The sequence below is a fragment of the Microbacterium sp. STF-2 genome, from assembly GCF_034650155.1.
Classification (GTDB): Bacteria; Actinomycetota; Actinomycetes; order Actinomycetales; family Microbacteriaceae; genus Microbacterium; species Microbacterium maritypicum_A.
Genome location: NZ_JARKMW010000001.1, coordinates 115344 through 171825, shown reverse-complemented (window position 1 = coordinate 171825; position 56482 = coordinate 115344). Strand labels below are relative to the sequence as shown.

The following is a 56482-nucleotide window of genomic DNA, read 5'->3' as shown; positions in this document are numbered from 1 at the left end:
ACGGCATCCGTCTGGCCGACATCCAGGAGGCATTCGACGCCGGCTACTCGGCGATCGCGCTCACCTTCGCCGGAGACGTGCTGGTCCCGACCGGCCCCGCGCTCGCGATCTATCACGGAGATCCGATGGACGTCTTCGACCTCGAACTCGGCTTCCCCGTGCAGACTCCCCCGGAGAACCCGATCCCCACGGCCAGCGGGCGCGTCATCGTCGCCTCAAGGCTGCCCGCGGGCCCTGCGGTCTGCGGTCGCGACGACCCTGTTCGGCTCCTACGAGGAGCTCGGCGGCGCCTGGGGTGGTCTCGTCGAGCGTGCAGGCGCCCAGGGGCTCCGTCCCGGCGGCGTCTGGATCGAGATCTACGTGTCCGACCCGAGCACCACCCCGTCAGAGCTGCGCACCGATCTCGTCATGCCGACCGCCTGAGGTCATCAGACGTCTACGGGATCGGCGGGACGCATCGTCCGAGCTGCTCCATCGCTTTGTACCAGGTGAGCTGGTGGTAGCTCTGCGAGAGGCGGTCGCCGAGTCCGTCCAGTGACAGCACGTGCACGGCGATCGACTCGCTGTCGTCGAGCGACTGCTCCGCGATGCGCGTGCATCCGCGAGCGAGGAAGTGATGCACGCGGTTGGTGTGGTTGCCGAAGTTCGCCCACGTCGCACCGAGGTCGATGAGCTCATCTGCCACGAAGCCCGTCTCCTCCAGGAGTTCGCGGGCGGCCGCATCCTCCGGAGCCTCGCCAGGCTCTACTCCCCCGCCGATCGTGCCGAGCGCCACGACGCGGGCACCGTGCCGATATTCCTCCACCAGGATGGCATCGTCGTTCCGGTCGAGGGCGAGGACCGAGATCCAGTCGCCGTACTCCAGCACGTAGTACGGGGCTATCGAGCGCCCGCTCACGTCTTCGCAGCTGTCCTCATGCAGTCGGATCCATCGGTCGGCGACGAGAGTCTTCCTCGCCACCGTCTTCCAGGGAACCGGCTCCGCGCTCATGCGCTCTTGCGCTTGCGCTCCATCACGATCGTCGGCGGTGCGCCTTCATCGACGGCTGCACGGGTGACGATGACCTTGGCGACGTCCTCCGCCGAGGGGATCTCGAACATGATGGGTCCGAGCACGTCCTCCAGGATCGCCCGGAGTCCACGGGCACCGGTCTTGCGTTCGACGGCCAGGTCGGCGATGGATCGCAGCGCATCTTCTTCGAACTCGAGCTGCACGCCGTCGATCTCGAACATGCGCTGGTACTGCTTCACCAGCGCATTGCGCGGCCCGGTGAGGATGTCGATCAGTGCATCCTGGTCGAGCGGCGACACATTGGTGACGACCGGCAGACGCCCGATGAACTCGGGGATCAGCCCGAACTTGTGCAGGTCTTCCGGGAGCACCTCGCTGAACAGGTCGAGGTCCTTGCCCTTGTCGTGCAGCGGGGCACCGAAGCCGATGCCGTGCTTGCCGACGCGCGCCGAGACGATGTCTTCGAGACCGGCGAAGGCCCCGGCGACGATGAACAGCACGTTGGACGTATCGATCTGCAGGAACTCCTGATGCGGGTGCTTGCGGCCGCCCTGCGGAGGGACCGAGGCGACCGTGCCCTCGATGATCTTCAGGAGGGCCTGCTGCACACCCTCGCCCGAGACGTCGCGGGTGATCGACGGGTTCTCGGCCTTACGGGCGATCTTGTCGACCTCGTCGATGTAGATGATGCCCTGCTCGGCGCGCTTGACGTCGTAGTCCGCGGCCTGGATGAGCTTGAGGAGGATGTTCTCGACGTCTTCTCCGACGTAGCCGGCCTCGGTCAGCGCCGTGGCGTCGGCGACGGCGAAGGGGACGTTGAGGCGCTTCGCGAGCGTCTGCGCGAGGTAGGTCTTGCCGCAGCCGGTCGGCCCGATGAGCAGGATGTTGCTCTTGGCGATCTCGACCTCTTCGGCCTTCTGCTCGGCCGTCTGCAGGGTGCCGTGTGCCCGCACCCGCTTGTAGTGGTTGTAGACGGCGACGGCGAGAGCGCGCTTGGCGGGCTCCTGCCCGACCACGTACTCCTCGAGGAAGGCGAAGATCTCACGCGGCTTCGGGAGCTCGAACTCGGCGACCCCGTCTGCGGACGACTCGGCCATCCGCTCTTCGATGATCTCGTTGCACAGCTCGACGCACTCGTCGCAGATGTACACGCCGGGGCCGGCGATGAGCTGCTGGACCTGCTTCTGACTCTTTCCGCAGAAAGAGCATTTGAACAGGTCAGCGCTTTCACCGATGCGGGCCATGCGCGTCCTCCTAGGGGGGATCAGAGATCGTTCTTCGAGCCTAACCTCTGCATACGACACCGGGCCGCATTGAGGGCATTCGACATCGGATCGCGAAACGATGAAGGGGCCGGGAGCCTTCAGCTGCCCGGTCGTGGGCGAAGGCTCCCGACCCCCTCATGAGGTCGTCAGAACGGTCAGACCATGCTCTTGGTGTGCCAGACGGTCTTCACCTCGGTGAAGGCACCGATCCGCTCCGGCGAGGCGACGACGTCTCCCGGGGCGAGCACCCGCTTGAGCGTCTCCGCCGCGGCGATCTGCATGTCGACCCAGTCGAGAGCGCCGGCTCCGGCCAGGTCGAGAGCGTTCACGTCCTGGTGCGAAGCCAGCCACGGAGCGATCTCCGCGGGCGAACCCGTCAGCACGTTCACGACTCCGCCCGGGACGTCGCTGGTGGCGAGGACCTCGGCGAGGCTGATGGCCGAGAGCGGGTGCTGCTCGCTCGCGACGACCACAACCGTGTTCCCGGCGACGAGAGCCGGAGCCACAACCGACACCAGACCGAGCAGCGCCGAGTCCTGCGGGGCGACGATCGCCACGACACCGGTCGGCTCTGGCACGGAGATGTTGAAGTACGGCCCCGACACGGGGTTCGCGTTGCCCGCCACCTGTGCGTACTTGTCGCACCATCCGGCGTACCAGACCCAGAGGTCGATAGCTTCGTCGACCTGCGAGGCCGCGGCCGCGGACGACACGCCCTCCTGAGCCGCGATCTCGTCGATGAACTGCGCACGACGCCCCTCCAGCACCTCCGCGACGCGGTACAGGACCTGGCCGCGGTTGTAGGCGGTCGCACCGGACCAGCCCTTGACGGCGGATCGGGCGGCGACCACGGCGTCGCGGGCGTCCTTGCGGGAGCCCTTCGCGGCGTTCGCGAGGAAGGCACCCTTCGGCGTGAGCACCTCGTACGTGCGGCCGGACTCGCTCCGCGGGAAGGCCCCGCCGATCGCCAGCTTGTACGTCTTCGGAACAGTCAGTCGCTTGCTCATGCTGCGGCTCCCTTGAGGTAGGCGGTGAGACCCTGGCGACCGCCCTCGCGGCCGAATCCGGACTCCTTGTACCCGCCGAACGGGCTCGACGGGTCGAAGCGGTTGAAGGTGTTGGCCCAGATCACGCCGGCACGCAGGCGGTCAGCCACAGCGAGGATGCGCGATCCCTTGTCGGACCAGATCCCGGCGGAGAGACCGTAGGGCGTGTTGTTCGCCTTCGCGATCGCCTCGGCGGGCGTGCGGAAGGTGAGCACCGAGAGCACCGGGCCGAAGACCTCGTCGCGGGCGATGCGATGCGATGCCTCGACACCGGTGAAGATGGTGGGTGCGAACCAGAAACCCTGCTCCGGAATGGCGCAGTCGGCGGTCCAGCGCTCGGCGCCCTCGGCCTCGCCGATGTCGCTGAGCTCGCGGATACGGGCCAGCTGCGCAGCGGAGTTGATCGCACCGATGTCGGTGTTCTTGTCGAGGGGGTCGCCCAGACGCAGGGTCGACAGACGCGTCTTGAGCCTGTCGACGACCTCGTCGTGGATCGACTCCTGCACGAGCAGACGACTGCCGGCGCAGCACACGTGACCCTGGTTGAAGAAGATCCCGTTCACGATGCCTTCGACCGCCTGGTCGATGGGGGCGTCGTCGAACACGATGTTCGCCGCTTTCCCGCCGAGCTCCAGCGTCAGCTTCTTGTGGGTGCCTGCCACGGCCCGTGCGATGTCACGGCCGACACCGGTCGAACCGGTGAAGGCGACCTTGTCGACGTCGGGGTGGCGCACGAGGGTGGAACCGGTGGCTCCGGCACCCGTCACGATGTTGACGACACCCGCCGGCAGGTCGGCCTGCTGCAGGATCTCCGCGAAGATCAGCGCCGTGAGGGGCGTGGTCTCTGCAGGCTTGAGCACGACAGTGTTGCCTGCGGCGAGTGCGGGGGCGATCTTCCAGGCCAGCATCAGCAGAGGGAAGTTCCAGGGGATGATCTGACCGGCGACGCCCAGCGCGCGGGGGTCGGCGCCGAGACCCGCATGGTCGAGCTTGTCCGCCCAGCCCGCGTAGTAGAAGAACCAGGAGGCGACGAGCGGCACGTCGACGTCACGGCTCTCCTTGATCGGCTTGCCGTTGTCGAGGCTCTCGGCGACGGCGAGCTCGCGAGCGCGCTCCTGCACGAGGCGGGCGATGCGGAAGAGGTACTTCCCGCGGTCGCGACCGCTCATCTTCGACCAGGTCTTCTCGTAGGCACGACGGGCGGCGGCGACCGCGCGGTCGACATCCTCGTCGCTGGCCGAGGCGATCTCTGCGATGTGCTTCTCCGTCGCCGGCGAGATCGTGTGGAACGGGGTGCCGGATCCGTCGACGAACTCGCCGTCGATGAACAGGCCGTAGCTGTCCTTGAGGTTCAGGATCGCGGTGGACTCCGGTGCGGGAGCGTATTCCAGAAATGACATGTTCGTCTTCCCGTCAGTCGATCGTGACGTAGTCGGGGCCCGAGTAGTGGCCGGAGCTGAGCTTCTGACGCTGCAGGAGCACATCGTTGAGGAGGCTGGATGCGCCGAACCGGAAGAGGTGCGGCTGCAGCCACTCCTCGCCCACTGTCTCGGCGACGGTCACGAGGTACTTCACCGCGTCCTTCGAGGAGCGGATGCCACCGGCCGGCTTCACGCCGATCTTCTCGCCGGTGCCGCGGTGCCAGTCACGCACGGTCTCCAGCATGAGAAGAGTCGTCGGAAGCGTCGCGGCGGGCTGCACCTTTCCGGTCGAGGTCTTGATGAAGTCCCCTCCCGCCAGGATGCCCAGCCACGAGGCGCGCTTGATGTTGTCGTACGTGTTCAGCTCGCCGGTCTCCAGGATCACCTTGAGCGAGGCGTACGAACCGTCCTCGCGGCGGCATGCTTCCTTGACCTGGGCGATCTGGTCGAACACGAGGCCGTAGCGGCCGGAGAGGAACGCCCCACGGTCGATGACCATGTCGATCTCGTCGGCTCCGGCGGCGACCGCCTCAGCGGTGTCGGCGAGCTTGATCGCGAGAGACGAGCGCCCGCTCGGGAACGCCGTGGCCACCGCAGCGACGGAGATCATTCCGTCGTCGGGGTCGCCGTGCAGGCCGCCGAGCGCGGCGACGGCGTCGCCGACCATGTCGCCATAGACGCAGACCGCGGCGACCCGTGGAGTCGAGGGGTCTGCGGCGTCGGGGGCCTTCGCCTTGGCGACGAGCGAGCGCACCTTGCCGGGGGTGTCCGCACCCTCGAGCGTCGTGAGGTCGATCAGCTTGATGATCGTGTCGAGGGCCCACGCCTTCGAGGTGGTCTTGATGGAGCGGGTGCCGAGCCCGGCAGCGCGCTGCTCGAGACCGACGGCATCCACACCGGGGAGTCCGTGCAGGAAACGTCGGAGGGTGGCGTCGTCGGGCTCTCCGCTCAGAACGTCCACCGCCGTCCTGCGGCTGAGTTCTTTGGTCGTCACTGTTCCTCCAACAATGCTCGTGCTGTGGTCTCATCGGTCACCAGAACACCGCACAGGCCGCTGGTGACCACGGTTCGTGCGATGTCGTGCTTGGCGGGGCCCGCCGTGACGAAGATCGCGCGGGCGGCTCCGCGCAGACGATCGAGCGAGACGCCGACCGTTCGCGCATCGAGCTGCGAGTCGACGATGTTCCCCTCGGCGTCGACGTAGCGGCCGAGAACGTCTCCGACGGCGCCACGACGCGCGAGCTCTTCCACGTCTTCAGCGCTGAGGTAGCCGTTCTCGACGTGCGCGGATGAAGCGTCGCACGGCCCTGCGGTGAACAGGAATGCCTGCGCCTCCGCTGCTTCTTCGAGCACGGCAGCGACGGTGCGGTCGGACTCGATCGCCTGCTTCGTCTCCACACGCTCGAGGATGGCCGGGCTCGGCAGCAGCGAGACCTGGCCAGACGCGCGCTGAGCGATCGTGACAGCGAGGCCTGCCGCCCCGCCGGAGCGCCGATTCAGGCTCACTCCCCCGTTGAGCTGCACGACCGTCACGCCGTTCGCCCATCCATCCGGGAGCGCCTCGGCGACGGCGCGGAGCGTACGCCCCCAGCTCACCCCGAGCGTGCGGGGCACCGGCCGCAGTGCGGTCAGGAAGTCGGCGGCGGCCTGCGCCACCCGCTCGAGCGTGCCGTCATCGCCCTCCGGGGCCGGCACGACGACGGCGTCCGTCAGTCCGAATCGGTCGACCAGAAGCCGCTCGAGGCCGAGCCTGCGGGCGCGGGGATGCACGATCTCGATGCGCACGATGCCGCGTTCGCGAGCCTGCGTCAGCAGGCGGCCGACCTTCCAGCGGGAGATCTTGAGGAGTCCGCCGATCTCGTCCTGGGTCTTGTCCTCGTCGTAGTACAGCTCGGCGACGCGAACCATGAGCAGATCTTCTTCCACGGCATCCTCCTTCCTCTCCCAGAGTAGGCCCTCATCAGCGTTCGCGCATCATGATGCTCATATGCGCAATCGAGCGTGGGGGCTCTGCACATCCGCCGGGCACGACGAAGGGCGCCCGTCGTGATGACGGACGCCCTTCGGGATCGATCGGGTCAGACGCGCTTGCGCGTCGTGAGGACCTGGTCGACGATGCCGTACTCCAGTGCCTGTGCGGCGGAGAGGATGTTGTCGCGATCGATGTCGCGGTTCACCTGCTCCGGCGTGCGCTTCGTGTGGCCGGCGAGGGTCTCCTCGAGCCAGGTCCGCATGCGGAGGATCTCCGCGGCCTGGATCTCGATGTCGGAGGCCTGGCCGTGGCCCGCCTCGCCCATCGCGGGCTGGTGGATCAGCACGCGGGCGTTCGGGAGCGCGAGGCGCTTGCCCGGCGCGCCGGCCGCGAGCAGCACGGCCGCAGCGGAGGCCGCCTGGCCGAGCACGACGGTCTGGATCTGCGGTGCGACGTACTGCATCGTGTCGTAGATCGCCGTCATCGCGGTGAACGAACCACCGGGCGAGTTGATGTACATGGTGATGTCGCGCTCGGCATCCTGGCTCTCCAGGACGAGGAGCTGCGCCATGACATCGTCGGCCGACGCGTCATCGACCTGCACGCCGAGGAAGATCACGCGGTCTTCGAACAGCTTGTTGTACGGGTCCTGGCGCTTGAATCCGTAGGCGGTGCGCTCCTCGAACTGCGGGAGCACGTAGCGGCTGGAAGGCAGGTCACCGGCTGAGCGGAAGGTGGGTGTGTACATGAGCGTCCTTTCGCTTTCCGTTACTCGGTGTCCTGGTCGGTTCCGCCGCCGCCGATGACGTCGGAGGCCGATTCGCGGATGTGGTCGACGAAGCCGTACTCGAGCGCTTCCTCGGCGGTGAACCAGCGGTCGCGGTCACCATCGGCGTTGATCTGCTCGACCGACTTGCCGGTCTGCGCCGCCGTGATCTCCGCGAGGCGGTTCTTCATCGACATGATGAGCTGCGCCTGGGTCTGGATGTCGCTCGACGTGCCGCCGAAGCCGCCGTGCGGCTGGTGCAGCAGCACCCGGGCGTTGGGCGTGATGTAGCGCTTGCCCTTGGTGCCGGCGGTCAGCAGCAGCTGACCCATCGATGCGGCCATTCCGATGCCGACCGTGACGATGTCGTTCGGCACGAACTGCATCGTGTCGTAGATCGCCATGCCCGCGGTGATCGAACCGCCGGGCGAGTTCACGTAGAGGTAGATGTCTCGCTCGGAGTCTTCTGCGGCGAGAAGAAGGATCTTCGCGCAGATCTCGTTCGCGTTCTCGTCGCGCACCTCCGACCCCAGCCAGATGATGCGGTCCTTCAGCAACCTGTCGAAGACGCTCGTTGCGAGGAGGGGTTCTGCAGCCATGTCAGCTCCTGATTCCGTGTTTCAGTGATTCGAATCTACCGGCGACAACGCGGCACCCAGGCCGTGTTCGCCGTCGGCATATCAGGTGTCGGCGTCCGCGATCTCGCGGGCATACGCCGTCATCGACCGGTGGTAGCGCGGCAGATGCGGGACCAGGGCGAGCAGCGCCACCGAGAGACCCTGCGCTGGTCGCCCCGCGCTTGCGAGGATGAGGGCGTGCACGCACGCGATGGCGTCACGGTAGGGACCGTCGGCCGACAGCTGCTCCTCGGCGCGGATCACGGCGAGGGCCTCGTCGTATTCGCCCAGATTCCGCAGCGAGCTCGCCATCTGGATCACGCATTGCGGGCGATGCTCAGCATCCAACCCCAATGCCAGCGCGCGCCGATACAGAACGATGGCTTCGGCGGGCCTTCCCGCGGAATCCCGCGCGCCCGCGCGTTCGAACTCGGCGCGGGCGTCACCTGCTCCGCGCTCGGCGGCGAGGGCGTCGATGCGGGCGATGGTGTCGTCACCGACCTCCTCACCCGTCGCGTCGTCCCACACCTCGTCGATGCGCTCATCCCACGTCTTCATGATTGCCCTCCCTGGATGGAAAAGAGGGCGGATGCCGCAGCACCCGCCCTCTTCACTGGATCGTGTCCGATCACTCGGCCTTGTCGGCCGCCTTCTTGGCCGGAGCCTTCTTGGCCGGAGCCTTCTCAGCCGGAGCCTTCTTGGCGGCGGGCTTCTTGGCAGCCGGCTTCTCGGCCTCGTCAGCGTCATCGGCCTTCTTGGCCGGAGCCTTCTTGGCGGCGGGCTTCTTGGCCGGAGCCTTCTTGGCCGGCTTCTCCTCGGCCTCGGCGGACTCGGCGTCGGTGGACTCCGCCTCGTCGTCGGTGACGATGAAGTCGGACAGATCGACGGCCTTGCCATTGCTGTCGACGACCTTCACCTTGCCGAGCGCGATCGCGAGGGCCTTGTTGCGCGCGACCTCTCCGACGAGCGCCGGGAGCTGGTTCGAGGACTGCAGCGCCTCGACGAACTCCTGCGGAGCCATGCCGTACTGCGCAGCCGACTGGATGAGGTACTGGCTGAGCTCTTCCTGCGAGACCTGCACATCGGCCTGCTCGGCGATCGTGTCGAGGAGCACCTGCGTGCGGAACTGCTTCTCGCTCGCCTCGGTGACCTCGGCGCGGTGCACCTCGTCCTCGAGACGGCCTTCGCCCTCGAGGTGGTTGTGCACCTCGTCCTCGATGAGCTGCGGCGGAACGGGGATCTCGATCTGCTCGAGCAGCACCTCGACGAGCTTGTCGCGCGCGGCGGAACCCTGCGTGAAGACGCCCTGCTGAGCGACGCGCTCGGCCAGGCTCTCGCGGAGCTCGGCGATCGTGTCGAACTCGCTCGCGATCTGCGCGAAGTCGTCGTCGGCCTCGGGGAGCTCGCGCTCCTTGACGGCCTTGACGGTCACGGAGACCTCGGCCTCGGAGCCGGCGTGGTCGCCACCGACGAGAGCGGAGCGGAAGGTGGTGTCCTCACCGGCGGTGAGCGACTCGATCGCGTCGTCGATGCCCTCGAGCAGCTCGCCGGAGCCGATCTCGTAGGAGACGCCCTCGGCGCGGTCGATCTCGGCACCGTCGATCGTCGCGACGAGGTCGAGCTCGACGAAGTCGCCCTTGGCGGCCGGACGGTCGACCGGGACCAGCGTGCCGAAGCGCGCGCGCATGTTGTCGAGCTCGGCGTCGAGCGCGGCGTCATCGGCCTCGACGGCGTCGACCGTCACGGTGATGCCGTCGTAGGAGGGCAGCTCGATCTCGGGGCGGACATCCACCTCGATGTCGACGAGCAGGTCACCCGAGAAGTCCTTCTCGTTCGGCCACTGCGTGATGTCGGCAGCCGGACGGCCGACGACGCGCAGCTTGTGCTCGACCGTCGCCTCGCGGAAGAACTTGTCCAGGCCCTCGTTGACGGCGTGCTCGATGACGGCGCCACGACCGATGCGCTGGTCGATGATCGGAGCCGGGACCTTGCCCTTGCGGAAGCCGGGGATCTGCACGTCCTGAGCGATGTGCTCGTACGCGTGAGCGATGCTGGGCTTGAGGTCGTCCGGGGTGACCGTGATGGTGAGCTTGACCCGGGTCGGGGTCAGCTTCTCGACGGTGCTGTTCGCCATGCTGGTGTGTTCTCCTTGTGATTTCCGCTTCGATTCGCGGCTGTAAGGTCCGTGGGGGCTGTGTCGGGGCGACAGGAGTTGAACCTGCGACCTCCCGCTCCCAAAGCGGGCGCTCTACCAAACTGAGCTACGCCCCGGGGAATCCGCACGCGGATTCAGCCCCACCGAGTCTAACGGACCGGAGCATGCGCCAGAGTCCGGTATAGTCGATGAGTCGGTACCGAACCTTTCCGAAGGTCCGGATCCGGGGCTGTAGCTTAGTGGTAAAGCCTTAGTCTTCCAAACTAATGATGCGGGTTCGATTCCCGTCAGCCCCTCCGCTCGAGAAGGCCCCCACCATCGGTGGGGGCCTTCTCTCATTCCCCGTGATCTTCTCCGGCTCGCGTCCGCCCGTCGAATACGCTGTCAGCATCGCTGCACGCAGTCTCCGACCGGAAGGCATCATCGAATGGGCACGACGTGACCGACCAGTCCCGGCCGGACGCCGACACGCGCACGGCGCCGCTCCCCCGTGGGCACGTATTGCCCGTCGTGTTCTCCGCTGATCCCGCCGTTGCTGCAGCGGCGACGCCACGTCGGATGAGACGCACGGGCATCGCCGTCGGTCTGATCGGCGGAGCGGCCGTGATCGCAGGGCTGGCACTCACTCAGGTGACGGCGAACCTCGGGTACGACAACGCGCTGTCGCGATACGAGAGCACCGCCGAGGCGACGTCGACCACGAAGACGCAGGTCCGTGAGGCGATCGCGGACCTCCGCGCGGTCACCGGCGCGGCGGAACAGATCCTCGCCGGAGGAGACCAGCCGATCGCGGTGCCCGAGGAGGTCCAGGCAGGGCTCGCCTCAGCGCTCGCCGACGGCACCACCGCCGCCTCGGAGGCCGACGCCGTGGTCGCGACGGAGATCGCCGGGGTGGGCACGAAGCCGGGCTGGTTCTGGGAACTGTTCGGCGCCACGTCGGAGCTGGAACAGCGACGGCACGATCTCGACGTGCTGTCCGATGAGCTCGCCGTCGCCTCCACCGAGACGGCCGACGCGCATGAGGCTGTGGCGGAGAGTGGGGTGGCCGTGATCAACGCCGCCGGCGCGGCCGCTCCGGCGTTCGAGGCCGCGCACCTCTCCGCCCGCAACGAGGCCGTGATCGCCCTGCGCGCAGCAGCCGCCGATGCGACCGCCGCGACGACCATGGATGACAGCGAGGCAACCTCCTACCTCTCGCTGCAGGACGCGGCCGCGCACGTCGTCGCCACCGAGAGCGAAGAGCTGGCGGAGAAGTCGGGCCCGCTGTTGAACGCGCGGCTCGAGATCGAGGCCTTCGCGCGGTCCCTCGCTCCCGGCGTGCTCCTCGACTTCGACTGGTCGCCGGTCGTGAGCGGGGCCGGCTACAACGGCAGCATGGGCGGGTACACCACCTGGTGGTGGGGAGAATCCGGGCGCGCGACGATCGAGCTCTCGAACTCGGTCGCCGAGCAGTGGCCGGGCATCCGAAGCAAGGCGCTCGTCGCCCATGAGGTGGGGCACGCGATCAGTGTGAAGTGCCAGAGCATGTACGACTCGTCCACTCAGGACAGCATCGAGAAGTGGGCGACCGCGTGGGCCATCAGCATGGGCTACACCGACGATGCCAACGGGGTGTGGGCGTACGGCTATCCCCCGCAGAACTACATCGACGCCGCAGCGGGCTGCCGCTGACGACGGTGTCCTGATACGGAAGAAGCCGCCGCGATGACTCGCGGCGGCTTCTTCGCTGTCAGACCGAGGTCACTGGCCCCGGCGCTCGCGCAGCTGCGTGAGTGCGTCGTCCAGAAGCTGGACGGCTTCCTCGTCGGTACGACGCTCCTTCACGTAGGCGAGGTGCGTCTTGTACGGTTCCGCCTTCGCGAGCGCAGGAGGATTCTCCTTGTCGCGGCCGGCAGGAAGACCCGATTGCGGGTGATCGATCGTTTCCGGGATCTCCTCTTCGGGGAGACCGGCGGCGAAGTAGCGCACGGTCTCGTTGCCGAGACCGTCCCAGTACGAGACCGCGATGCGGTCGGCGTGATAGCCGTGGTCCTGCTCGCCCATGGGGCCTGAGCCGACACGGGTGCCGCGGATCGCGTTTCCTCCGGTAGCCATCAGATGACCTCGAATTTCGTGATGAGGCCCAGCGCGACGATGGAGACGAACCACGTCAGAGCCAGGACGACGGTGAAGCGGTTCAGGTTCCGCTCCGCGAGCCCGGAAGAGCCGACCGCTGAGGTCATGCCTCCACCGAACATGTCGGACAGGCCACCGCCGCGGCCTTTGTGCAAGAGGATGAGGAGGGTCAGCAGAACGCTGGTGATGCCCAGCACGACCTGCAGGACGAACTCGAGAATAGCCACGAGAAAGAGCCTTTCGCTGGGGCCGGAGCGCCCCCGTAACGGTCAAGTATACGGTGCAGCGGGGCCGAAGCCCCGCTGCACTCACACGCCGACGTGCTTCTCGAAGCGGATGATCGCGGCGAACTCGTCCACGACGAGGCTCGCCCCGCCGACCAGAGCGCCGTCCACATCGGGTTCGCGCATGAAGCTGGCGATGTTGCCCGACTTCACCGAGCCGCCGTAGAGGATGCGCGTGCGCGCAGCCGCTTCGTCGCCCAGGACCTTCGCGATGACGGCTCGCAGTGCGGCGCAGACATCCTGCGCCTGCTGCGGGGTCGCTGCCTGGCCGGAGCCGATCGCCCACACGGGCTCGTACGCCACGACGATGTCCGCCTTCGGCGAGACGCCCTCGAGCGCGGCCTCGAGCTGGGACACCGGGACCGCACTGGCGCCGAACTTCTCGAGGTCGCCCGCTGTCTCGCCGACGCAGATCACCGGGACCAGTCCGTGCTTGAGCGAGGCCTTCACCTTGGCAGCCACGATGTCGTCGCCCTCGGAGTGGTACTCACGGCGTTCGGAGTGACCGATGATGACGTACTTCGCGTCGAGCTTCGCCAGGAATGCCCCCGACACCTCACCGGTGTACGCACCGGAGTCGTGTGCCGAGACGTCCTGCGCACCGAGCGCGAACGGGATCTTGTCCGCGTCGATGAGCGTCTGCACGCTGCGGATGTCCGTGAACGGCGGGAAGACCGCCACCTCGACCGATCCGTCTTCGTGCTTCGCGTCCTTCAACGTCCAGTGCAGCTTCTGCACGAACGCGACCGCCTGCAGGTGGTCGAGATTCATCTTCCAGTTTCCCGCGATCAGCGGGGTACGGGAGTTCACGCCCATCCGAGGACCTCCAGCCCAGGTAGTTTCTTGCCCTCGAGGAATTCGAGGCTCGCGCCGCCGCCGGTCGAGATGTGACCGAACTGGTCGTCGGAGAAGCCCAGCTGCCGCACGGCTGCCGCGGAGTCGCCACCGCCGACGACGCTGAGGCCGTCGACCTCGGTGAGCGCCTGCGCCACGGTCTTGGTACCCGCCGCGAACGCCGGGAACTCGAACACGCCCATCGGGCCGTTCCAGAACACGGTCTTCGACTCACGGATGACCTCTGCGAAACGTGCCGCGGTCTCCGGGCCGATGTCCAGTCCGATGCCGGAGGCACCGAACGGGGTCGACTCGATCGCGTCCGCCGCGGCGACTTCGTGCGCGGCGTCCGCACCGAAGGACGCGGCGACGACCACATCGGTGGGGAGCACGAGCTCCACGCCGCGTTCGGCCGCTTCGGCGATGTAGCCGCGAACCGTCTCGAGCTGGTCCTCTTCCAGCAGGCTGGAGGCCACGGCGTGCCCCTGTGCCTTGAGGAAGGTGAACAGCATGCCGCCGCCGACGAGGATCTTGTCGACCCGAGGCAGCAGGTGCGAGATGACGCCGAGCTTGTCGCTGACCTTCGAGCCGCCGAGCACGACCGCATAGGGGCGCTCGGGGTTCTCGGTGAGACGGTCGAGCACGTCGAGCTCAGCCGCGATCAGCAGACCGGCCGCGGACGGCAGGAGTTCGGCGAGCTCGTAAACGCTCGCCTGCTTGCGGTGCACCACCCCGAACCCGTCGGAGACGAGCACATCGCCGAGTTCCGCGAGCTCCGCCGCGAAGGCCGCGCGGATGGCATCGTCCTTCGAGGTCTCCCCCGGGTTGAACCGCAGGTTCTCGATGACGACGACTCCGCCGTCCTCGAGGGACTCCACGGCGTCCTTCGCCGACTCGCCGACCGTGTCGCGCGCGAACGCGACCGGAGCGCCGAGCAGCTCGGAGAGCCGCTGAGCCACCGGCTCCAGGCTGTACTGCGGGTCGGGCGCGCCATCCGGCCGACCGAGGTGAGAGCACACGACGACGCGGGCGCCCGCGTTGATGAGTGCGTTGAGGGTCGGCAGCGAGGCGCGGACACGGCCATCGTCCGTGATGATCCCGTCCCGCAGGGGGACGTTGAGATCACAACGGACGATGACGCGCTTGCCCTCGAGCGACCCCAGAGTATCCAGGGTGCGCAGAGTCATGTGTCTGAGCTTAGAGGCGCTCGGCCACGTACTCGGTCAGGTCGACGAGACGGTTGGAGTAGCCCCACTCGTTGTCGTACCAGCTGGAGACCTTGATCAGGTTGCCGCTGACGTTGGTGAGCGTCGAGTCGAAGATCGAGGAGTGCGGGTTGTGCACGATGTCGCTCGAGACGATCGGGTCCTCGTTGTACTGAAGGTAGCCCGCGAGGCGACCCTCGGCAGCAGCCTTCTTGTACGCCTCGTTGACCTCGTCGACCGTCAGGTTCTCGCGGTCGGTGATGAGGGTGAGGTCGACGATCGAGCCGGTCGGAACCGGCACGCGGTACGACGAGCCGCTCAGCTTTCCCTGGAGCTCCGGGAGCACCTCGCCGATGGCCTTGGCAGCACCGGTCGACGCCGGCGTGATGTTGATCGCGGCGGCGCGTGCACGGCGGAGGTCGCTGTGCGGGCCGTCCTGCAGGTTCTGGTCGGCGGTGTATGCGTGCGCCGTCATCATGAAGCCGCGGTCGATGCCGAACGCGTCGTTGAAGACCTGTGCGAGCGGAGCGAGGCAGTTGGTGGTGCAGGACGCGTTGGAGATGATGTGATCCGTCTCCGGGTTGTACGTGTCCTCGTTCACGCCCATGACGAACGTGCCGTCGACGCCGGTGCCCGGAGCCGAGATGAGGACCTTCTTCGCGCCGGCCTCGATGTGCTTCTTGGCGAGCTCGGCCTTGGTGAAGAAGCCGGTGGACTCGATGACGATGTCGACACCCAGCTCGCCCCAGGGGAGGTTCGCGGGGTCGCGCTCGGCGAAGGCCTTGATCACCTTGCCGTTGACGGTGATGCTCTCGTCGTCGTAGCTGATCTCGGCGTCGAGGACGCCGCCCACCGAGTCGTACTTCAGCAGGTGCGCCAGGGTCTTGTTGTCGGTGAGGTCGTTGACGGCGACGATCTCAAGGTCCGCTCCCTGCGCGAGAGCCGCGCGGAAGTAGTTGCGTCCGATGCGGCCGAAGCCGTTGATACCGATCTTGACAGACACTCAGGTCTCCCTGTTTCTCGTGCGCCGCACGCAGCTTTCCAGCATGCGTGAAGCGCGGGGTTTTTTGGCTGAGAGGGCGTCCCGACGAGCCGTGGCCCGTCGGGACGCGACCCGATTACGACAGTACCAGCAGGCCGTTCGTCTGCTTACGGGCGACCTCGAGGCGCTGGGCGACGTTCTCCCAGTTCGCGATGTTCCACGCGGCCTTGACGTAGTCCGCCTTGACGTTGAGGTAGTCGAGGTAGAAGGCGTGCTCCCACATGTCGAGCTGGAACAGCGGGATCGTGCCCTGAGCCGTGTTCGACTGCTGGTCGAACAGCTGCTGGATGATCAGACGCGAGCCGATCGAATCCCAGCTGAGGACCGCCCACCCGGATCCCTGGATGCCGGTCGCCGCTGCCGTGAAGTGCGCCTGGAACTTCTCGAACGAGCCGAAGTACTCGTCGATCGCCGCCTTCAGCTCGCCCTCGGGCTGACCGCCGCCGTTCGGCGACAGGTTCGTCCAGAAGATCGAGTGGTTGACGTGACCGCCGAGGTTGAACGCGAGGTCCTTCTCGAGCTTGTTGACGTTCGCGAGGTTTCCGCTCTCGCGCGCCTCGGCGAGCTGGTCGAGCGCGGTGTTCGCACCCGTCACGTATGCCTGGTGGTGCTTGTCGTGGTGCAGCTCCATGATCTTGCCGCTGATGTGCGGCTCCAGGGCTGCGAAGTCGTAGGGAAGGTCGGGGAGCGTGTAGGTCGCCATATCGCTTTCATCCAATCCGCGCCGCGCCGCGGCGCTTGCCGATCCTCCGCGCCGCCGATGTGCGGCGTAGAGCGGACGTGATTCATCCTACTGACGACAACGCGGCGGCGCCCCCGATCCTTCCGTCGTATGACGAAAGACCCGCCGTCCGGGTGCCGGTCGGCGGGTCTTGGTCGAGAGGTGGATCAGACGTCGAGTCCGACGGGGACCGCGGCTTCCGTTCCGGGGATGCCCTCCTGCTGCGCGCGCTTGTCGGCCATCGCGAGCAGACGGCGGATGCGGCCGGCGACGGCGTCCTTCGTCAGGGGCGGGTCGGCGTGGTGGCCGAGCTCATCGAGGCTGGCGTCGCGGTGCGCCAGACGGAGTTCGCCGGCCACCTTGAGATGATCGGGGACTTCGTCGGCCAGGATCTCCAGTGCGCGCTCGACACGTGCGCACGCCGCGACGGCGGCCTGTGCGGAACGGCGAAGGTTCGCGTCGTCGAAGTTCACGAGACGGTTGACGCCGGCCCGCACCTCGCGGCGCTGGCGGAGCTCCTCCCACGCGATGGCGGTCTTCTGTGCACCCATCTCGTTGAGGATGGTGCGGATCGCCTCGCCCTCGCGCACGACCACGCGGGGCATCCCGCGCACCTCGCGCGCCTTGGCGGCGACTCCAAGGCGGTGCGCCGCACCGACGAGGGCCATCGCGGCCTCCGACGACGGGCAGACGACCTCGAGCATGGCCGAGCGTCCGGGCTCGCTCAGGGATCCTGCGGCGAGGAAGGCACCGCGCCACAGTCCGGCGACCTCGGCCCGCGAGCCGGTGGTGAGCCGGTTGGGCAATCCGCGCACGGGGCGCCGACGCTGGTCGAGCAGCCCGGTCTGACGGGCGAGGGTCTCCCCCTGCGCGATCACGCGCACCGCCCAGCGTGCGCCGTCGTTCGCGGTGCTCGACTGGACCTGGGCGATCTCGGGTCGCACACCGTAGATCTCGGCGAGGTCACGAGCGACGCGGCGCGCAAGGGTCTCCGCGTCGACCTCGGCCTCCACGGCCACGCGACCGGCGATCGAATGCAGACCACCGGCGAACCGGAGGATGGCGGTCACTTCCGCGACTCGCACCGTCGGGGGTGCATTGCGGATGCTGACCAGCTCGGCCTTGACGTCGGTGGTTAGTGCCACGACACTCCTTCACGTTCACGCGCCGGATCGCGACGCAAACGTCCAGCTTACTCGGCCGGACGGCCCGCTACTCTCGGCCCAGGTCCCGGTGACGGACGTTCACGGCGACGCCCGGGATCGCGGCGAGGCGGCGCGACAGCTCCTCCGACATGGCGACGGAGCGGTGCTTTCCCCCCGTGCAGCCGATCGCGATCGTCGAGTGACTCTTGTTCTCGCGCTGATATCCCTCGAGCACCGGCACCAGCGCCGCGGAGTAGGCGTCCAGGAATTCCATCGCGCCATCCCGGGAGAGCACGTACTCGCGAACAGTCTCGTCCTTCCCCGTCAGACCCCGCAGCTCCTCGTTCCAGAACGGGTTCGGCAGGAATCGCATGTCCGCGACGATGTCGACATCCGTCGGCAGGCCGTACTTGAACCCGAAGCTGAGCAGCGTGACCCGGTGTCGCGCCTCCCCCTCCTCGGAGAAGATGTCGGAGACCTGGGTGGCGAGCTGGTGGATGTTGAGCGTCGACGTGTCGATCACCAGGTCGGCCGCTTCGCGGATCGGCGCGAGCCGGGCGCGCTCGATGCGGATGCCGTCGAGCAGTGTGCCTTCGCCCTGCAGAGGGTGCGGTCTCCGCACGGACTCGAACCGACGCACCAGGACGTCGTCGGACGCGTCGAGGAAGAGCACGCGAACGGAACCGCGGGAGCGCAGTGCGCGCGCCACCCCGGGGAAGTCGTCGAAGAGGTTGCGTCCGCGCACATCGACGACCGCCGCGACCTTCGGCAGAGCAGTGCCGCCCATATCGGTCAGATCGAGCAGCGGACGCAGGATCTGCGGGGGCAGGTTGTCGACGACGTACCAGCCGAGATCCTCGAGTGCGTTCGCCACCGTCGTCCGACCTGCGCCGGACATTCCCGTGACGATGAGGAACTCGCCCTTCTCCCCGTCATTCATTGCTCAGTGCTCCCTCTCCCCCTCGGCCTCCAGCCTAGCGAGTGGACAGGTGCGTGTGGATGTTCTGAGCGAGCACGGGACCGATTCCCTGGACTTCCTCGATCTGTTCCGGCTCGGCGGCGCGGAGAGCGGTCACCGAACCGAAGTGCTTGAGCAGCACCTTGATGCGGGAGGCCCCGAGTCCCGGTACCTCGGCGAGCACCGAGCCGATGTCGTTGCGCCGCCTCTTGCGCTGATGCGTGATCGCGAACCGGTGCGCCTCGTCGCGCAGGCGCTGCAGAAGGTACAGGGCTTCGCTCGTACGGGGCAGGATCACGGGGAAGTCCTCTCCGGGGAGCCAGACCTCCTCGAGACGCTTGGCGATGCCGCAGACCGCGATCTCGGTGTGTCCGGCGTCGCGGAGCGCTCGGGCCGCGGCCTCCACCTGCGGCTGTCCCCCATCGACGAGGAGCAGCTGCGGCGGATAGGCGAATCGGGGCTTGCGTCGCACCGTCACCTCCCCGACGTCTTCCGCCACGACCTCGTCGGTCGTCGGGTCGATGGCCTCGGGCTCTTCGGGACGATCGAGGTAGGCCAGACGGCGACGGAGCACCTGGTACATGGAATCGGTGTCATCGGTCGTCTCGGCGATGTTGAACGACCGGTACTGGTCTTTACGGGGAAGCCCGTCTTCGAACACCACCATCGACGCGACGACATTCGTGCCACCGAGGTGGGAGATGTCGAAGCACTCGATGCGCAGCGGCGCTTCGTCCATGCCGAGCGCCTCCTGCAGGTCGGTCAGCGCCTGGGTTCGAGCGACATAGTCGGTGGTGCGTCGCGTCTTGTGCCGGATCAGTGCCTGTTGCGCGTTGAGCGTGGCGGTCCGCATGAGGTCGGCACGCTGGCCGCGCTGCGCGACCGCGATCTCGACCTTCTTGCCGCGGCGCTCACGCAGCCACACCTCGAGTTCCGCGGCGTCATCGGGCAGTGTCGGAACCAGGATCCGACGCGGAACGTCCTGCGCCTCTCCGTAGGCCTGCTGCAGCACCTGCTCGACGAGCTCGCCGCTGGAGATGTCGATCTCCTTCTCGATGGTCAGGGCGCGCACACCACGCACCCTGCCGCCGCGGATCACGAAGTGCTGGACTGCGGCGGCGAGTTCGTCTTCCGCGATCCCGAACAGATCAGCGTCCTCGTCGCTGGGGAGGACCAGTGCGCTCTTGCCCAGCACGGCTTCGATCGCCGAGAGCTTGTCACGGTACTTGGCCGCTGCTTCATAGTCCATCGCCGCGGATGCCGCCAGCATCCGTTTCGTGAGCTCGCGGGTGAAACGCTCGTCGCCACCTGCCATGAAGGCGACGAAGTCGTCGACCATGGCACGGTGCTCCTCGATGCTCACGGTCATCGAGCAGGGGCCCCCGCACTTGCCGATCTGCCCGGGGAAGCACGGACGGCCTGTCTGCATGGCACGCCGGTAGCTGGAGTCGCTGCACGTGCGGATCGGGAAGGCCTTGATCATCAGGTCGATGGTCTCGTGCACCGCCCAGACCTTCGGGAACGGACCGAAGTACCGTGCGCCGGGGATCTTGCGGTTGCGGGTGACGATCACTCGGGGTGCTTCGTCCGCGAGGGTCACGGCCATGAACGGGTAGGACTTGTCGTCCTTGTAGCGCACGTTGAAGGGCGGATCGAACTCCTTGATCCACATGTATTCGAGCTGCAGCGAATCGACATCGGTGGGGACGACCGTCCACTCGACGGACGACGCGGTGGTGACCATACGACGGGTGCGCTCATGCAGCGTGCGCAGCGGTGCGAAGTAGTTCGACAGACGCTGACGCAGGTTCTTCGCCTTGCCCACGTAAAGCACCCGGCCGGCAGAGTCGCGGAAGCGGTACACGCCGGGGTCGGTGGGAATCTCCCCCGGCCTCGGCTTGTACGACAGCACATCGGCCATCAGCTGGCCTTCCGCGCGGAGCGCCCCTCACCCAGGATCTCGCCGAGGAACAGCCCGGTGTGGCTCGCCTCGACGCGGGCGATCTGCTCTGGAGTGCCCGTGGCGACGATCTGGCCACCGCCGGAACCGCCTTCGGGCCCGAGGTCGATCACCCAGTCCGCCGACTTGATCACGTCGAGGTTGTGCTCGATGACGATCACCGTGTTGCCCTTGTCGACCAGGCCGTTGAGCACCTCGAGGAGCTTGCGGACGTCTTCGAAGTGCAGGCCCGTGGTCGGCTCATCGAGCACGTAGATGCTGCGCCCGTTGCTGCGACGCTGGAGCTCGGTCGCCAGCTTGACGCGCTGCGCCTCGCCGCCGGAGAGCGTCGTCGCCGACTGGCCCAGCCGCACGTACCCGAGCCCGACGTCGACGAGCGTCTTCATGTAGCGGTGGATCGCCTGGATGGGCTCGAAGAAATCGGCTGCCTCCTCGATCGGCATCTCGAGCACTTCGGCGATGTTCTTGCCCTTGTAGTGCACGGCGAGCGTGTCGCGGTTGTAGCGCTTGCCGTGGCAGACCTCGCAGTCGACGTACACGTCGGGCAGGAAGTTCATCTCGATCTTGATCGTGCCGTCACCGGAGCATGCCTCGCATCGGCCGCCCTTGACGTTGAAGCTGAATCGGCCGGGCTGGTATCCACGGACCTTCGCCTCCGGTGTCTCGCTGAAAAGCGTGCGGATGCGGTCGAACACCCCCGTGTAGGTGGCCGGGTTCGATCGCGGGGTGCGGCCGATCGGTGCCTGATCGACGTGCACGACCTTGTCGAGGTTGTCGAGCCCGGTCACCCGCGTGTGCTTGCCGGGAACGGTGCGTGCACCGTTCAAGCGCGACGCCAGCACCTGGTAGAGGATGTCGTTGACGAGCGACGACTTGCCGGAGCCGCTGACCCCCGTGACCGCGGTCAGGACGCCGAGCGGGAAGTCGGCGGTGACGTTGCGGAGGTTGTTCGCACGGGCCCCGACCACGCTGAGCATCCGCTTCTTGTCGATCTTCCGCCGCTTCGTCGGCATCGGGATCTCGCGGCGACCGGAGAGGTACTCCCCCGTCATCGATGCACTGTCATTGAGCAGCGCCGAATACGGGCCCGAATGCACGACCTCGCCACCGTTGACTCCGGCACCGGGACCGATGTCGACGACCCAGTCCGCTGCCTCGATGGTCTCTTCATCGTGCTCCACCACGATCAGGGTGTTGCCGAGGTCGCGCAGGGTGAGCAGCGTCTCGATCAGGCGGCGGTTGTCGCGCTGGTGCAGACCGATCGACGGTTCATCGAGCACGTAGAGCACGCCGGTCAGCCCCGAGCCGATCTGCGTCGCCAGCCGGATACGCTGCGCCTCTCCACCGGAGAGGGAGCCCGCCGAACGGCTGAGGTTCAGGTACGAGAGACCGACCTGCAGAAGGAAGTCGAGGCGGAGGCGGATCTCGCGCAGCACCTGGGCCGCGATCTTCGCTTCACGGTCGGTGAGGGTGAGGGTCTCCATGAAAGCGCGCGCGTCGGCGAGGCTCAGATGCGAGACCTCGGCGATGGAATGACCGTGCACCTGCACGGCCAGGACCTCGGGCTTGAGTCGGTTGCCATCGCACACGGGGCAGGGCACCTCGCGGAGGTACTCACCCCAGCGGTTGCGCTGGTTGTCGGACTCGGCTTGCAGGTACTGCCGCTCGATGTACGGAACCACACCCTCGAAACCGGAGGTGTATCGCATCTCGCGGCCGTAGCGGTTCTTCCACTTGACGGAGACCTTGTAGTTCTCGCCGCGCAGCACGGCGTTCTGCACGTCGGAGTGGAGTTCGCGCCAGGGGGTGTCCAAGGAGAAGTCGAGATCATTGGAAAGACCTTCGAGCAGACGCTCGTAGTACTGGAACAGGCCCTTTCCCTGAGTCGTCCACGGGATGATGACGCCCTCGCGGATCGAGAGGTCTTCGTCGCCGAGCATCAGATCGACGTCGACGGACATGCGCGTGCCGAGCCCCGAGCATGCAGGGCAGGCGCCGAACGGCGCATTGAACGAGAACGTGCGCGGTTCGATCTCGGTGAGAGTGAGGGCGTGCCCGTTCGGGCAGGCCAGCTTCTCGGAGAAGGTCTGCCACGCGTCGTCGCCCTCGCCGTCGACGTAGTTGATCTGCACCACGCCGCCCGCGAGCCCGAGCGCGGTCTCGACTGAGTCGGTGACGCGCCCGAGGATGTCGTCGGACGCGACCAGACGGTCGACCACCACCGCGATGTCGTGCTTGTAGCTCTTCTTCAGCGTGGGCGGCTCGGCGAGCTGGATGAGGTCGCCGTCGACGATGGCCCTCGAGTATCCCTTGGCACCGAGCTCGCGGAACAGGTCGACGAACTCGCCCTTCTTCTGCGAGACGATCGGCGCGACGACCTGATAGCGCGTGCGCTCGGGGAGCTCCATCAACTGATCGGCGATCTGCTGCACCGTCTGACGCTGGATGCGTTCGCCGCATTCAGGACAATGCGGAATACCGATACGCGCCCAGAGCAGGCGCATGTAGTCGTAGATCTCGGTGATCGTGCCGACGGTCGATCGCGGGTTGCGGTTGGTCGACTTCTGGTCGATCGAGACGGCAGGGCTGAGGCCCTCGATGAAATCGACGTCCGGTCGGTCGACCTGGCCGAGGAACTGGCGCGCGTACGCGCTCAGCGATTCGACGTAGCGACGCTGCCCCTCGGCGAAGATCGTGTCGAACGCGAGGCTGGACTTCCCCGATCCGGACAGGCCGGTGAACACGACGAGGGAGTCGCGGGGAATGTCGATGTCGACGTTCTTGAGGTTGTGGACGCGGGCACCGCGGACACTGAGTTTTCCGGAGGAGGCAACGGGGACGATGGGCACCGAACAAGTCTACGAGGGGCCACGGACATTGGCTCCGCGAGGACGCTCAGCGACCGATTCCTCTCCCGCCGATCGTGCCGGCCGCGGCACATCCGAGCTCCGGACGGCTCTCAACGCCAGCCCGACACCGAGCACGAGCATCACTGCGGCGAGCGGGGCGAGCACCGTGATCCCCTGCTCGACGTTCGACGGCGCCAGCAACCATGCCGCGAGGACGACGGGCTGCGCCAGCAGCTGGATGATGCAGAAGCGCGACAGGCTCGGCCCCAGGACGGCGAGGGCGACACGCGAGGAGATCGGGATCACGAGGCTCAACGATGCGAGCACGTGGATCGCGTGGACGAGCAGGACGGCGAGGGCTGTGCGTCCCGGATCGGGTGGGGTCAGGAGGACTCCGAACACCAGGCACGCCGCCGCGAACCACGCCGCCAGGGACCGCGGGAGCACGACAGCGAGGACCGCGGCGATCACCGCCACGCCCTGCCACAACGGGAATGGAACGAGCACGACCGCCCCTGCCCACACCATCGCGACGAGCAGGAGCCGCACCGTGACGCCGGGCGCAGCCGCCCGCACCCGGAACGAACGGAGACCGCGTCTCACCGCCGCACCGTCCGCATCCGCTGCTGACGGAGCGCCGCGAGCCGCATCGCGACGTCGACGTCCTGATCCGTCCACGCGACGACCTCTACGCCGGCATGCCGGAGCTCGACGAGGATGTCCGCGCGTTCCGCGAGCAGGGTCCGGAGCGCGATGCGCTGCTCACGGCTGAGCCGGCTCTCGTCCGGAGCCGGGAGCACGTCGACGGCGACCACGGCGTGCCCCGCCGCCCGCCAACGGATGGCGAGCTGGGCGGCGACACCGTCGAAGAACGTGGAGAGCACGAAGACGATGGATCCCGCAGGCACGACCGGCGACCGGCGGTACCGGGAGTCCTCGTCACTCTGACCCGTCGCCGCGATCACGTCCCGCACCCGCGCGAGATGACGTGCACCTCCACCGGAGGGAAGGCTGAGACCTCCGGGCGACAGCGCGTGGTACGCCACCCGATCACCGACGCCGACCGCCGAAGTGGCGATGGACAGCGCGGCCTCCCGCGCGAGGTCCAGCGAGGTGACGCCTGCCCGGTCGGCATCGTCCGCTCCCCAGGCGGCGACGACGGTCCCGAGATCCTCCGCGGTGTCGACCGCGATCACCACCGAGGAATCGCTGAGGGTGGCAGTGCGTCGCACGAGCAGTTCACCCGGTCGGCGAGCGGCGCGCGCGGTCGCCCGCCAGTCGACGCGGCGCAGTTCGTCGCCGGGGGCGAACGGATGGATGTCACGGAAGTCTCCGCCCTGGCCGGGCCGCGATCCCTCATGGGCACCGTGCAGACCCCTCAATCGCGGCGCGACCGGGAGACGCCCGATCCGGACATGCCGCGGCGGTGTGTTCCACCCCAGTGCGACGCGAGGAGCAGCCTCGGTGACCCACGCGCCGTCGAGAGCGACCCCGCGCACGGTCACTCCGAGCAGCTCCAGAGGACCGGAGTGCTGCAGGCGGTTGCGCGACGTGAGGACGGAGCTCCCGACCTTCACGTCGGCGACCCCCGACCGCTGCTCCTCCTGATCGACCGCGATCTGGAGCCAGTCGCCGTCGAGGACCGCATCTGCCGCGGCGATGACCTCCGATGAGCCGTCCGAGCGCTCCGGACGTGCACGCAGCTCGATCGACAGCACATCGTCACCGGGCCGACGCAGCAGCATCCATGCCGTCGCGAGCGCGAGCGGAAGCCCGATGCCGATCACGTCGGGTCGCGAGAAGACGAGCCCCACGGCAGCGAGGATCGTCGAGCCGGCGAGTCCGATCGCGATCACGGGCGTCCGACTCCAGTGCACGGGGGCACGTGCCGTGACACGGACCTGCTCGGTCATCGCACCGCGGCCACGGTCGGCGGCACCGGCGTGGCCTCGACCACCGTCGCCACGACGGACCGGGGGTCCACTCCTTGCGCCCAGGCCTGCGGCGTCAGGGTCAGCCGGTGCGCGAGCACGGGTTCCGCGATGCGCTTGATGTCGTCCGGCCGCACGTAATCGCGACCGTCCAGGGCCGCGAGTGCGCGGCTGAGCAGGACGAGAGCCTGCGATCCGCGCGGCGAGGCGCCGACCGCGACATGCGTCGCATCCCGCGTCGACCTCGTGAGCTCCACGCAGTACCGGACGACATCGGCATCGACGTGGATCCTCTCGACGGCTTCCTGGATCGCGAGGAGCCCCCGTTCGTCGATGACCGGATCGACGGACGCATCGGGGCTCTGTCGGCGTACGCGGTCGAGGATGATGCGCGTCTCATCGTCCGGCCCGGGGTAGCCGACGGCGAGCCGTACCATGAACCGGTCGAGCTGCGCCTCGGGAAGCGCGTACGTGCCCTCGTACTCGATCGGATTCGAGGTCGCGATCACGTGGAACGGACGCGGTAGGGCGAAGCTGTTGCCCTCGACCGTGACCTGATGCTCGGCCATCGCCTCCAACATCGCCGACTGGGTCTTGGGAGTGGTGCGGTTCACCTCATCGGCCAGGAGCAGGCCGGTGAAGATGGGGCCGGGTCGGAACACGAACTCACCGGAGGCCGGTGCATACACGTAGGAGCCGGTGACGTCGCCCGGGAGCATGTCCGGCGTGCACTGCAGGCGACGGAAACCGAGGCCGAGCGCGGACGCCAGGCTCCTCGCCGCGAGAGTCTTCCCCAACCCCGGAACGTCTTCGAAGAGCACGTGGCCACCCGCGAGGATCGCAGCGAGGGCGATCGTGAGGGGCTCGTCCATCCCGACGACGGCGCCGCGTACGCTGTCGAGCACTCGACGCCCCGTGGCGGCGATCTGCGTGGTCTCCTGGCTGCTCACCCGGTCTCCTCCGTGTCATTCGGGATTCGTTCGATCGCGTCGAGCACGATCTCGATGTCGGTGCTCCGCACTTCACGACCGTGCAGGGCGTCGCGCACTCCCCCGCCGAGCAGCGCCTCGATGCGCGCGTGATGCGTGGGATCGTCGAGGTCGAGTCCACGCAGGGCGAGTCGTCTTCTCAACACGCTCTGCACCCGGCGCACGACGACGTGCCCGGCGACTCCCGTGCGCGTGTTGATCGCCCAGGCCATGCGGGATACCTCCGAGCCGCGCGTCTTGCGGCTCGGCTTCTCGGGGGGCCAGACAGGCCCGACCTCGATGAACTCCTGTCGGCAGGCGCACACCCCCGCGATGGCGAGGATCATCCAGGCGAAGACGAACGGAACCGGAAAGCCCACCTGGCCGAGCAGGAGCAGGACGATCACAGCGACGGCGGCACCGACGCCCAGGACCAGGATCCGTCTCTTCATCGCCAGCCCTTCTGGATACCGCGGAGGCAGTCGGCGGCTCGGGCCCGATCGCGCTCGTCGGCGTCGTGCCCGCCGAAGCGCACCTGTTCGTAGAGGCCCAGCAGGGCGACGACATCGTCGGCGATCCCCGCACGTCGGCCGATGATGCGAACGGTGAACTCCGACGGCGTCTCGTTGACGCCACGGCCGGCGCCGGCATCCGCCGCCGATTCCTCCAGGCCCACCCACGCCGCCACGATGCTGTCGCCGGGCAGAGTCCGACCGTCGATCGTCCTCAGCGCCTCCGCGATTCCACGCTGGATCGTCGCCTCGTCCGGTTCGACGTGGGCCGCGGGTGCGATGACGACCCGGGCATCGACCCGCGCTGCCTCGCGACGCGCGAGCGGACGGTCACGCCAGAGACCCACGAGGTAGCGGATCAGGAGTCGAAGACCGAGGTACACCATCGCGAGCACGACGGCGACGACGACCGCCGCGAGGACGTAGCCGATGATCGCGAGCAACGGCGAATCCTCAGGGGGATCCAACGGCGGTGGCGCGGTCTCCGTCGGCGCCGTCGGCAGGACGTCGTCACCTGCCCGATCCTCGGTAGCGGTGAACCATCCTCCGAACTGCGGAAGGCCCTGTGCCGAGGCAGCGAACATGATCGTCGCGAAGAAGCCGGCTATCGCGATCAGCGGGAGCAGAAGCCCCCGCGGCCGGTCTGTCCCGGCACGCTCCCGCCCCGGGATCGAGGGCTCGGGGCGCGACATGCCTCCACCCTAGGGGGCTGCTCCCCCACCTCGTGGTCGTCGATTCCCGCGAGCCGTGAGCGCACGACGCGTCAGCCGAGGTCAGGACGACGCCCCGCGAAAGGTCCGAGACCGTCCCGAAGCGCCGCGATCTCGTCGACGCCCATGCCGACCGCCGCCATGACCTGGTGCGGAACGTCGACCGCCCGGTCACGCAACGCCGTTCCCGCCGGCGTGAGCGTGATCTCCAGGCGCCGCTCGTCCTCGCTGCTGCGCTGACGCACGACCAGCCCCTCCGTCTCCAGCCTCTTCACGAGCGGCGAAGCCGTCGCCGGCTCCATGGCGAGATCGATCGCCAGGTCGTTGAGAGTCCGCGGCGACCGCTCCCACAGTGCCAGCATGACGAGGTATTGGGGATGAGTCAGGCCCAGCGGCTCGAGGATGGGACGGTACAGGGCGACGACATTGCGCGCCGCGGTCACCAGGGCGAAGCAGAGCTGGTTCTCGAGCCGGAGCAGGTCATCGGATGCTGTCACAAGGGAGACTATACATCTGCACTAATAGTTAGTACACTAATGAACATGGCACAGGATTCCGATCGCCCGCCCCTCCGTACTCGCATCCGCGACGCCGGAGGGCTGTATTCCTGGGTGAACACGAACCTCATCCGGTTCGCGGGACCCGCATCCGTCGGTCCCTACGAGAAGACTCCGCCCCCGAGCGCCGCAGAGCGCGCCGAGCGCGCCTGCCCTCTCTGCGGCGCACCGATGACGGAGCACGAGATCGACCGCACCGGGCCGAAGACCCTGGTGCACTGCCCGTAGCGGCCTCGACCTTGGCGACGGTCCCGCCCGTCGCGTCAGTTCTCCTCTGGAGCCTCGTTCGCCGAACCCGTCGACTCCCGAGCGACGTCGAGCCAGAACATGAGCGCGGTGTCGTCCTCGATGGCCCCGGCCGCCACGTCGAGCCAGCCGGAGCTCATCGTGCGCGCACCCATGACGGCCCGCGCTGCTCCGGGCTCCGTGAGCAGCGCGGCACCGTTCTCGTCATCGACGCGCACCAGAAGGACGCCACCCGGACGCGCGCCGACGAGGATGCGGCCGTCGTCGAGGAACGCCCTGGTACCGAACATCCGACGCTCTTCGATCTCGGTGTCCACGCCCAGCAACGCACGCACCCGATCGGCGAGTTCGTTCCCCGCAGCGTCCATCAGCCCGCCTCCTACGCGTGCCCGGCGCGCTCCATGGCACGGAGCTCTTTCTTGAGGTCCTGCACTTCGTCACGCAGGCGCCCGGCGAGCTCGAACTTCAACTCGGCCGCTGCCGCGAGCATCTGATCGGACAGATCCTGGATCGTGGCTTCGAGCTGCTGCGCCCCCTCGGCCGCGATGCCCGTGCGGCGCAGGTTCGGCGTGGGCGACTTGCCCTTGCCGGTGGCGCGACCGCGACCGGACAACATCTCTGCCGTGTCGGCACCCTCACGCGCCAGCACCTCGGTGATGTCGGCGATGCGCTTGCGGAGCGGCTGCGGGTCGATGCCGTGCTCTTTGTTGTACGCGACCTGCTTCTCGCGACGCCGGTCGGTCTCCTCGATCGCCTTCGTCATCGAGTCGGTCATCTTGTCGGCGTACATGTGCACCTCGCCGGACACGTTTCGGGCCGCACGACCGATGGTCTGGATCAGCGAGGTCCCCGAACGCAGGAACCCCTCCTTGTCGGCGTCGAGGATCGCGACGAGGGAGACCTCGGGAAGGTCGAGTCCCTCACGCAGGAGGTTGATGCCCACGAGGACGTCGTACACGCCGGCGCGCAGCTCGCTGAGCAGCTCGACGCGACGCAGGGTGTCGACGTCGGAGTGCAGATAGCGCACCCGCACCCCGTGCTCACCGAGGAAGTCGGTGAGCTCCTCAGCCATCTTCTTGGTGAGAGTCGTGACGAGGACGCGCTCGTCGCGCTCGACCCGTACCCTGATCTCCTCGAGCAGGTCGTCGATCTGCCCCTTCGACGGCTTCACCACGATCTCCGGGTCGACGAGACCGGTCGGGCGGATGATCTGCTCGACGATGCCATCGGCGATGCCCATCTCGTACTTGCCGGGAGTGGCGGACAGGTAGACGGTCTGACCGATGCGGTTCTTGAATTCGTCCCAGCGCAGCGGGCGGTTGTCCATGGCGCTCGGCAGCCGGAACCCGTGGTCGACGAGTGTGCGCTTGCGCGATGCATCGCCCTCGTACATCGCACCGATCTGCGGGACGGTCACGTGCGACTCGTCGATCACCAGCAGGAAGTCGTCGGGGAAGAAGTCGAGCAGGGTGTGCGGCGGCTCGCCGGGCGCGCGTCCATCCATATGGCGGGAGTAGTTCTCGATGCCGGAGCAGAAGCCCAACTGCTGCAGCATCTCGAGGTCGAAAGTGGTGCGCATGCGCAGACGCTGCGCCTCGAGGAGCTTCCCCTGCCGCTCGAACTCGGCCAGGCGCTCTTCCAGCTCGGTCTCGATGGTGCCGATCGAACGCTGGATGACATCGGTGCCGGCCACGTAGTGCGAGGCGGGGAAGATCGGCACGGCGTCGAGCTTCTCGATGACCTCTCCTGTGAGCGGGTGGAGCGAATACAGAGCCTCGATCTCGTCGCCGAACAGCTCGATGCGGATCGCATGCTCTTCGTAGACGGGGATGATCTCGATGGTGTCGCCGCGCACCCGGAAGTTGCCTCGCGAGAAGTCGACGTCATTGCGGTTGTACTGCATCGCGATGAACTGGCGGATGAGGGCGTCACGGTCGTAGCGCTCCCCCACCTGAAGGGCGACCATGGCGCGCAGGTACTCTTCGGGAGCCCCGAGTCCGTAGATGCAGGACACGGTCGAGACGACGATGACGTCGCGGCGGCTCAGCAGCGAGTTCGTCGTGGAGTGGCGCAGTCGCTCGACCTCGGAGTTGATCGAGGAGTCCTTCTCGATGAAGGTGTCGGTCTGGGGCACGTAGGCCTCGGGCTGGTAGTAGTCGTAGTACGACACGAAGTACTCGACGGCGTTGTTCGGCATGAGCTCGCGGAACTCGTTCGCGAGCTGTGCGGCGAGCGTCTTGTTGTGTGCGAGAACGAGCGTCGGGCGCTGCACCTGCTCGACCAACCACGCCGTCGTCGCGGACTTTCCGGTACCGGTCGCGCCGAGCAGCACGACGTCGGTCTCTCCCGCGTTGATGCGCGCCGCCAGGTCGGCGATGGCCTTCGGCTGGTCGCCCGCGGGCTCATACTCGCTGATGACCTCGAAAGGACGGACGCTGCGCGTGGGTTGCATACCTCCAGCGTATGCCGCCCCTCCGACATCGAGGCCGTCGAGAGGGATCCGCCCCGGTCGCATCCATGCGCACGGCGTCGCCCGCCGCGACAGCACGAGGAGTTCCTTTCAGGAAGACGACTGCCCGGTGGGTGCGCCGCGCAGAGCCGAGACGGCCGCGAGAGCAGCCACGCCGCACATCCCGACGATGACGGCGACGAACCAGCCCCAGCTCGCGGCGCCGAACACGAGGCCGAGCATCCACCCGAACAGGCTCGACCCGGCGTAGTAGGCGAAGTAGTACAGCGACGACGCCTGGGCCCGGCTGGCGGGACCTGCCGCGACCGGCGTCCATCCGGAGGCGACGGCATGTGCTCCGAAGAACCCGGCCGTGAAGAGCACGAGACCGCCCAGCACGATCGTCGCCACCGGCACGAGCAGCAGGCCGGCGCCCGCGGCCATCACGGCGATCGAGGCGAGCAGCACGGGGAAGCGCCCGACCCGCGAGGCGAGCGCCCCGGCCCAGGGAGACGAGACCGTGCCGGCCAGGTAGGCGAGGAAGAGCAGCGTGACCACCCAGGCGGGCAGCACGAACGGTTCGGCCGACAGATGGAAGCCGAGGTAGTTGTAGACCGCCACGAAAGCGCCCATCAGCAGGAATCCCTGCGCGTACAGCGCCCACTGCAAGGGCGAGCGCAACGGCGCACGCAGCTTCTCCAGGATGCCGGGCCCGCGATCGACGCGCAGACGACCGGGGACGAACCCCCTGGCGCGCGGAGTGAGCCAGAGGAACAGCGCGGCGGCGACCGCGCACATCACGGCGACCGACAGGATGCCGGCGCGCCATCCGCCGGCCTCCCCGACGATCCCCGACGCGATGCGGCCGAGCAGACCACCGACCGTGGTCCCGGCGATGTAGCTTCCCGCCGCAGCGGCGGCGTGGCGGGCCTCCACCTCCTCGCTGAGATAGGCGAGCGCCACAGCCGGCACAGCTCCCAGCGCCACCCCTTCCGCGAAACGCAGGACGAGAAGCATCCCGATCTCGCCGCTCAACGGGGCGGTGAGACCGAACACCGTGGCTGTGAGCACGCCCGTGGCCATGGCGGGCACACGACCGATGCGATCAGCGACCACCGACCAGGGGATGACCGCGAGCGCGAGGCCGAGCGTCGCGGCAGACACGCTCAGGGCTGCCGTCGCCGGGGCGACCGCGAGATCGGAGGAGATCTGCGGCAGCACGGCCTGGGCCGAGTAGAGCTGTGCGAACGTCGCGATCCCCGCGAAGAACAGACCGACGATGAGACGCCGATACTCGCGGGAGCCCGGGGCGTGACCGGAGAAGGTCACCGTGCGCTGATCCGCTCCCAGAGGGAATCCGTCTGCGCGCGTGTGCGCTCGAGAGAGTCGGACGTGTCGATCACCACATCGGCGATCGCGAGACGTCGTTCATCGGAGACCTGGGCGTCGATCCGATCCTGCGCCGCGCGCTCGTCCATCCCGCGCAGCTCGACGAGTCGCTGCCGACGCACAGCAGCCGGGGCATGCGCGACCACGATGAGGTCCCAGGGGTCGTCCACCCGTGCTTCGACCAGAAGGGGCACGTCGTAGACGACGACCGCGTCGGCATCGTCGGCGAAGGCCGCGTCGAAGCGGCGCTGCGACTCTTCGCGCACCGCCGGATGCACGATCGCGTTCAGCTGCGCGAGGAGGTCGGCGTCGCCGAAGACCTTCGCACCCAGCGCCGCCCTGTCGAGAGAGCCGTCGGGCGCGATGACATCGGCACCGAAGGTCTCGGCGATCCGCACGAGCACAGGCGACCCGGGCGACTGCACGTCACGCACGATCTGATCGGCATCGACGACGATGGCGCCGTGCTCCGCCAGACGCCGGGCGATGGTCGACTTCCCGGAGGCGATGCCGCCGGTGAGCGCGATGAGGGGCATGCCGCCAGTCTAAGGTTCGCTGCGGCCGCTCCTCACCTCGCGAGCAGCTGACGGCGCGAGCTGATCACGCCCGTGTCGAAGCCCGCCAGATGCAGGCCGCCGTGGAACCGCGCGTGCTCGATCTTGATGCACCGGTCCATGACCACCGAGAGACCTGCACCTTCCGCGATGGCCGCCGCGTCCTCGTTCCAGGACCCCAGCTGCAGCCACAGCGTCTGGGCACCCACCTCGATCGCCTCCTGAGCGATGCCGGGAAGGTCATCATGCCGACGGAACACGTCCACGATGTCGGGCACCACGGGGAGGTCGCTCAGCGTCGCGTACACGGGCTGTCCCAGGATCTGGGTCTCTCGAGGGTTCACGAGGTAGACGTCGTAGGCCGTGCTGGAGAGCAGGTATGTCGCCACGAAGTACGACGGGCGTGCAGGATTGTTCGAGGCGCCGACGATCGCGATGGATTTCGCGCGTCGCAGCAGACCGAAGCGCTCTTGCTGGCTCGGCCCGATCCAGGTGCGCCCGGGGATGGTCGCCGTCGCGCCGGGCAGCGCACAGGCCGCAGCATCCGTCACGGTGGGGAGCGCGCACGCATCGCCCGATGTCGTCGCGTTCATCGGTTCGTTCCTGTCGCCGTGGTGAGAGCCTGGTCGAGGTCCCAGATGATGTCGTCGGCGTCTTCCAGTCCGACCGATATGCGGATCAGATCTGCACGCACGCCTGCGGCGACGAGCTGCTCCTCGGTGAGTTGGCGATGTGTCGTCGACGCCGGGTGGATGACCAGGGTGCGGGCATCTCCGATGTTCGCGAGGTGGGAGGCCAGCTGGAGGTTCTCGATCAGCGTCTCCCCCGCCGCCCTCCCGTCTTCGGCCGCGACCCCGAAGGCGAACACCGAACCGGGCCCGAGGGGCAGGTACTTGGCCGCACGCTCATGATGCGGGTGTCCTTCGAGCCCTGCCCAGGTCACGTAGGCGACCCGCGGGTCGGAGGCGAGCCAGTCCGCGACGACCCGGGCGTTCGCGAGATGCGCGTCGATGCGCTGCGGAAGGGTCTCGATGCCCTGGAGCAGATTGAACGCCGACTGCGGACTGAGCGCGGGGCCGATGTCGCGCAGCTGTTCGGATCGGAGCTTGGTGAGGAAGCCGTACTCCCCGAAGTTGTCCCACCACTTGATGCCGCCGTACGAGTCGACGGGTTCGGTCATCTGCGGGAACTTGCCGTTGCCCCAGTCGAACGTGCCCTTCTCGATGACGACGCCGCCGAGCGTGGTGCCGTGTCCGCCGAGGAACTTCGTCACGGAGTGGATGACGATGTCGGCGCCGTGCTCGAGGGGACGCGCGAGGTACGGGGTCGCCAGCGTCGCATCGACCACGAGCGGCACACCGGCCGCATGGGCGACGGCCGCCAGTCGTTCGACGTCGGCGATCTCTCCCGAGGGGTTGCCGATCATCTCGACGTAGACGACCTTCGTCTCCGGACGGATAGCGGCGGCGAAGTCGGCAGGATCGGTCGAGGCGACGAATGTGGTCTCCACACCGAAGCGGCGCAGCGTCACGTCCAGCTGAGTCACGGTGCCGCCGTACAACTGCGCAGCGGCGACGACGTGGTCGCCCACTCCGACGAGGGCTGCGAACGTGATGAACTCCGCGCTCATCCCGGATGCGGTGGCGACGGCGCCGATCCCGCCTTCGAGTGACGCCAGACGCTCCTCGAGGGCCGCGACCGTGGGGTTGCCTATCCGGGAGTAGATGTTGCCGTACTTCTGCAGCGCGAAGAGGTTGCCGGCATCCGCCGCGTCGTCGAACACGAACGATGTCGTCTGATAGATCGGCACCGCCCGCGCGCCGGTCGAGGCGTCAGGGGTTCCGCCGGCGTGCAGTGCTCTGGTGCGAAACCCGAAGCGGTGTTCTTCCGTCATGTTGTCCTCAGTTCAGCGGGGTGGCAGTTCAGGGGTGGCGCGAGTTCGGACGCGGCGAGCACGTCGGCGATGTCATCGACGGCCCAGGGATTCTGCAGCGAGGTGGTGTCTCCGAGCGGCTGGGCATCGCGACCTGCCCGGCGGTCCTGCTCGGCCTCCCACAGCTGCGCCAGGAGTCGCCGCATGATCTTGCCCGAGCGTGTCTTGGGGAGGTCCGGTACCACCACGATGTGCTTCGGCTTGGCGACAGGTCCGATCGACTGCGCGACCTGCGCACGCAGGTCGGCCGGCGTCACTTCTGCGCGGCCCGACGGCGTCACGAACGCCACGACGGCCTGCCCGGTGATCGGGTCGGAGACACCGGCGGAGCCGGCTTCACCGACGGTGGCATGCGCGACGAGAGCCGATTCGATCTCGATGGTGGAGAGCCGGTGTCCGGAGACGTTGACGACGTCGTCGAGTCGGCCGAGGATCCAGATGTACCCGTCGACGTCTCGGGTCGCACCGTCTCCGGCGACGTAGAAGCCACCGAACTCGCCGTGACCGGCATACGCCGACCAGTAGGCGTCGCGGTAGCGCTTCGGGTCACCCCACACCGTGCGAGCCATCCCGGGCCACGGGCGGCGGACCACGAGCGTTCCGGAGCGGCCGGGTTCGACCTCGCGTCCGTCCTCGTCGACCACCGCGACGTCGATCCCCGGCAGGGGCACCGACGCCGAGCCCGGCTTGAGTCGTGTGACCCCGGGCAGCGGCGCGATCATCGCGGCGCCGGTCTCCGATTGCCACCAGGTGTCGATCACCGGCAGCTCGTCACGGCCGAAGTTCCGCCGGAACCACACCCAGGCCTCGGGGTTGATCGCCTCGCCGACCGTGCCGAGCAGGCGAAGGGTCGAGAGGTCGTGGCCGACGGGGAGGTCGGGGCCGAACCAGGTCATGAAGGTGCGGATCAGTGTGGGTGCCGTGTAGTACACGGTCACCCCGTAGCGTTCGATGATCTCGAGGTGGCGTTCCCGATGCGGGGAATCCGGCGTCCCCTCGTAGATGACCTGGGTGAGCCCGTTCGAGAGCGGTCCGTAGATCTCGTACGTGTGCGCAGTGACCCACGCGAGATCTGCGGTGCACCAGTGCACGTCGTCGGGCTTCGCATCGAAGTGCGCCCAGTGCGCCCAGCTCGCCTGCGTGAGATAGCCGCCCGACGTGTGCACGAGGCCCTTCGGCTTCCCGGTGGTGCCGGAGGTGTAGATGATGAAGAGCGGATGCTCGGCATCGAACGGCTGCGCGTCGTGCACAGCCGAAGCGGTGTCGACGATGTCATGCCACCAGACATCGCGCCCGTCCGTCCACGGCACGTCCTGGCCCGTGCGCCGGAGCACCAGCACGTGCTCGAGGGCGGGAAGACCGGAGGCGGCGACATCGGCCGTGGACTTGATCTCGGTGGCAGCGCCGCGTCGGTACTGCCCGTCGCTCGTGACCAGCAGCTTCGCACCGGTGTCTTCGAGGCGGAAGCGCACGGCTTCGGCGGAGAAGCCCCCGAAGACCAGCGAGTGCACGGCGCCGATCCGCGCGCAGGCCAGCGTGATCACGATCGTCTCGACGAGCACGGGAAGGTAGATCACGACACGGTCGCCCGCCTCGACGCCGAGCGCCACGAGGGCATTGGCGGCGCGGCACACGCGCTGCCGCAGGTCGGAGTACGTCACCGCGACACGGTCGCCCGGCTCCCCCTCGAAGTGCAGGGCGATCTTGTCGCCTCGGCCGGACTCCACGTGCCGGTCGACGCAGTTGACGGCCACGTTGAGCGTGCCTCCGGTGAACCAGCGCGCCGCAGGCACCGCATCTCCGCGCGGCGGCTCCCACTCATGGGGTGTGTGCCAGGGCTCCGCCCAGTCGAGCCGTCGAGCCGCCTCCTCCCAGAAGGCGATGGGGTCCGCCGCGGCGCGCGCGTACGCCTCCGCCGTCACGTTCGCGTGTGGGAAATGGTCCGACGGCTCGTAGACACGAGCCTCCTGCAATCGCACCTCGGTCATGCTCACACCCACCGACGGAGCAGGTACTTCTCCACCAGCACGAGAACGCCGTTGGTGATGGTGCCGAGCAGAGCCAACAGCACGATCGAGAGAAGGATGCGGTCCACTCGACCGCTGTTCTGAGAATCCGTGAGCAGGAAACCGAGCCCCATGGACGAAGCGATGAGCTCAGCGGCGACCAGGAACAACCACGCCTGGGCCAGTGCGAGACGGAGGCCGGAGACGACGGACGGCACGACCGCGGGCAGCTGCACGATGCGGAACAACGACCACCCGCGCAGGCTGAACGAGCGTCCGGCCTCGACGAGCTGCGGGTCGACGTGCCGGAGTGCGGAGGCGACCGTGGTGTAGACGGGGAAGAACGCCCCGATCGCGATGAGCGTGACCTTGGACTCCTCCCCGATCTGCATCCAGAGAATCAGCAGCGGCACCCAGGCCAGCGACGGCACGGCGCGGATGGCAGCGAGCGTCGGGCTCAGCAGCACGTCGCCGAGCCGGGACAGCCCCACCACCCCCGCCGCGGCGAGACCGATCAGGGAGCCGATCGCGAATCCGAGCAGCACGCGCTGCACGGAGATGGCGATGTGCGTCCAGAGCTGACCGCTCTCTGCGAGCTCGACACCGGCCTGGAAGACCGAGGCGGGCGTGGGCAGGCGGTAGGGCGGGATGAGCCCGTTCGTCGTGACGACCTGCCAGACGATCAGGATGATCGCCGGGAGGAGGAGGCCGGCGACGATGCGAACGACCGGACGGTCCCAGGTGCGCCGGGCAGCGGCATCGGGCCGCCTGAGATCGCCCTTCGCGAAGTCGAGCGCGTCCCGCGAGTCGGCGGGCGCGATCACGCGCTGGTCGAGTTCACTCACTCGCCGTCGACCGCCTTCTCGGCGAAGGTCGCGTTCACGATCGAGGAGAGCGCCTTGTCGACGGAGTCCTTGCCGCCCTGCACGTCGCCGGACTCCACGAGCACGGGGGCGATCTTCTCGAGCACGGCGATCTGGTCGTCGCCGGGGACGCCGCTCACGTCGAGGTTCGAGCGCTCCTCGATCACGGTGGTGGCGACGCCGAGGTCGATGCCGGCGACCTCGGCCAGGAGCGCCGCAGTCTTGTCGGGGTTCTCCAGCGCCCACTCGCGTGCCTGCTCGTAGGCGTCGACGACCGCCTGCGCGAGGTCGGGGTGGTTCGTGATGAAGTCCTCGGTGGCGTTGAGGAAGCCGTACGTGTTGAAGTCGACGTTGCGGTAGACGAGCTTGTCGCCCGACTCTGCCTCGGCCGCGGCCATGATCGGGTCGAGACCCGACCACGCGTCGACCGAACCGCCGTCGAGAGCCGCCCGGCCGTCGGCGTGCTGCAGGTTCTGCACCTCGACGTCCGAGAGCGACAGACCGCCCTCTTCGAGCGCCTGCAGCAAGAAGAAGTAGGGATCGGTGCCCTTGGTGGCAGCCACGGAGGCGCCCTTCAGATCTTGGATCGACGTGATATCGCTGTCCGGTCCGACGACGATAGCCGCCCACTCCGGCTGCGAGAAGATGTCGATGACCTGGATGGGCGAGCCGTTGGCACGGGCAAGGAGCGCCGCGGATCCCGCGGTCGAGCCGACGTCGACCGAGCCGGAGCGCAGCAGTTCGTTGGCCTTGTTGGAGCCGGCGGACTGCACCCACTCGACGGCGACCTCATCACCGAGGATGTCTTCGAGGATGCCCTGGTCACGGATCACGAGGCTCAGCGGGTTGTACGTCGCGAAGTCGATCGACAGCGTGTCGGACGACCACTCGGTGGTCCCGGAGGTGGGCTTCGTGTCGGTGGCCGCGGCGTTCTCTCCCGCGACGCAACCGGTCGCGACGAGCATCATCGTCCCGGCGATCGCGATCGCGGGGACGATTCGGCGGGTGGTGATGCTCATCGGGTCTCCTCGGCGGTGCGGTGGTGGGTGTCGACGCCGAGGCCCTCGAGAAGGTCGGCGCGCAGGTCGGCGAGACCGCGATCGGCGCGGTCTCTGGGGCGGGTGCCCGGAACGGTGATCGTGCGGGCGATGGAGGACTCGTCGCCGTCGGCCGCGCCCAGCGTGCGCAGCAGGAGGACACGGTCGGCGAGATAGAGGGCTTCTTCCACATCGTGCGTGACGAGGAGGATCGTGGTGGGCTCCGCGGAGTGGATCTTCAGCAGCAGATCGTGCATGCGCAGGCGCGTGAGCGCGTCGAGCGCTCCGAAAGGCTCGTCGAGGAGGAGCACGCCGGGGTTCCGGGCGAGAGCCCTGGCGAGGGATGCGCGCTGGGCCATGCCGCCGGACACCTCGCGAGGACGCTGATCCGCCGCATGATCGAGGCCGACCAGCTGCAGCAGCTCACGGACGCGTTCGCGGCCGAGGCGGCGTGCGGTGCCCCGCGGGAGGCCGAGTTCGACGTTCTGCGCGATCGTGCGCCACGGGAGCAGCCTCGGCTCCTGGAACGCCACGGCCGTGCGCTCGTCCACGTCGGCGACGGGCGTATCGTCGAGTCGGATGCCGCCTCGTGTCGGCGCGTCCAGACCTCCGACGAGGCGCAGCAGGGTCGACTTGCCGCAGCCGGAGGGCCCGACGACGGCCACGATCTCACCGGCGGCTATGTCGACGTCGACGCCCCGCAGCACCTCGCGGTGGCCGTGCGGCAGAGGAAACGATCGTTCGATGCCGTCGAGCCGAACGGCCTGTGCCGTACCCACCGTCGTCGGTGCGACGGTGGTGCGCGGTGCGGGCAGCAGGGTGGTCATACGCCCATGCTGGCCGAGCGGATCGGTTGTCACGAATGCCGTCGTAATGTTGCGTCACGAGCGGGATTCCGTGGTGTGGATATGCGAAACGGGCCGCCACACCCGCCCGAAGGCGAGGTGACGACCCGTTCCCGAATGCTGCTTAAGCGTTGCCGCCCGAGAGCTTCTCGCGCAGAGCGGCGAGAGCCTCGTCGTCCGCGAGGGTGCCGGCGCCGGCAGCCTCGCTGGTGAAGGTCTGACCACCGAAGTCGTCTCCGGCCGCAGCCTCGGCCTCGGCCGCCTTGACGACCTGAGCCTTGTGCGCCTCCCAGCGAGCCTGGGCTGCAGCGTACTCCTGCTCCCATGCCTCGCGCTGGGCGTCGAAGCCTTCCTTCCACGCACCGGTCTCGGCGTCGAAGCCCTCCGGGTACTTGTACTCGCCGTTCTCGTCGTACTCGGCGAGCATGCCGTACAGGGCCGGGTCGAACTCGGTGCCGTTGGGGTCGACCGACTCGTTGGCCTGCTTCAGCGACAGCGAGATGCGACGACGCTCGAGGTCGATGTCGATGACCTTGACGAAGACCTCTTCGCCGACCGACACGACCTGCTCAGCCAGCTCGACGTGCTTGCTGGAGAGCTCGGAGATGTGGACGAGGCCCTCGATGCCGTCTGCGACGCGAACGAACGCACCGAACGGGACGAGCTTGGTGACCTTACCCGGCGTGACCTGTCCGATCGCGTGGGTACGGGCGAAGACCTGCCACGGGTCCTCCTGCGTCGCCTTCAGCGACAGGGAGACGCGCTCGCGGTCGAGGTCGACCTCGAGGATCTCGACGGTGACCTCCTGGCCCACCTCGACGACCTCGGAGGCGTGCTCGATGTGCTTCCAGGACAGCTCGGAGACGTGCACGAGGCCGTCCACGCCGCCCAGGTCGACGAACGCACCGAAGTTGACGATCGACGAGACGACACCCTTGCGGACCTGACCCTTGTGCAGGTTGTTCAGGAACGTGGTGCGCGACTCCGACTGCGTCTGCTCGAGCAGCGCACGGCGGCTCAGGACGACGTTGTTGCGGTTCTTGTCGAGTTCGAGGATCTTGGCCTCGATCTCCTGGCCGAGGTACGGCGTGAGGTCGCGGACGCGGCGCAGCTCGATGAGCGAAGCCGGCAGGAAGCCACGGAGGCCGATGTCGACGATGAGTCCACCCTTGACGACCTCGATGACCGTACCGGTGACGACGCCGTCGTTCTCCTTGATCTTCTCGACGTCTCCCCAGGCACGCTCGTACTGTGCGCGCTTCTTGGAGAGGATCAGACGGCCTTCCTTGTCCTCCTTCTGGAGAACGAGGGCCTCGACCAGATCGCCGACAGCGACGACCTCGTTGGGGTCGACGTCGTGCTTGATCGAGAGCTCGCGCGAGGGGATGACACCCTCGGTCTTGTAGCCGACATCGAGGAGGACCTCATCGCGGTCGATCTTGACGATCGTGCCTTCGATGATGTCGCCGTCGTTGAAGAACTTCAGGGTCTTCTCGACCGCGGCCAGGAAGTCCTCAGCAGATCCGATGTCGTTGATGGCGACCTGCTTGGTGGCCGGGGCGGTCGTTGCGGTAGTCATGTAGTGGGTTGTCCTTGTTGAATGGAGACTCGGGCTGGGAGGCAACGACCGCGCACGGCCGACTGCATGCTTCACAGCAGTTGGATTTTGGTTTTCTCGTCACGAGGGCACGCGCATGCACGCCACGAGTGACGGTTAAGGCTATCAGAAGTTCGGATACTGCAGGAGTCGGATTCCGACGGGCGCCGACCTGTGGATAACTCCCCCGGGCCCGACGCGCTCCGGGCTACCGTGACGGGGTGATCTCGCCGACTCCTCCTCTCGCCACTTCCCGTCACCTCGGCGCTCTCGCGACGGTCGCCGTTGCCGTGGCACTCGCGGGCTGCGCGCCGACTCCGGCTCCGACGCCGACGCCGACGCCGACCGCAGCCTTCGCCTCGGAAGAAGAAGCCTTCGCCGCCGCGGAGGCGACGTACCGGGCCTACACGGACGCATTGAACTCAGTTGATCTCAGCAACCCGGACACTTTCGAGCCAGTGTTCGACCTAACCAGCGGCGATTTTGAAGCAGCGGACCGTCAGACTTTGTCCCAACTCCACGCCAAAGACTATGCGTTCACGGGCCAGATGGCCGTCGTCGGATTCGACGGAATCAGTGCCGAGGCACCATTCGAAGAGGTCGAAGCGGCGGTGTGCGTTGATGTGAGCGGCTCGGACGTTGTTGACCCATCCGGCAACCCAGTGACACCGTCCGACCGCCCCGATCTAAACCAGCTCCGCGTCACGTTCATCGTGTCCGATGGACGGATGCTCGTCGATCGCGCGGATCGAGATGCTGATGTCGCATGCGCTGGATGAGATCGCTCCTGCTGCCCGTCGTGCTTCTGTCGCTAGCCACCCGTAGCGATGGCGGCGGTGTCGGGGGAGCCGACGTTGCAGTAGGCAATGACAACAACACAAGCGTCGTCATCTCCGGAACCCAGACCCAGCCCTCTTCCGGCAGCCCACACAACAACGCCCCGGGCGGAGGGTCCCCGTCCACCCCGACCTCTCCGGCTTTCCCGGTGCACGAGTTCGACTTCGATTCGTGTCTCGACGACTGGAACAGCTCCCGCAGCTGCTTTCGCGCCGCGGTCGACGAGGAACCGACGTCACCCCCGCCACCGGCGACGGACGAGCCCGCCGCCCCGGCGATCACGATCGACGACCTCGCACAATTCGCTCCCGATCCGGTCGCGAACGTCGGCGAGCCCGACAACGTCGGTGTGGCCGGGATGCCGACGAACTTCGTCGCGGCGGCGTCCGCGCACACGCGCTCGGGCACCCTTCTCGGCACCCCTCTCTCGGTGCGGTTCACACCTGTCGACTATGAGTTCGTGCACGGCGACGGCACCTCTGCGACATCGAGCACCGGCGGACAGACCTGGTCGGCGCTCGGTCAGGCGCCGTTCACCCCGACCGTGACGAGCCACGTCTATCGCGAGCGCGGCACGTACCAGGCGCATGTCAGCGTCCGCTACGCCGCGGAGGTCGACCTCGGCGGCGGCTGGTTCCCGGTCGCCGGCACACTCGCGATCGCGGGTCCCGCGCGGGAAACACGCATCTTCGAGGCTCACACCGCACTCGTGGCCTTCACCTGCGAACAGCGCCCATCGGCCCCAGGCTGCTGAGCGACATCGAAGAAGGGCTAGCGCGCGACGGTCACGACGACCGGGGCGCCGCCCGCATCGACGTACCCGGCGAGCGTCAGTTTCGCGTCCTGGTCGATGCCCTCCGCCGTCACGAACGTGATCTGCGGAACCAGATCCATCGTGCAGACCTCGTTCGCACTCTCCTCGAGCCGAACGATCGCCTCGTTCTCGCTGACGGCCTCGACGGCCCCGGAGGCAGGCATGCAGGTCGACGATCCCCAGGTGAGGACCGCGAGTTCATGCGCGTCGATCCATGCCGCCGCGGGTGTCTGCTCGGGCATCCGATCGGCCGGGATGATCTCTCCTGACACGAGTCCGGGAAGCGTCAGTTCCGTGGTCTCTCCCCCGGGATCCGTCACTGTCAGCTCGACAGGTCGCGAGGAATCGAATGCCGCCGGCAGCCCGACGTACATCCCGTGAGCGGTCTGCACTGCCGCGCACACCTCATCCGTGCCGTCGACGAGAACGAGCTCGAGCGATTGGTCCCCCGCGACGATGTCCCCGATCTGCGGAGCGCACGCATCGCCCCACGTCTTCACGACGAACGACGTCGCATCCAGCCATGCCGCCTGCGGTGCGTACGTCGTGTCGGAGGTGTCCGGAGCGGACGTCGATTCCGGGACAGGAGAGGTCCCCGCCGACATGGCGCATCCGCTCAGTGCCGCAGCGAGCACCACCCCGCCCAGGGCGAGGGACGAGAACGTGCGAAGAGAAGCTGTCATACCCGTGAGTGTCGCAACCGCGCGGATCGTCTCACTCTCCGGCCCGCGACCACCGGCCCGTGTCGCACGCCCGTGCCAGACTGTGCTGGTGACCGATCGCCTCATGCTGCTCGACACCGCCAGCCTCTACTTCCGCGCCTTCTACGGCGTCCCCGACAAGGTGACGGCGCCCGACGGCGCTCCGATCAACGCGGCGCGCGGTCTGCTCGACATCATCGCGAAGCTCGTCACGCTCTACGAGCCCACCCATGTCATCGCCTGCTGGGATGACGACTGGCGCCCGCAATGGCGCGTCGATCTGATCCCCAGCTACAAGACGCACCGTGTCGTCGAGGTCGTCGAGGTCGGACCTGACATCGAAGAGGTCCCCGACCCCCTCGAAGCGCAGATCCCCCTCATCCGGGAGACGCTCGCCGCGATCGGGATCCCGATCATCGGGGTGGCGGAGCACGAGGCCGACGACGTCATCGGCACGCTCGCGACCGGAGCGACGATGCCGGTCGACATCGTCACCGGAGACCGCGATCTGTTCCAGCTCGTCGACGACTCCCGCGATGTGCGGGTCATCTACACCGCGCGCGGCATGAGCAATCTCGAGGTCGTGACCGATGCGACCGTGGTCGCGAAGTACGGGGTGCTCCCCTCGCAGTATGCCGACTTCGCCACCATGCGCGGCGACGCCTCAGACGGTCTTCCCGGTGTGGTCGGGGTCGGTGAGAAGACCGCCGCGACGCTGCTGCAGACCCACGCCGATCTCGAGGGCATCCGCGCGGCCGCCGAGGCCGGAGAGGGCATGAGCGCCGGGGTGCGGGCGAAGGTGCTGGCCGCATCCGCCTACCTCGATGTGGCCCCCACCGTGGTCGCCGTCGCCACGTCGCTTCCCATCACGACGCCCGATATCCCGTTGCGGGTGCTCGATCCCGCGGAGGTCGATGCGGCGACGGCTCTCGCCGAGAAGTGGAACCTCGGCGGCTCGATGACGCGCGCGGTGGCAGCGGTGTCGAAGGCCGCCCTCGCGTCCGGCTGACCCCCGGTCAACCGCAGCTGCACCTATTCCGCCCAGGCGAGAAGCCGGGAGAGTCCCCAGGTCGTCACGATCCGGGAGGCGGGAATCCCCGCGCGCTCGGCTCGCTCCGCGCCGTGATCCAGCAACGAGAGCTGACCGGGAGCATGCGCATCCGAGTCGATGGAGAACAGGCATCCGGCTTCGAGCGCGATAGCGATCAGTTCATCCGGCGGATCCTGACGCTCGGGGCGCGAGTTGATCTCGACCGCCACCCCGTTGTCCGCGCAGGCGGCGAAGACCGCAGCCGCGTCGAACGCCGACTCCGGGCGGGTCCCTCGTTCCCCCTGCACCAGGCGCCCGGTGCAGTGCCCGAGCACGTTCACCCTGGGGTGCGACACCGCGGCGATCATGCGTGCGGTCATCGGACGCGAGTCCATCCGCAACTTCGAATGCACCGATGCCACGACGATGTCCAGTTCGCGGAGAAGCAAGTCCTCCTGGTCGAGAGCACCGTCCTCGAGGATGTCGACCTCGATGCCGGCGAGCAGGGTGAAGCCGTCACCGGACTCCGCACGCACCAGGGGCATCTGCTCCCGAAGCCGCTCGGCCGAGAGCCCTCTGGCCACCCGAAGACGCGGCGAGTGATCCGTTATCGCCTGATACTCATGGCCCAACGCGCGAGCTGCCGCTGCCATGACAGAGATGGGAGTAGTGCCGTCGGACCAGTCGGTGTGAGCGTGCAGGTCGCCGCGCAGCTTCGTGCGCAGCAGCGAGACACGCTCAGGTTCGACGTCGCCACGCAGCTCGACGAGGTAGTCCGGCACCTGCCCGGCCTGCGCCTGACGGATCACCGCGAAGGTGGATTCTCCGATGCCCTTCGCCGCTCTCAGGCGGGTGGGATCGGCCCGGACGTCGTCCGGGAGATCCTGCAGGGTCGCGGCAGCCTGACGAAAAGCCTTCGCTCGGTACCGTGAGGCCCGCTCGCGCTCCAGAAGAGAGGCGATCTCCAGCAGGGCGTCGACGGGATCCACGGTCACTCCTTCGGGGCCGCCAGCTCGCGACTGACGGAGATCCACTGGTCGAGCTTGGCCAGGGCACGGCCGTCGTCGACCGCCGCCGATGCCTTGTCGTACCCCTCGCGCAGTCGTTCGAGGATCGGGCGCTGCACCTGCATGGCGTCCTGGGAGAGTTCGAACGCGACGATGCCCGCCGCCGCATTGAGCAGCACGATGTCGCGCACCGCCCCGGTCTCCCCCGCCAGCGTCCGTCGAAGCACCTCCGCGTTGTGCTGCGGAGATCCGCCGATCAGGTCGGCCAGGTCGGCGATCGGGATGTCGAGGTCACGGGGGTCGAGGTCGTGCTCGTGGATGTCCCCGCGGGTGACCTCCCAGATGCGGCTGTGGCCGGTCGTGGTGAGCTCGTCGAGTCCGTCGTCGCCTCGGAACACCAGCGCGGTCGCGCCGCGGGTCCGGAAGACGCCGGTGATCAGCGGTACGCGCTCGATCTGCGCGACGCCCACGGCGTTTGCTTCGGCGCGCGCGGGGTTGCACAGCGGCCCGAGCATGTTGAAGACGGTGGGAACCCCGAGCTCCGCGCGGACGGATCCTGCGTGCTTGAAGCCGGGGTGGAACGCGCCCGCCCACGCGAAGGTGATCCCGGTGCGGTCGAGGATGGATGCGACGGCGGCGGGGTCGAGTGACAGTTCGAGGCCGAGAGCACCGAGCACGTCTGAGGATCCGGATGCCGAACTCGCGGCACGGTTGCCGTGCTTGACGACGGGCACGCCGGTGGCGCCGATGATGATCGCCGCCGTGGTCGAGACGTTCACCGTGCCGACGCGGTCGCCGCCCGTCCCGACGATGTCGAGCACATCAGGAGAGACGGGAAGAGGGACCGCGGCCTCGAGGATCGCGTCGCGGAAGCCGACGATCTCGTCGATCGTCTCCCCCTTGGCACGAAGAGCGACGAGGAATCCTGCCAGCTGGGCCTCCGTGACGCTGCCCTGCATGATCTGCCGCATGGCCCACGTCGACTCCCACACGCTGAGATCGCGACGCTCCAGAAGAGAGGTGAGCACGTCGGACCAGGTCAGGGAATCAGCCATGTGTGCGATCCTATCGGCGCAGAGAAAACATGCAGATGCTTCCGAACACACGTGCACCCCACCCCCACCCCTTGTTTCCCGCGGATTCACCGGGTATTCGCAGTGTTTTCTTAGGGTCTCCTAAGTCGTCGACCGGCAACTCGAAGGTCGCTGGTGCAAGAATCACGCCCGCGGATCGGCCATAATGGAGGGGTGACGACCTCAGCGACGTATGCCCCGGCGGCGAGAACGATTAAGCGGCCCAACCCGGTAGCTGTCGGCACCATTGTGTGGCTCGGCAGTGAGGTGATGTTCTTCGCGGGACTCTTCGCGATCTACTTCACCCTCCGCAGCACCTCCCCGGAGCTGTGGGCGGCCCGGACCGAGCTGCTGAACGTCCCGTTCGCCGCAGTGAACACTGCGATCCTCGTACTCTCCTCGTTCACGTGCCAGATGGGCGTGTTCGCGGCCGAGGACCTGCAGCCCTACAAGATCGGCAAGGGACAGAAGAACGGCGCCGGACGCCGTCGCCTGTTCGGATGGGGAATGGTCGAGTGGTTCTTCCTCACCTTCGCCCTCGGCGCGATCTTCGTCTCCGGCCAGGTCTGGGAGTATGCCCAGCTCGTTGCTGAGGGCATGCCCATCAGCGCTGACTCGTACGCTTCCGCGTTCTACCTGACGACGGGCTTCCACGCCCTGCACGTCACCGGCGGACTGGTCGCGTTCCTGCTCGTCATCGGACGCGCATACGCCGTCAAGAACTTCCGGCACAAGGAGGCGACCTCCTCGATCGTGGTGTCCTACTACTGGCACTTCGTCGACGTCGTCTGGATCGTGCTGTTCCTCGTTATCTACTTCCTGAAATAAGAGCGGAGCTGATCCCCGAGATGGCACGAGAGAAGAAGCGCCGTTCCAGCGGTCGTCGCAGCCCTTTGGCGGCGGCCGCGCTCATCGGCGCAGGCCTCATGATCACCGGCGCCGTGTACGCCGGCGCGACCGCTGCGTTCGCCGCGACCGACACCCAGTCCGCGGCGACCTCGCAGTTGACCGTGGAGGACGGCAAGAAGCTGTTCACGGCCAACTGCGCCACCTGCCACGGTCTCGACCTGCAGGGAACCGCCAACGGCCCCAGCCTCTACGGCGTGGGTGAGCTGGCGACCGAGTTCCAGCTCTCGACCGGCCGCATGCCTCTGCAGATGCAGGGCCCCCAGGCGCCGCAGAAGGCCCCGCAGTTCACCGAGGACCAGATCCTCGCGATCTCGTCCTTCGTCCAGTCCGAGGCTCCCGGCCCGACGTTCCCGTCGGACCACATCCTCGACGGCAAGGGCGATGTCTCCAACGGCGCCGAGCTGTTCCGCGTCAACTGCGCGATGTGCCACAACGTGGCCGCCGCGGGTGGAGCGCTCACCGAGGGCAAGTACGCCCCCGGACTCAGCGAGACCAGCGCGCTGCACATGTATGCCGCCATGGTCACCGGCCCCCAGAACATGCCGGTCTTCGGCGACATGAACCTGTCCGACGAGGACAAGCGAGACATCATCTCGGCGCTGCTCTTCCAGCAGCAGTCCGTGCAGATCGGTGGCTTCTCGCTGGGCTCGCTCGGTCCGGTCTCCGAAGGCCTGTTCGTGTGGATCTTCGGTATCGGCGCGCTCGTCGCCGTCACCGTGTGGATCACGGCGAAGTCCAACTGACGCTTAATCATCGAAGAGGAACGTACGAGGAGCACCATGGCACACGACGACGACTCGCAGGCTCTTGACAGGGCCTACCAGCCCTCTCCGGGGCTGGGTGTCGCAGTCAGCGATCCCGTGCAGAACCCCGGGCTTCCGCCGCACCGCGAGCGGATGACCGATAAGGACCCGCGCGCCGAGAAGGCCGCTGTCCGCACTGTCTACACGCTGTTCTATCTCTCGCTCGCCGGCAGCATCTGGGCGGTCGCCGCCTACATGCTGTTCCCGATCGAGAGCGGCGCGCTCATCGACATCCGGCAGAACAACCTCTTCATCGGTCTCGGCATCGCGCTCGCGCTGCTGGCCCTCGGCATCGGTGCCATCCACTGGTCCAAGGCCCTCATGTCCGACAAGGAGTTCATCGAGCACCGCCACCCCACCCGTGGCAAGGACTCCACGCGCGAAGCGGCCATCAAGGCCTTCTCCGACGCGAATGAAGAGTCAGGCTTCGGCCGTCGCTCGATGATCCGCAACTCGCTTTTCGCCGCGATCGTCGCCTCGATCATCCCCGGCGTGACGCTGTTCCGTGGCCTGGCGCCGCACTCCACTCCGGAAGACCCCACCGCGGGCGACCCGGTCGTGCTGCTCAAGCACACCATGTGGGAAGAGGGTGCGCGCCTGGTGCGCGATCCCGACGGCACCCCGATCCGCGCGGCTGACGTCACCCTGGGTTCGGCGTTCCACGTGATCCCGGAGGAACTCGCCACCCTCAGCCACAGCGACGGCTACCTCGAAGAGAAGGCCAAGGCCATCGTGCTGATGATGCGCCTGCGCCCCGAGCAGCTGATCGAGGCCGAGGACCGCAAGGACTGGTCCTACGACGGCATCGTCGCGTACTCCAAGGTCTGCACGCACGTCGGATGCCCTGTGGCTCTGTACGAGCAGCAGACCCACCACCTGCTGTGCCCGTGCCACCAGTCGCAGTTCGACGTCACGGACCATGCAAAGGTCATCTTCGGCCCGGCGGCTCGTCCGCTGCCGCAGCTGCCCATCACCGTCGATGACGAGGGCTACCTGGTCGCACGCAGCGACTTCAAGGAACCCGTCGGCCCGAGCTTCTGGGAGCGCCATTGAGCACCGCAACGCTGTCCAAAGAGGACAAGGACACCAAAGCGCCCCTCGGCGGTCGCTTCGTCGGTGCCGCGTCGAACTACATCGATGAGCGCACCAGCCTCTCCGGCTTCGTCAAGGAGCTCGGACGCAAGATCTTCCCCGACCACTGGTCGTTCATGCTCGGCGAGATCGCGCTCTGGAGCTTCGTCGTGGTGTTCCTCTCCGGAACCTTCCTGACGTTCTTCTTCCAGGCGTCCATGGTCGAGACCCACTACACCGGCGCCTACGCTCCGATGCGGGGTATCGAGATGTCCGCGGCGCTCGAGTCGTCGCTGCACATCTCCTTCGATCTGCGCGGTGGACTCCTGGTCCGGCAGATCCACCACTGGGCCGCCCTCGTGTTCATCGCCGGCATCGGCGTGCACATGCTCCGTGTGTTCTTCACCGGTGCCTTCCGCAAGCCGCGTGAGCTCAACTGGGTGATCGGCTTCATCCTCTTCATCCTCGCGATGGCCGAGGGCTTCACCGGATACTCGCTTCCCGACGACCTGCTCTCGGGCAACGGCCTCCGCATCATCGACGGCATGATCAAGGGTCTCCCCCTGATCGGCACCTGGACCTCGTTCCTCCTCTTCGGTGGCGAGTTCCCGGGTACCGACATCGTCGGACGCCTGTACACGCTGCACATCCTGCTGCTGCCGATGCTCGTCATCGCGCTGATCGTGGTGCACCTGATGCTCATGATCATCAACAAGCACACGCAGTTCGCCGGCCCGGGCCGCACGAACGACAACGTCGTGGGCTACCCGATGATGCCGGTGTACATGTCCAAGATGGGCGGATACCTGTTCATCGTCTTCGGCACCATCGTGTTGATCGCGACGTTCTTCCAGATCAACCCGATCTGGAACTACGGTCCGTACGACCCGTCCCCTGTCTCTGCCGGCACCCAGCCCGACTGGTACATCGGCTTCGCCGACGGCGCCCTGCGTCTGGCACCGTCGAACTGGGACATCGTCTTCCTCGACCACACCTGGTCGTTCGGCATCATCGCCCCGGTTCTGGTCCTCGGCCTGTTCATCGTGGCGGTGGCGATCTACCCCTTCATCGAGGCGTGGGTCACCGGAGACAAGCGCGAGCACCACATCGCACAGCGCCCGCGCAACGCCGCGACGCGCACGGCGATCGGTGTGGCCGGCGTCATCTTCTACGCCGTCCTCTGGGCTGCAGCATCGTCCGACCTCATCGCGACGCACTTCATGCTCACGATGGAGGGCGTGATCCACACGCTGCAGGCCCTGCTCTTCCTCGGGCCGATCCTCGGTTACTTCGTCACGAAGCGCATCTGCATCGCGCTGCAGAAGAAGGACCGCGAGATCGTTCTGCACGGTTTCGAGTCCGGCCGCATCGTCCGCCTCCCCGGAGGCGAGTTCATCGAGGTGCACCAGCCGGTCGACAAGTACGACCGCTGGAAGCTGATCGACGTCGACACTTACGAGCCCCTCGTGGTGCGCCCCAATGACAAGGGCCGCATCCCGTGGACCGAGAACCTCCGTTCCTCGATCTCCCGTTGGTTCTTCGAGGACCGTCTCGCCCCGCTCACGCAGGCCGAGGTCGAGGCGGCGGATGCTCACCAGCACCACGTCACGGCTCACAACGACGAGACCGAGGCTGCAGAGATCCAGGGCGCCCACGAGCGCGCAGGATTCCCTGACGCCCCGCTCACGGTCGATGAGACCCACGTCGACGAGACGCCGAACACGCCGAGCACGGTCATCGCGACCGAGCCGGTGAAGAAGCCTCGCAAGAAGTCGGAGGATGGCGAGTAGTCGCCACTCCCCCACTGATGAAGGCCTCGTCCCTGCGGACGGGGCCTTCATCGTTAATCCCCGAATGAGAGGATCGATCCATGTCGTCCGTCGTCCAGCTGATCCGCGGCACCGCCCTCGCCGAAGTCCCCTACGCCTACGCCGCGACCGCACCGGCCGGCTCACGCCTGATCTTCCTCGCCGGCGCGTGCCCGCTGAACGACGATGGCACGACTGCTGCACCCGGTGACTACGCCGCTCAGGCGGCCAAGTGCGTAGAGACCCTCCAGGGGGCGCTCGAGATCGCCGGCGCGACCATCACCGACGTCATCAGCACGCGGGTACTCGTGGCCTCCTCATCGCAGGCCGACCTCGTCGCGGCCTGGGATGTCATCCATGCGGCTTTCGGCGCGCACGACGTGCCCAGCACGCTCCTGGGCGTGACGGTGCTCGGCTACGACGAGCAGCTGGTCGAGATCGAAGCGATCGCGGCTGTCGCCGAATGAGCATCAACGTCGTCGTCCGCCCGGCCGCGCCCGACGATGACGCGGCAACGGAACAGATCGAAGTGGCCGCCGATGCCCTCCTCATCGAACGGTTCGGAGCCGTCGACTGGCCTCCCCCGACGCCCCCGCAGGAACGCGCGTCGATGCCGGGCTTCGTCCTCGTCGCCGAACACCACGACGGGACCACCACGACGCCGGTCGTCGTGGGCTTCGTGCACGTGCTGGAGCTCGACGGCCACGCGCATCTCGAGCAGCTCTCGGTGCTTCCCTCTTACGGACGCCAGGGAATCGGTCGTGAGCTCGTCACGGCCGCGCTCACGGAATCGCGCCACCGGGGTCATACCGAGATCACCCTTCGGACCTACATCGACGTGCCCTGGAACGCCCCCTTCTACACGTCCTGCGGCTTCGTCGTGAGCGAGCCGGACACCCCACTGCTCCGAGATCTGGTCCAGGTCGAATCCGCGCTGGGCCTCTTCGAGCACGGACCGCGCACGCAGATGACGGCTGTGCTCTGATTCACGGCTGTGCTCTGATCCACGGCTGTGCTCCGATCGGTAGCAGTACGTCGATCGTCGAACGCGCCGCGATCGACGACGGCACTTCTGCCGCTGACCTCGCCCGGCCGCCCTGGCTGGCGTATACCCCCGGCTCCGGCATTGACCGCAATCCGTCGCTGAGCGGCTGGATTCCACCGGATGGTTCTCGCGTGTCTCCGTAGGCTGGAATCATGATCGATCGTGCCGAGTTCTACGCAGCCAAGTTGACCTATGAGACAGACCCCAGCGATGTGCACGCGGCGCTCAAGGCCGGCGAGAACATCGTCGTCGTCGACGTCCGCTCCGACGAGGCGTGGGCCCAGGGGCGGATCGCTGGTGCCGTGCACATGCACTACAGCGAGATCGCCTCGCGTGCTGCCGCCGAGATCCCCGAGGGTACGGACGTGGTCGTCTACTGCTGGAGCCCCGGCTGCAACGCCGGCGCCAAGGGCGCGCTCGAGTTCGCCCGCCTCGGATACGCCGTACGCGAGATGATCGGCGGTTTCGAGTACTGGGTCCGGGAGGGTTACGCGGTCGAAGACAGCGATGGCGTCCACCACCGCCCCGTGGATCCGTTGACCGGCATCGCACGCATCCGCGCCCACGCCTGATCACAGCCCCGGCGCACGAAGAAGGCCCCCGGATTCCTCCGGGGGCCTTCTTCCGTGCAGCTGGGTCAGCGGGCGAAGTTGCCGCGGTAGTACTCGTACACCCAGCCGACGATCGCGACGACGAAGATCGCGAGGCCGATGGGCAGGAGGAAGTGCCCGACCGCGAGCCCCACCACGAAGACTCCCGCCGAGGCAGCGAGGACGATGGGCCACCAGGACCACGGGCTGAACTCGCCGAGCTCCGGGTCACCGTCGTCGATGTCGGACGTCAGGATGTCTTCGGGCAGCTCACCACGCTGCGCCTTGTGAGTGCGATCGAGATAGAACGCGATCATCGCTGCCATGAAGGCGGCGAAGAACAGGGCGACCGTACCGACCCACTCGATTCGCATCGCGAAGTTGTCGTTCGGTGTGGCCAGGATGTGCCAACCGGTGTAGACGACTCCGACGAGAGCGAAGAACGCCGTCAGGATCCACCAGAGAATGACGTTGTCGCGCATGACTTAGTGGGCCTCTCGCTCGCCGGGAGCCGTCGTGGCGAACTCCGCAGCCTCCGGGTGATTCAGGTCGAACGCAGGCCGCTCGCTGCGGATGCGCGGGATCGACGTGAAGTTGTGACGCGGGGGCGGGCAGGACGTCGCCCACTCGAGCGATCCGCCGTAGCCCCACGGGTCGTTGACCGTGACCTTCGGAGCCTTGCGGGCGGTGATCCAGACGTTCAGGAAGAACGGCAGCATCGAAGCGCCCAGGATGATGGCACCGATCGTCGAGACCTGGTTCTGCCAGGTCCAGCCGTCGGCCTCCGAGTAGTCGGCGTAACGACGCACCATGCCGTCGACGCCCAGCCAGTGCTGGATGAGGAAGGTCATGTGGAAACCGATGAACAGAAGCCAGAAGTGCACGTAGCCGAGGCGCTCGTTCAGCATGCGTCCGGTCCACTTCGGCCACCAGAAGTAGAAGCCGGCGAACATGGCGAACACCACGGTTCCGAACACCACGTAGTGGAAGTGGGCGACCACGAAGTACGAGTCGGACAGGGCGAAGTCCAGCGGCGGAGCCGCGAGGATGACACCGGTCAGACCACCGAAGACGAACGACACGAGGAACCCGAGGGCGAAGACCATCGGAGTCTCGAAGGTGACCGACCCTCGCCAGAGGGTACCGATCCAGTTGAAGATCTTCACACCCGTCGGCACGGCGATCAGCATCGTCATGAGCGCGAAGAACGGCAGCAGGACCGAGCCCGTCACGTACATGTGGTGAGCCCACACCGCGACCGAGAGAGCGGCGATGGCGATCGTCGCGTAGACGAGGGTCTTGTATCCGAAGATCGGCTTGCGGCTGAAGACCGGGAAAATCTCGGAGACGATACCGAAGAACGGCAGCGCGATGATGTACACCTCGGGGTGACCGAAGAACCAGAACAGGTGCTGCCAGAGCAGAACGCCGCCGTTGGCCGGGTCGTAGATGTGAGCACCGAGGATGCGGTCGGCCGCCGCGGCGAAGATGGCTGCGGCAAGCACCGGGAACGCCATCAGGATCAGGAGGCTCGTGATGAGCGTGTTCCACGAGAAGATCGGCATGCGCCACATCGTCATACCGGGGGCACGCATCGTGATGATCGTGGTGATGAAGTTGACGGCACCGAGGATGGTTCCGAATCCGGAGATGCCGAGACCCACCATCCAGAGGTTTCCACCCGCACCCGGCGAGAACGATGCCCCTGCCAACGGCTGATAGGCGAACCACCCGAAGGACGCCGCGCCCTGCGGGGTGAGGAAGCCGGCCACCGCGATCGTGGAGCCGAACAGGAAGAGCCAGAAGGCGAAGGCGTTCAGACGCGGGAAGGCGACATCAGGGGCACCGATCTGCAGGGGCAGGATCGCGTTGGCGAAGCCGGCGAACAGCGGCGTCGCGAACATCAGCAGCATGATCGTGCCGTGCATCGTGAACAGCTGGTTGTACTGCTCCTTGGTCGGGATGATCTGCATGCCCGGCGCGAACAGCTCGGCACGGATGACCAGTGCCATCACACCACCGAGGAGGAAGAACATCACCGACGCGATCAGGTACATGTACCCGATGGTCTTGTGGTCGGTGGAGGTGATCCACTTGACGACGATGTTGCCCTTCTGCTCGACGCGCGAGGAGCTCATGAGAGCGGCCTGGCGTGCGGGCAGAGTCTGGGGACGCGAGCGGGGAGACTCGTCGGTACGGGGAGCTTCTGTGGTCGACATGGCTTACTCCCCTCCTTCCTCGGTGTCGGTCTTCGGGGTGGTCCCCGGAAGGTTCGAGAGACGGTCGTAGGCGCCGGTGATGTCACCGGTGTTGCCCTGCTCCTCGAGCGACGCGAGGTAGGAGTCGTACTCGCTCTGCGAGACGACCTTCACGTTGAAGAGCATCATCGAGTGGTACTCACCGCAGAGCTCGGCGCACTTGCCGGCGTACTCGCCCTCACGGGTGGGGATGAACGACCAGGAGTTGTCCTTCCCGATGAACATGTCCTTCTTGTACAGGAAGTCGATGATCCAGAAGGAGTGGATGACGTCGCGCGACTGAAGGTTGATCGTGACCTTCTTGTCGACCGGCAGCACCAGTGTCGGCAGCTGCGCCTGATCGATGTTGCCGTCCTTGTCGGGCTGGGCCTGGATGCCCATGGTCCACACGGCGTCGGAGTTGTCCTTCTCGTCACCGTCGTACTGGAAGTCCCACGCCCACTGCTTCGCGATGGCGGTGATCTCGACGTCGGGCTCGTCCCACTTGGCCTCGATCTCCGTCTGATCGCGGGCGGTGAAGAAGAACATGCCCAGAACCAGGATGAGCGGCACGATCGTGTAGAAGATCTCGATCGGCATGTTGTAGCGCATCTGCACCGGGAGACCGGTCTGGCCCTTGCGACGGCGGTAGGCGATCGCCGCCCAGGCCATCAGGCCCCAGGTGATGATGCCGACGGCGAGAAGCACGATCCACGAGTTGACCCAGAGCGACGAGACACGCTCGGTCTGGTTGGTGGCCGCGGGTCCACCCTCCACGAAGCCCGGAAGAAAGCCGTTCAGCTCGGTGGGAGAGCATCCCGCCAGGGCCAAGGCTGCCGCAACTCCCACAGGGAGGGCGGCCCAACGAAGGCTGCGTTTCGAGGGCACGATGCACCTTTCAGATCGCGAACAGAGCACACCCAAGTCTAGGGCAACCTCACACCTGATTCATGCCATCCACGCAGGTTGTGGAACCAGAACGGCCGCCGTCACCGATGGTGACGGCGGCCGAGTCGGCAGAGCGAGGATCAGTGGAAGCTGTCGCCGCACGCGCAACTGCCCGCTGCATTGGGGTTGTCGATCGTGAACCCCTGCTCGGAGATCGTGTCCTTGAAGTCGATCGCCGCACCGTCGAGGTACGGGACGCTCATGTTGTCGATGATCACCTCGACGCCGTCGAAGTCGACCGTCTCGTCGCCCTCGAGATAGCGCTCGTCGAAGTACAGCTGGTAGATCAGGCCCGAGCATCCGCCCGGCTGCACGGCGACACGCAGACGCAGGTCGTCGCGGCCTTCCTGCTCGAGGAGGTTCTTCACCTTCGTGGCAGCAGCGTCGGTCAGGGTGACGCCGTGTGCGCGGGTGGTCTCTGGGGAGAGTGTGGTGTCGCTCATGTCGCTCCTTGTGACGGGCCGCAGGTGCACGGCTTCTCGGATGATTCTACCGCCGCAGACGCTGTGAGGCTCAGAGTTCCGCCTCATTCATGCGGGCCAGCAGCAGCGCCTCGGTCGCGACCGCATGACGGAACGTGTCGAGGTGCAGCGACTCGTTCGGGCTGTGTGCCCGCGAATGGGGATCTTCGACACCGGTGACCAG

57 protein-coding genes and 2 tRNA genes (1 of these 59 running past the window's edge) are annotated in these 56482 nt (G+C 67.3%); 13 read left to right on the top strand and 46 right to left on the bottom strand.

What is annotated here, in order from left to right; translation table 11 throughout:
• Positions 1-436 precede the first annotated feature (436 nt).
• The 11 genes from MicroSTF_RS00825 to MicroSTF_RS00775 all read right to left on the bottom strand — a co-directional run bounded on the left by MicroSTF_RS00825 (position 437) and on the right by MicroSTF_RS00775 (position 10370).
• Positions 437-991 (bottom strand): NUDIX hydrolase, encoded by a 555-nt coding sequence (locus tag MicroSTF_RS00825; RefSeq protein WP_021201505.1) that lies wholly within the window; start codon positions 989-991, stop codon positions 437-439.
• Entirely contained in the window at positions 988-2256 is a 1269-nt protein-coding gene (gene clpX, locus MicroSTF_RS00820; protein ID WP_021201506.1) for an ATP-dependent Clp protease ATP-binding subunit ClpX, read from the bottom strand. The genes MicroSTF_RS00825 and clpX overlap by 4 nt, the downstream gene beginning before the upstream one ends.
• A gap of 176 nt (positions 2257-2432) precedes the next feature.
• A complete protein-coding gene (locus tag MicroSTF_RS00815; RefSeq protein ID WP_021201507.1) occupies positions 2433-3284 on the bottom strand; it encodes an aldehyde dehydrogenase family protein in 852 nt (283 codons plus the stop codon).
• A complete protein-coding gene (locus tag MicroSTF_RS00810; RefSeq protein ID WP_021201508.1) occupies positions 3281-4723 on the bottom strand; it encodes an aldehyde dehydrogenase family protein in 1443 nt (480 codons plus the stop codon). The genes MicroSTF_RS00815 and MicroSTF_RS00810 overlap by 4 nt, the downstream gene beginning before the upstream one ends.
• Before the next feature lie 13 nt (positions 4724-4736).
• Complete coding sequence (deoC, locus tag MicroSTF_RS00805; RefSeq protein WP_416338483.1) at positions 4737-5705, bottom strand: deoxyribose-phosphate aldolase; 969 nt, start codon at positions 5703-5705, stop codon at positions 4737-4739.
• A gap of 29 nt (positions 5706-5734) precedes the next feature.
• Complete coding sequence (locus MicroSTF_RS00800) at positions 5735-6670, bottom strand: sugar-binding transcriptional regulator (RefSeq protein WP_021201510.1); 936 nt, start codon at positions 6668-6670, stop codon at positions 5735-5737.
• A gap of 152 nt (positions 6671-6822) precedes the next feature.
• Complete coding sequence (locus MicroSTF_RS00795; RefSeq protein WP_021201511.1) at positions 6823-7464, bottom strand: ATP-dependent Clp protease proteolytic subunit; 642 nt, start codon at positions 7462-7464, stop codon at positions 6823-6825.
• Positions 7465-7484: 20 nt separating this feature from the next.
• Positions 7485-8081 carry an ATP-dependent Clp protease proteolytic subunit gene (locus MicroSTF_RS00790; RefSeq protein WP_017830295.1) on the bottom strand — a complete coding sequence of 199 codons (597 nt, stop codon included), beginning with the start codon at positions 8079-8081 and terminating at the stop codon, positions 7485-7487.
• A gap of 81 nt (positions 8082-8162) precedes the next feature.
• Positions 8163-8657, bottom strand: a complete 495-nt coding sequence (locus tag MicroSTF_RS00785; RefSeq protein WP_021201512.1) for a tetratricopeptide repeat protein — start codon at positions 8655-8657, stop codon at positions 8163-8165.
• A 70-nt stretch (positions 8658-8727) separates the two neighbouring features.
• Positions 8728-10233, bottom strand: a complete 1506-nt coding sequence (tig, locus tag MicroSTF_RS00780) for a trigger factor (RefSeq protein ID WP_136025012.1) — start codon at positions 10231-10233, stop codon at positions 8728-8730.
• Between the two features lie 63 nt (positions 10234-10296).
• Positions 10297-10370: transfer RNA gene (locus tag MicroSTF_RS00775), tRNA-Pro, on the bottom strand.
• A 109-nt stretch (positions 10371-10479) separates the two neighbouring features.
• Between MicroSTF_RS00775 and MicroSTF_RS00770 the strand changes: the two genes are divergently transcribed.
• Positions 10480-10550, top strand: a tRNA-Gly gene (locus MicroSTF_RS00770).
• A gap of 142 nt (positions 10551-10692) precedes the next feature.
• Positions 10693-11925, top strand: coding sequence for a hypothetical protein (locus MicroSTF_RS00765; protein WP_322952889.1), 1233 nt, complete (start codon positions 10693-10695; stop codon positions 11923-11925).
• A 69-nt stretch (positions 11926-11994) separates the two neighbouring features.
• On the opposite strand, the gene MicroSTF_RS00760 is transcribed toward MicroSTF_RS00765, so the two are convergent.
• From MicroSTF_RS00760 to MicroSTF_RS00685, 16 genes are all read right to left on the bottom strand, one after another.
• Complete coding sequence (locus tag MicroSTF_RS00760) at positions 11995-12348, bottom strand: RNA polymerase-binding protein RbpA (RefSeq protein ID WP_017830291.1); 354 nt, start codon at positions 12346-12348, stop codon at positions 11995-11997.
• The gene (secG, locus tag MicroSTF_RS00755; RefSeq protein WP_017202783.1) at positions 12348-12596 is read right to left on the bottom strand and encodes a preprotein translocase subunit SecG; all 249 of its coding nucleotides are present in this window, start codon (positions 12594-12596) and stop codon (positions 12348-12350) included. The genes MicroSTF_RS00760 and secG overlap by 1 nt, the downstream gene beginning before the upstream one ends.
• Before the next feature lie 81 nt (positions 12597-12677).
• Positions 12678-13469, bottom strand: coding sequence for a triose-phosphate isomerase (gene tpiA, locus MicroSTF_RS00750; RefSeq protein WP_021201515.1), 792 nt, complete (start codon positions 13467-13469; stop codon positions 12678-12680).
• Positions 13460-14674 carry a phosphoglycerate kinase gene (locus tag MicroSTF_RS00745; RefSeq protein ID WP_297558175.1) on the bottom strand — a complete coding sequence of 405 codons (1215 nt, stop codon included), beginning with the start codon at positions 14672-14674 and terminating at the stop codon, positions 13460-13462. Before MicroSTF_RS00745 ends, tpiA begins: the two co-directional genes overlap by 10 nt.
• Before the next feature lie 10 nt (positions 14675-14684).
• A complete protein-coding gene (gap, locus tag MicroSTF_RS00740) occupies positions 14685-15695 on the bottom strand; it encodes a type I glyceraldehyde-3-phosphate dehydrogenase (protein WP_322952878.1) in 1011 nt (336 codons plus the stop codon).
• A 115-nt stretch (positions 15696-15810) separates the two neighbouring features.
• On the bottom strand, positions 15811-16437 hold the full coding sequence (locus tag MicroSTF_RS00735) for a superoxide dismutase (protein WP_021201518.1): 627 nt from the start codon (positions 16435-16437) through the stop codon (positions 15811-15813).
• Positions 16438-16622: 185 nt separating this feature from the next.
• A complete protein-coding gene (gene whiA, locus MicroSTF_RS00730; RefSeq protein WP_017830285.1) occupies positions 16623-17600 on the bottom strand; it encodes a DNA-binding protein WhiA in 978 nt (325 codons plus the stop codon).
• A 67-nt stretch (positions 17601-17667) separates the two neighbouring features.
• Positions 17668-18540: an RNase adapter RapZ gene (rapZ, locus tag MicroSTF_RS00725; RefSeq protein ID WP_029258308.1), complete on the bottom strand. Its 873-nt coding sequence runs from the start codon at positions 18538-18540 to the stop codon at positions 17668-17670.
• Positions 18541-18574: 34 nt separating this feature from the next.
• On the bottom strand, positions 18575-20479 hold the full coding sequence (gene uvrC, locus MicroSTF_RS00720; RefSeq protein ID WP_322952870.1) for an excinuclease ABC subunit UvrC: 1905 nt from the start codon (positions 20477-20479) through the stop codon (positions 18575-18577).
• On the bottom strand, positions 20479-23367 hold the full coding sequence (uvrA, locus tag MicroSTF_RS00715; protein WP_021201521.1) for an excinuclease ABC subunit UvrA: 2889 nt from the start codon (positions 23365-23367) through the stop codon (positions 20479-20481). The genes uvrC and uvrA overlap by 1 nt, the downstream gene beginning before the upstream one ends.
• A 9-nt stretch (positions 23368-23376) precedes the next feature.
• Positions 23377-23970 (bottom strand): hypothetical protein, encoded by a 594-nt coding sequence (locus MicroSTF_RS00710; protein WP_136025016.1) that lies wholly within the window; start codon positions 23968-23970, stop codon positions 23377-23379.
• Entirely contained in the window at positions 23967-25280 is a 1314-nt protein-coding gene (locus MicroSTF_RS00705; protein ID WP_322952866.1) for a DUF58 domain-containing protein, read from the bottom strand. The genes MicroSTF_RS00710 and MicroSTF_RS00705 overlap by 4 nt, the downstream gene beginning before the upstream one ends.
• Complete coding sequence (locus MicroSTF_RS00700) at positions 25277-26248, bottom strand: MoxR family ATPase (RefSeq protein WP_322952864.1); 972 nt, start codon at positions 26246-26248, stop codon at positions 25277-25279. The genes MicroSTF_RS00705 and MicroSTF_RS00700 overlap by 4 nt, the downstream gene beginning before the upstream one ends.
• Positions 26245-26718, bottom strand: a complete 474-nt coding sequence (locus tag MicroSTF_RS00695) for a hypothetical protein (RefSeq protein ID WP_322952862.1) — start codon at positions 26716-26718, stop codon at positions 26245-26247. Before MicroSTF_RS00695 ends, MicroSTF_RS00700 begins: the two co-directional genes overlap by 4 nt.
• Positions 26715-27470 (bottom strand): DUF4129 domain-containing protein, encoded by a 756-nt coding sequence (locus MicroSTF_RS00690; RefSeq protein WP_322952861.1) that lies wholly within the window; start codon positions 27468-27470, stop codon positions 26715-26717. The genes MicroSTF_RS00695 and MicroSTF_RS00690 overlap by 4 nt, the downstream gene beginning before the upstream one ends.
• Positions 27471-27541: 71 nt before the next feature.
• Positions 27542-27985 (bottom strand): MarR family winged helix-turn-helix transcriptional regulator, encoded by a 444-nt coding sequence (locus MicroSTF_RS00685; protein ID WP_021201527.1) that lies wholly within the window; start codon positions 27983-27985, stop codon positions 27542-27544.
• A gap of 45 nt (positions 27986-28030) precedes the next feature.
• Between MicroSTF_RS00685 and MicroSTF_RS00680 the strand changes: the two genes are divergently transcribed.
• Positions 28031-28273 carry a hypothetical protein gene (locus tag MicroSTF_RS00680; protein ID WP_172889137.1) on the top strand — a complete coding sequence of 81 codons (243 nt, stop codon included), beginning with the start codon at positions 28031-28033 and terminating at the stop codon, positions 28271-28273.
• A 35-nt stretch (positions 28274-28308) separates the two neighbouring features.
• On the opposite strand, the gene MicroSTF_RS00675 is transcribed toward MicroSTF_RS00680, so the two are convergent.
• From MicroSTF_RS00675 to rpsA, 11 genes are all read right to left on the bottom strand, one after another.
• Positions 28309-28659 carry a TfoX/Sxy family protein gene (locus MicroSTF_RS00675; protein WP_021201529.1) on the bottom strand — a complete coding sequence of 117 codons (351 nt, stop codon included), beginning with the start codon at positions 28657-28659 and terminating at the stop codon, positions 28309-28311.
• Between the two features lie 11 nt (positions 28660-28670).
• Positions 28671-30743: an excinuclease ABC subunit UvrB gene (uvrB, locus tag MicroSTF_RS00670; RefSeq protein WP_021201530.1), complete on the bottom strand. Its 2073-nt coding sequence runs from the start codon at positions 30741-30743 to the stop codon at positions 28671-28673.
• Between the two features lie 108 nt (positions 30744-30851).
• Positions 30852-32069, bottom strand: a complete 1218-nt coding sequence (locus tag MicroSTF_RS00665; protein WP_322952854.1) for an MFS transporter — start codon at positions 32067-32069, stop codon at positions 30852-30854.
• Positions 32066-32665, bottom strand: a complete 600-nt coding sequence (gene coaE, locus MicroSTF_RS00660; RefSeq protein ID WP_021201532.1) for a dephospho-CoA kinase — start codon at positions 32663-32665, stop codon at positions 32066-32068. Before coaE ends, MicroSTF_RS00665 begins: the two co-directional genes overlap by 4 nt.
• A 32-nt stretch (positions 32666-32697) precedes the next feature.
• Positions 32698-33276 (bottom strand): CoA-binding protein, encoded by a 579-nt coding sequence (locus tag MicroSTF_RS00655; RefSeq protein WP_322952851.1) that lies wholly within the window; start codon positions 33274-33276, stop codon positions 32698-32700.
• The gene (locus MicroSTF_RS00650) at positions 33273-34577 is read right to left on the bottom strand and encodes an O-acetylhomoserine aminocarboxypropyltransferase/cysteine synthase family protein (protein ID WP_322952849.1); all 1305 of its coding nucleotides are present in this window, start codon (positions 34575-34577) and stop codon (positions 33273-33275) included. The genes MicroSTF_RS00655 and MicroSTF_RS00650 overlap by 4 nt, the downstream gene beginning before the upstream one ends.
• Positions 34574-36604 carry an acetate--CoA ligase gene (gene acs / locus MicroSTF_RS00645; RefSeq protein ID WP_322952847.1) on the bottom strand — a complete coding sequence of 677 codons (2031 nt, stop codon included), beginning with the start codon at positions 36602-36604 and terminating at the stop codon, positions 34574-34576. The genes MicroSTF_RS00650 and acs overlap by 4 nt, the downstream gene beginning before the upstream one ends.
• Before the next feature lie 2 nt (positions 36605-36606).
• Complete coding sequence (locus tag MicroSTF_RS00640) at positions 36607-37467, bottom strand: ABC transporter permease (RefSeq protein WP_297558128.1); 861 nt, start codon at positions 37465-37467, stop codon at positions 36607-36609.
• A complete protein-coding gene (locus tag MicroSTF_RS00635; RefSeq protein ID WP_297558125.1) occupies positions 37464-38504 on the bottom strand; it encodes an aliphatic sulfonate ABC transporter substrate-binding protein in 1041 nt (346 codons plus the stop codon). Before MicroSTF_RS00635 ends, MicroSTF_RS00640 begins: the two co-directional genes overlap by 4 nt.
• The gene (locus tag MicroSTF_RS00630; protein WP_297558122.1) at positions 38501-39349 is read right to left on the bottom strand and encodes an ABC transporter ATP-binding protein; all 849 of its coding nucleotides are present in this window, start codon (positions 39347-39349) and stop codon (positions 38501-38503) included. Before MicroSTF_RS00630 ends, MicroSTF_RS00635 begins: the two co-directional genes overlap by 4 nt.
• 142 nt (positions 39350-39491) lie before the next feature.
• Positions 39492-40946: a 30S ribosomal protein S1 gene (gene rpsA, locus MicroSTF_RS00625; protein WP_021201539.1), complete on the bottom strand. Its 1455-nt coding sequence runs from the start codon at positions 40944-40946 to the stop codon at positions 39492-39494.
• 239 nt (positions 40947-41185) lie between these two features.
• On the opposite strand from rpsA, the gene MicroSTF_RS00620 reads away from it, so the two are divergent.
• Together MicroSTF_RS00620 and MicroSTF_RS00615 are read left to right on the top strand one after the other, a co-directional pair.
• Positions 41186-41743 (top strand): hypothetical protein, encoded by a 558-nt coding sequence (locus tag MicroSTF_RS00620; RefSeq protein WP_322952839.1) that lies wholly within the window; start codon positions 41186-41188, stop codon positions 41741-41743.
• Positions 41744-41949: 206 nt separating this feature from the next.
• The gene (locus MicroSTF_RS00615) at positions 41950-42555 is read left to right on the top strand and encodes a hypothetical protein (RefSeq protein WP_322952837.1); all 606 of its coding nucleotides are present in this window, start codon (positions 41950-41952) and stop codon (positions 42553-42555) included.
• Positions 42556-42572: 17 nt separating this feature from the next.
• Here MicroSTF_RS00615 and MicroSTF_RS00610 read toward each other — a convergent pair whose 3' ends face one another.
• The gene (locus MicroSTF_RS00610) at positions 42573-43298 is read right to left on the bottom strand and encodes a hypothetical protein (RefSeq protein ID WP_322952835.1); all 726 of its coding nucleotides are present in this window, start codon (positions 43296-43298) and stop codon (positions 42573-42575) included.
• Positions 43299-43386: 88 nt separating this feature from the next.
• On the opposite strand from MicroSTF_RS00610, the gene MicroSTF_RS00605 reads away from it, so the two are divergent.
• Entirely contained in the window at positions 43387-44325 is a 939-nt protein-coding gene (locus MicroSTF_RS00605; protein ID WP_322952833.1) for a 5'-3' exonuclease, read from the top strand.
• A gap of 23 nt (positions 44326-44348) precedes the next feature.
• On the opposite strand, the gene MicroSTF_RS00600 is transcribed toward MicroSTF_RS00605, so the two are convergent.
• Both MicroSTF_RS00600 and trpD read right to left on the bottom strand, forming a co-directional pair.
• Positions 44349-45335 (bottom strand): PHP domain-containing protein, encoded by a 987-nt coding sequence (locus tag MicroSTF_RS00600; RefSeq protein WP_322952831.1) that lies wholly within the window; start codon positions 45333-45335, stop codon positions 44349-44351.
• Positions 45336-45337: 2 nt separating this feature from the next.
• The gene (gene trpD / locus MicroSTF_RS00595; protein WP_029258329.1) at positions 45338-46408 is read right to left on the bottom strand and encodes an anthranilate phosphoribosyltransferase; all 1071 of its coding nucleotides are present in this window, start codon (positions 46406-46408) and stop codon (positions 45338-45340) included.
• Between the two features lie 288 nt (positions 46409-46696).
• On the opposite strand from trpD, the gene MicroSTF_RS00590 reads away from it, so the two are divergent.
• The 7 genes from MicroSTF_RS00590 to MicroSTF_RS00560 all read left to right on the top strand — a co-directional run bounded on the left by MicroSTF_RS00590 (position 46697) and on the right by MicroSTF_RS00560 (position 52634).
• Positions 46697-47254, top strand: coding sequence for a cytochrome c oxidase subunit 3 (locus MicroSTF_RS00590; protein WP_208323613.1), 558 nt, complete (start codon positions 46697-46699; stop codon positions 47252-47254).
• Between the two features lie 20 nt (positions 47255-47274).
• On the top strand, positions 47275-48078 hold the full coding sequence (locus MicroSTF_RS00585) for a c-type cytochrome (protein WP_029258331.1): 804 nt from the start codon (positions 47275-47277) through the stop codon (positions 48076-48078).
• Positions 48079-48114: 36 nt separating this feature from the next.
• Positions 48115-49191: a ubiquinol-cytochrome c reductase iron-sulfur subunit gene (locus tag MicroSTF_RS00580; protein WP_021201548.1), complete on the top strand. Its 1077-nt coding sequence runs from the start codon at positions 48115-48117 to the stop codon at positions 49189-49191.
• Positions 49188-50999: a cytochrome b gene (locus tag MicroSTF_RS00575; protein WP_021201549.1), complete on the top strand. Its 1812-nt coding sequence runs from the start codon at positions 49188-49190 to the stop codon at positions 50997-50999. The genes MicroSTF_RS00580 and MicroSTF_RS00575 overlap by 4 nt, the downstream gene beginning before the upstream one ends.
• An 80-nt stretch (positions 51000-51079) precedes the next feature.
• Complete coding sequence (locus MicroSTF_RS00570; protein ID WP_322952825.1) at positions 51080-51484, top strand: RidA family protein; 405 nt, start codon at positions 51080-51082, stop codon at positions 51482-51484.
• On the top strand, positions 51481-52002 hold the full coding sequence (locus MicroSTF_RS00565) for a GNAT family N-acetyltransferase (protein ID WP_292769134.1): 522 nt from the start codon (positions 51481-51483) through the stop codon (positions 52000-52002). The genes MicroSTF_RS00570 and MicroSTF_RS00565 overlap by 4 nt, the downstream gene beginning before the upstream one ends.
• Positions 52003-52214: 212 nt before the next feature.
• Positions 52215-52634, top strand: a complete 420-nt coding sequence (locus MicroSTF_RS00560; RefSeq protein ID WP_029258334.1) for a rhodanese-like domain-containing protein — start codon at positions 52215-52217, stop codon at positions 52632-52634.
• Between the two features lie 65 nt (positions 52635-52699).
• On the opposite strand, the gene MicroSTF_RS00555 is transcribed toward MicroSTF_RS00560, so the two are convergent.
• From MicroSTF_RS00555 to MicroSTF_RS00535, 5 genes are all read right to left on the bottom strand, one after another.
• Positions 52700-53134 carry a cytochrome c oxidase subunit 4 gene (locus MicroSTF_RS00555; protein ID WP_021201553.1) on the bottom strand — a complete coding sequence of 145 codons (435 nt, stop codon included), beginning with the start codon at positions 53132-53134 and terminating at the stop codon, positions 52700-52702.
• A gap of 3 nt (positions 53135-53137) precedes the next feature.
• Positions 53138-54871 carry a cytochrome c oxidase subunit I gene (ctaD, locus tag MicroSTF_RS00550; RefSeq protein WP_021201554.1) on the bottom strand — a complete coding sequence of 578 codons (1734 nt, stop codon included), beginning with the start codon at positions 54869-54871 and terminating at the stop codon, positions 53138-53140.
• A 3-nt stretch (positions 54872-54874) separates the two neighbouring features.
• Entirely contained in the window at positions 54875-55777 is a 903-nt protein-coding gene (gene coxB, locus MicroSTF_RS00545) for a cytochrome c oxidase subunit II (protein ID WP_029258335.1), read from the bottom strand.
• Positions 55778-55917: 140 nt separating this feature from the next.
• Entirely contained in the window at positions 55918-56280 is a 363-nt protein-coding gene (gene erpA / locus MicroSTF_RS00540; RefSeq protein ID WP_017830247.1) for an iron-sulfur cluster insertion protein ErpA, read from the bottom strand.
• A gap of 70 nt (positions 56281-56350) precedes the next feature.
• On the bottom strand, positions 56351-56482 hold the final stretch of the coding sequence (locus MicroSTF_RS00535) for a dipeptidase (RefSeq protein WP_322952821.1). It continues 1272 nt past the right edge of the window; only the last 132 of its 1404 coding nucleotides appear in the window; its start codon lies beyond the right edge, outside the window — the gene reads right to left on this strand; the stop codon is at positions 56351-56353.

Coding starts and splice junctions, on each gene's coding strand:
- MicroSTF_RS00570 (WP_322952825.1), top strand. CDS start 51,080: ATGTCGTCCGTCGTCCAGCTGATCCGCGGCACCGCCCTCGCCGAAGTC.
- MicroSTF_RS00650 (WP_322952849.1), bottom strand. CDS start 34,577: ATGACGGAAGAACACCGCTTCGGGTTTCGCACCAGAGCACTGCACGCC.
- trpD (WP_029258329.1), bottom strand. CDS start 46,408: ATGGCTGATTCCCTGACCTGGTCCGACGTGCTCACCTCTCTTCTGGAG.
- acs (WP_322952847.1), bottom strand. CDS start 36,604: ATGACCGAGGTGCGATTGCAGGAGGCTCGTGTCTACGAGCCGTCGGAC.
- MicroSTF_RS00735 (WP_021201518.1), bottom strand. CDS start 16,437: ATGGCGACCTACACGCTCCCCGACCTTCCCTACGACTTCGCAGCCCTG.
- tpiA (WP_021201515.1), bottom strand. CDS start 13,469: ATGGGCGTGAACTCCCGTACCCCGCTGATCGCGGGAAACTGGAAGATG.
- MicroSTF_RS00555 (WP_021201553.1), bottom strand. CDS start 53,134: ATGCGCGACAACGTCATTCTCTGGTGGATCCTGACGGCGTTCTTCGCT.
- MicroSTF_RS00825 (WP_021201505.1), bottom strand. CDS start 991: ATGAGCGCGGAGCCGGTTCCCTGGAAGACGGTGGCGAGGAAGACTCTC.
- MicroSTF_RS00815 (WP_021201507.1), bottom strand. CDS start 3,284: ATGAGCAAGCGACTGACTGTTCCGAAGACGTACAAGCTGGCGATCGGC.
- MicroSTF_RS00590 (WP_208323613.1), top strand. CDS start 46,697: ATGTTCTTCGCGGGACTCTTCGCGATCTACTTCACCCTCCGCAGCACC.
- MicroSTF_RS00680 (WP_172889137.1), top strand. CDS start 28,031: ATGGCACAGGATTCCGATCGCCCGCCCCTCCGTACTCGCATCCGCGAC.
- MicroSTF_RS00795 (WP_021201511.1), bottom strand. CDS start 7,464: ATGTACACACCCACCTTCCGCTCAGCCGGTGACCTGCCTTCCAGCCGC.
- uvrB (WP_021201530.1), bottom strand. CDS start 30,743: ATGCAACCCACGCGCAGCGTCCGTCCTTTCGAGGTCATCAGCGAGTAT.
- MicroSTF_RS00705 (WP_322952866.1), bottom strand. CDS start 25,280: ATGACCGAGCAGGTCCGTGTCACGGCACGTGCCCCCGTGCACTGGAGT.
- MicroSTF_RS00790 (WP_017830295.1), bottom strand. CDS start 8,081: ATGGCTGCAGAACCCCTCCTCGCAACGAGCGTCTTCGACAGGTTGCTG.
- MicroSTF_RS00630 (WP_297558122.1), bottom strand. CDS start 39,349: ATGACCACCCTGCTGCCCGCACCGCGCACCACCGTCGCACCGACGACG.
- MicroSTF_RS00695 (WP_322952862.1), bottom strand. CDS start 26,718: ATGAAGAGACGGATCCTGGTCCTGGGCGTCGGTGCCGCCGTCGCTGTG.
- uvrC (WP_322952870.1), bottom strand. CDS start 20,479: ATGGCCGATGTGCTGTCGTACAAGCCGAGGCCGGGGGAGATTCCCACC.
- tig (WP_136025012.1), bottom strand. CDS start 10,233: ATGGCGAACAGCACCGTCGAGAAGCTGACCCCGACCCGGGTCAAGCTC.
- erpA (WP_017830247.1), bottom strand. CDS start 56,280: ATGAGCGACACCACACTCTCCCCAGAGACCACCCGCGCACACGGCGTC.
- MicroSTF_RS00745 (WP_297558175.1), bottom strand. CDS start 14,674: ATGACTCTGCGCACCCTGGATACTCTGGGGTCGCTCGAGGGCAAGCGC.
- MicroSTF_RS00565 (WP_292769134.1), top strand. CDS start 51,481: ATGAGCATCAACGTCGTCGTCCGCCCGGCCGCGCCCGACGATGACGCG.
- MicroSTF_RS00635 (WP_297558125.1), bottom strand. CDS start 38,504: ATGAGCATCACCACCCGCCGAATCGTCCCCGCGATCGCGATCGCCGGG.
- MicroSTF_RS00785 (WP_021201512.1), bottom strand. CDS start 8,657: ATGAAGACGTGGGATGAGCGCATCGACGAGGTGTGGGACGACGCGACG.
- MicroSTF_RS00580 (WP_021201548.1), top strand. CDS start 48,115: ATGGCACACGACGACGACTCGCAGGCTCTTGACAGGGCCTACCAGCCC.
- ctaD (WP_021201554.1), bottom strand. CDS start 54,871: ATGTCGACCACAGAAGCTCCCCGTACCGACGAGTCTCCCCGCTCGCGT.
- rpsA (WP_021201539.1), bottom strand. CDS start 40,946: ATGACTACCGCAACGACCGCCCCGGCCACCAAGCAGGTCGCCATCAAC.
- coaE (WP_021201532.1), bottom strand. CDS start 32,665: ATGCCCCTCATCGCGCTCACCGGCGGCATCGCCTCCGGGAAGTCGACC.
- MicroSTF_RS00760 (WP_017830291.1), bottom strand. CDS start 12,348: ATGGCTACCGGAGGAAACGCGATCCGCGGCACCCGTGTCGGCTCAGGC.
- clpX (WP_021201506.1), bottom strand. CDS start 2,256: ATGGCCCGCATCGGTGAAAGCGCTGACCTGTTCAAATGCTCTTTCTGC.
- MicroSTF_RS00655 (WP_322952851.1), bottom strand. CDS start 33,276: ATGAACGCGACGACATCGGGCGATGCGTGCGCGCTCCCCACCGTGACG.
- MicroSTF_RS00585 (WP_029258331.1), top strand. CDS start 47,275: ATGGCACGAGAGAAGAAGCGCCGTTCCAGCGGTCGTCGCAGCCCTTTG.
- rapZ (WP_029258308.1), bottom strand. CDS start 18,540: ATGAATGACGGGGAGAAGGGCGAGTTCCTCATCGTCACGGGAATGTCC.
- MicroSTF_RS00810 (WP_021201508.1), bottom strand. CDS start 4,723: ATGTCATTTCTGGAATACGCTCCCGCACCGGAGTCCACCGCGATCCTG.
- MicroSTF_RS00610 (WP_322952835.1), bottom strand. CDS start 43,298: ATGACAGCTTCTCTTCGCACGTTCTCGTCCCTCGCCCTGGGCGGGGTG.
- MicroSTF_RS00675 (WP_021201529.1), bottom strand. CDS start 28,659: ATGGACGCTGCGGGGAACGAACTCGCCGATCGGGTGCGTGCGTTGCTG.
- MicroSTF_RS00690 (WP_322952861.1), bottom strand. CDS start 27,470: ATGTCGCGCCCCGAGCCCTCGATCCCGGGGCGGGAGCGTGCCGGGACA.
- MicroSTF_RS00560 (WP_029258334.1), top strand. CDS start 52,215: ATGATCGATCGTGCCGAGTTCTACGCAGCCAAGTTGACCTATGAGACA.